At 66.6% G+C, this 56,959-nt stretch carries 48 protein-coding genes and 1 pseudogene (2 of these 49 only partly in view); 23 read left to right on the forward strand and 26 right to left on the reverse strand.

Annotated elements, in window-relative coordinates; all coding sequences use genetic code 11:
• Both U5A58_RS14930 and U5A58_RS14935 read right to left on the reverse strand, forming a co-directional pair.
• Positions 1-52, reverse strand: partial view of a thioesterase family protein gene (locus U5A58_RS14930; RefSeq protein WP_321961980.1) — the beginning only. 386 nt of this gene lie to the left of the window's left edge; the window shows 52 of its 438 coding nt (coding positions 1-52); the start codon lies at positions 50-52; the stop codon falls past the left edge of the window.
• 35 nt (positions 53-87) lie between these two features.
• Positions 88-678 carry a YSC84-related protein gene (locus U5A58_RS14935; protein ID WP_321916377.1) on the reverse strand — a complete coding sequence of 197 codons (591 nt, stop codon included), beginning with the start codon at positions 676-678 and terminating at the stop codon, positions 88-90.
• Positions 679-1,123: 445 nt separating this feature from the next.
• Here U5A58_RS14935 and U5A58_RS14940 point away from each other — a divergent pair, with 445 nt between their 5' ends.
• The 3 genes from U5A58_RS14940 to U5A58_RS14950 all read left to right on the forward strand — a co-directional run bounded on the left by U5A58_RS14940 (position 1,124) and on the right by U5A58_RS14950 (position 5,727).
• On the forward strand, positions 1,124-1,522 hold the full coding sequence (locus U5A58_RS14940) for a hypothetical protein (protein WP_321961981.1): 399 nt from the start codon (positions 1,124-1,126) through the stop codon (positions 1,520-1,522).
• 195 nt (positions 1,523-1,717) lie between these two features.
• A complete protein-coding gene (locus U5A58_RS14945; protein WP_321961982.1) occupies positions 1,718-2,380 on the forward strand; it encodes a response regulator transcription factor in 663 nt (220 codons plus the stop codon).
• Positions 2,380-5,727, forward strand: a complete 3,348-nt coding sequence (locus tag U5A58_RS14950) for a hybrid sensor histidine kinase/response regulator (protein WP_321961983.1) — start codon at positions 2,380-2,382, stop codon at positions 5,725-5,727. Before U5A58_RS14945 ends, U5A58_RS14950 begins: the two co-directional genes overlap by 1 nt.
• Positions 5,728-5,750: 23 nt before the next feature.
• Here U5A58_RS14950 and U5A58_RS14955 read toward each other — a convergent pair whose 3' ends face one another.
• Positions 5,751-6,074 carry a hypothetical protein gene (locus U5A58_RS14955; protein WP_321961984.1) on the reverse strand — a complete coding sequence of 108 codons (324 nt, stop codon included), beginning with the start codon at positions 6,072-6,074 and terminating at the stop codon, positions 5,751-5,753.
• A 210-nt stretch (positions 6,075-6,284) separates the two neighbouring features.
• Between U5A58_RS14955 and U5A58_RS14960 the strand changes: the two genes are divergently transcribed.
• The 4 genes from U5A58_RS14960 (at position 6,285) to U5A58_RS14975 (ending at position 11,192) form a co-directional block, all read left to right on the forward strand.
• Positions 6,285-6,656: a DUF2946 domain-containing protein gene (locus tag U5A58_RS14960; RefSeq protein ID WP_321961985.1), complete on the forward strand. Its 372-nt coding sequence runs from the start codon at positions 6,285-6,287 to the stop codon at positions 6,654-6,656.
• Between the two features lie 194 nt (positions 6,657-6,850).
• Positions 6,851-9,151, forward strand: a complete 2,301-nt coding sequence (locus tag U5A58_RS14965) for a TonB-dependent receptor (RefSeq protein WP_321962146.1) — start codon at positions 6,851-6,853, stop codon at positions 9,149-9,151.
• Positions 9,152-9,218: 67 nt separating this feature from the next.
• Positions 9,219-10,742 carry a PepSY domain-containing protein gene (locus U5A58_RS14970; RefSeq protein WP_321961986.1) on the forward strand — a complete coding sequence of 508 codons (1,524 nt, stop codon included), beginning with the start codon at positions 9,219-9,221 and terminating at the stop codon, positions 10,740-10,742.
• A gap of 102 nt (positions 10,743-10,844) precedes the next feature.
• Complete coding sequence (locus U5A58_RS14975; protein ID WP_321916367.1) at positions 10,845-11,192, forward strand: hypothetical protein; 348 nt, start codon at positions 10,845-10,847, stop codon at positions 11,190-11,192.
• Between the two features lie 61 nt (positions 11,193-11,253).
• On the opposite strand, the gene U5A58_RS14980 is transcribed toward U5A58_RS14975, so the two are convergent.
• Both U5A58_RS14980 and U5A58_RS14985 read right to left on the reverse strand, forming a co-directional pair.
• On the reverse strand, positions 11,254-11,964 hold the full coding sequence (locus tag U5A58_RS14980) for an SDR family NAD(P)-dependent oxidoreductase (protein ID WP_321961987.1): 711 nt from the start codon (positions 11,962-11,964) through the stop codon (positions 11,254-11,256).
• A 116-nt stretch (positions 11,965-12,080) separates the two neighbouring features.
• Positions 12,081-13,007, reverse strand: a complete 927-nt coding sequence (locus U5A58_RS14985; RefSeq protein ID WP_321961988.1) for a sterol desaturase family protein — start codon at positions 13,005-13,007, stop codon at positions 12,081-12,083.
• A 334-nt stretch (positions 13,008-13,341) separates the two neighbouring features.
• Here U5A58_RS14985 and U5A58_RS14990 point away from each other — a divergent pair, with 334 nt between their 5' ends.
• The 5 genes from U5A58_RS14990 (at position 13,342) to U5A58_RS15010 (ending at position 17,867) form a co-directional block, all read left to right on the forward strand.
• Positions 13,342-14,346 carry a hypothetical protein gene (locus U5A58_RS14990; RefSeq protein WP_321961989.1) on the forward strand — a complete coding sequence of 335 codons (1,005 nt, stop codon included), beginning with the start codon at positions 13,342-13,344 and terminating at the stop codon, positions 14,344-14,346.
• 114 nt (positions 14,347-14,460) lie between these two features.
• Complete coding sequence (locus U5A58_RS14995) at positions 14,461-14,784, forward strand: EF-hand domain-containing protein (RefSeq protein ID WP_321916360.1); 324 nt, start codon at positions 14,461-14,463, stop codon at positions 14,782-14,784.
• Between the two features lie 16 nt (positions 14,785-14,800).
• Positions 14,801-15,514, forward strand: coding sequence for a response regulator (locus U5A58_RS15000; RefSeq protein WP_321961990.1), 714 nt, complete (start codon positions 14,801-14,803; stop codon positions 15,512-15,514).
• A complete protein-coding gene (locus tag U5A58_RS15005) occupies positions 15,514-16,911 on the forward strand; it encodes an ATP-binding protein (RefSeq protein ID WP_321961991.1) in 1,398 nt (465 codons plus the stop codon). Before U5A58_RS15000 ends, U5A58_RS15005 begins: the two co-directional genes overlap by 1 nt.
• A gap of 188 nt (positions 16,912-17,099) precedes the next feature.
• Complete coding sequence (locus U5A58_RS15010) at positions 17,100-17,867, forward strand: DUF4410 domain-containing protein (protein ID WP_321961992.1); 768 nt, start codon at positions 17,100-17,102, stop codon at positions 17,865-17,867.
• An 82-nt stretch (positions 17,868-17,949) separates the two neighbouring features.
• Here the strand turns inward: U5A58_RS15010 and dld are convergent, their stop codons facing one another.
• The 5 genes from dld to U5A58_RS15035 all read right to left on the reverse strand — a co-directional run bounded on the left by dld (position 17,950) and on the right by U5A58_RS15035 (position 24,977).
• Positions 17,950-19,692, reverse strand: coding sequence for a D-lactate dehydrogenase (gene dld, locus U5A58_RS15015; RefSeq protein WP_321961993.1), 1,743 nt, complete (start codon positions 19,690-19,692; stop codon positions 17,950-17,952).
• Between the two features lie 125 nt (positions 19,693-19,817).
• Positions 19,818-20,717, reverse strand: coding sequence for a LysR family transcriptional regulator (locus tag U5A58_RS15020; RefSeq protein WP_321961994.1), 900 nt, complete (start codon positions 20,715-20,717; stop codon positions 19,818-19,820).
• A gap of 78 nt (positions 20,718-20,795) precedes the next feature.
• On the reverse strand, positions 20,796-22,340 hold the full coding sequence (gene hpnR, locus U5A58_RS15025) for a hopanoid C-3 methylase HpnR (RefSeq protein ID WP_321961995.1): 1,545 nt from the start codon (positions 22,338-22,340) through the stop codon (positions 20,796-20,798).
• Positions 22,341-22,431: 91 nt separating this feature from the next.
• The gene (locus U5A58_RS15030; protein ID WP_321961996.1) at positions 22,432-23,922 is read right to left on the reverse strand and encodes a GntP family permease; all 1,491 of its coding nucleotides are present in this window, start codon (positions 23,920-23,922) and stop codon (positions 22,432-22,434) included.
• Positions 23,919-24,977, reverse strand: coding sequence for a patatin-like phospholipase family protein (locus U5A58_RS15035; RefSeq protein ID WP_321916347.1), 1,059 nt, complete (start codon positions 24,975-24,977; stop codon positions 23,919-23,921). The genes U5A58_RS15030 and U5A58_RS15035 overlap by 4 nt, the downstream gene beginning before the upstream one ends.
• A 248-nt stretch (positions 24,978-25,225) precedes the next feature.
• On the opposite strand from U5A58_RS15035, the pseudogene U5A58_RS15040 reads away from it, so the two are divergent.
• A pseudogene (locus U5A58_RS15040) lies at positions 25,226-25,807 on the forward strand (uracil-DNA glycosylase family protein); the annotation flags it as partial.
• 42 nt (positions 25,808-25,849) lie between these two features.
• Complete coding sequence (locus tag U5A58_RS15045; RefSeq protein WP_321962147.1) at positions 25,850-26,215, forward strand: DUF488 domain-containing protein; 366 nt, start codon at positions 25,850-25,852, stop codon at positions 26,213-26,215.
• Positions 26,216-26,248: 33 nt separating this feature from the next.
• Here the strand turns inward: U5A58_RS15045 and U5A58_RS15050 are convergent, their stop codons facing one another.
• Positions 26,249-27,571 (reverse strand): TIGR00366 family protein, encoded by a 1,323-nt coding sequence (locus U5A58_RS15050; protein ID WP_321916345.1) that lies wholly within the window; start codon positions 27,569-27,571, stop codon positions 26,249-26,251.
• Positions 27,572-27,842: 271 nt separating this feature from the next.
• On the opposite strand from U5A58_RS15050, the gene U5A58_RS15055 reads away from it, so the two are divergent.
• Positions 27,843-28,694 (forward strand): SH3 domain-containing protein, encoded by an 852-nt coding sequence (locus tag U5A58_RS15055; RefSeq protein ID WP_321961997.1) that lies wholly within the window; start codon positions 27,843-27,845, stop codon positions 28,692-28,694.
• A 70-nt stretch (positions 28,695-28,764) separates the two neighbouring features.
• Here U5A58_RS15055 and U5A58_RS15060 read toward each other — a convergent pair whose 3' ends face one another.
• The 8 genes from U5A58_RS15060 to U5A58_RS15095 form a co-directional block, all read right to left on the reverse strand.
• Positions 28,765-29,754, reverse strand: coding sequence for a hypothetical protein (locus U5A58_RS15060; RefSeq protein WP_321961998.1), 990 nt, complete (start codon positions 29,752-29,754; stop codon positions 28,765-28,767).
• Between the two features lie 244 nt (positions 29,755-29,998).
• Positions 29,999-30,160 carry a hypothetical protein gene (locus tag U5A58_RS15065; protein ID WP_321917868.1) on the reverse strand — a complete coding sequence of 54 codons (162 nt, stop codon included), beginning with the start codon at positions 30,158-30,160 and terminating at the stop codon, positions 29,999-30,001.
• A gap of 159 nt (positions 30,161-30,319) precedes the next feature.
• Positions 30,320-30,532: a hypothetical protein gene (locus tag U5A58_RS15070; RefSeq protein WP_321917866.1), complete on the reverse strand. Its 213-nt coding sequence runs from the start codon at positions 30,530-30,532 to the stop codon at positions 30,320-30,322.
• A gap of 248 nt (positions 30,533-30,780) precedes the next feature.
• Positions 30,781-31,212: an Hsp20/alpha crystallin family protein gene (locus U5A58_RS15075; protein WP_321961999.1), complete on the reverse strand. Its 432-nt coding sequence runs from the start codon at positions 31,210-31,212 to the stop codon at positions 30,781-30,783.
• 251 nt (positions 31,213-31,463) lie between these two features.
• Entirely contained in the window at positions 31,464-32,210 is a 747-nt protein-coding gene (phbB, locus tag U5A58_RS15080; RefSeq protein ID WP_321917863.1) for an acetoacetyl-CoA reductase, read from the reverse strand.
• Positions 32,200-32,748: a hypothetical protein gene (locus U5A58_RS15085; protein ID WP_321962000.1), complete on the reverse strand. Its 549-nt coding sequence runs from the start codon at positions 32,746-32,748 to the stop codon at positions 32,200-32,202. Before U5A58_RS15085 ends, phbB begins: the two co-directional genes overlap by 11 nt.
• Positions 32,749-33,168: 420 nt before the next feature.
• Positions 33,169-33,630, reverse strand: a complete 462-nt coding sequence (locus U5A58_RS15090; RefSeq protein WP_321962001.1) for a universal stress protein — start codon at positions 33,628-33,630, stop codon at positions 33,169-33,171.
• 158 nt (positions 33,631-33,788) lie between these two features.
• A complete protein-coding gene (locus U5A58_RS15095) occupies positions 33,789-34,775 on the reverse strand; it encodes a zinc-dependent alcohol dehydrogenase family protein (RefSeq protein ID WP_321962002.1) in 987 nt (328 codons plus the stop codon).
• Positions 34,776-35,118: 343 nt separating this feature from the next.
• Between U5A58_RS15095 and U5A58_RS15100 the strand changes: the two genes are divergently transcribed.
• A complete protein-coding gene (locus U5A58_RS15100; RefSeq protein ID WP_321962003.1) occupies positions 35,119-37,554 on the forward strand; it encodes a phosphoketolase family protein in 2,436 nt (811 codons plus the stop codon).
• Between the two features lie 27 nt (positions 37,555-37,581).
• Here the strand turns inward: U5A58_RS15100 and U5A58_RS15105 are convergent, their stop codons facing one another.
• Complete coding sequence (locus U5A58_RS15105; protein WP_321962004.1) at positions 37,582-38,559, reverse strand: acetyltransferase; 978 nt, start codon at positions 38,557-38,559, stop codon at positions 37,582-37,584.
• 206 nt (positions 38,560-38,765) lie between these two features.
• Here U5A58_RS15105 and U5A58_RS15110 point away from each other — a divergent pair, with 206 nt between their 5' ends.
• Positions 38,766-40,433 carry an AAA family ATPase gene (locus tag U5A58_RS15110; protein ID WP_321962005.1) on the forward strand — a complete coding sequence of 556 codons (1,668 nt, stop codon included), beginning with the start codon at positions 38,766-38,768 and terminating at the stop codon, positions 40,431-40,433.
• A gap of 49 nt (positions 40,434-40,482) precedes the next feature.
• Here U5A58_RS15110 and U5A58_RS15115 read toward each other — a convergent pair whose 3' ends face one another.
• Positions 40,483-40,887: a transposase gene (locus tag U5A58_RS15115; protein WP_321917852.1), complete on the reverse strand. Its 405-nt coding sequence runs from the start codon at positions 40,885-40,887 to the stop codon at positions 40,483-40,485.
• 185 nt (positions 40,888-41,072) lie between these two features.
• Between U5A58_RS15115 and U5A58_RS15120 the strand changes: the two genes are divergently transcribed.
• Together U5A58_RS15120 and U5A58_RS15125 are read left to right on the forward strand one after the other, a co-directional pair.
• Complete coding sequence (locus U5A58_RS15120; RefSeq protein WP_321962006.1) at positions 41,073-41,900, forward strand: DUF72 domain-containing protein; 828 nt, start codon at positions 41,073-41,075, stop codon at positions 41,898-41,900.
• Between the two features lie 259 nt (positions 41,901-42,159).
• Positions 42,160-43,461 (forward strand): cation:proton antiporter, encoded by a 1,302-nt coding sequence (locus U5A58_RS15125; RefSeq protein WP_321962007.1) that lies wholly within the window; start codon positions 42,160-42,162, stop codon positions 43,459-43,461.
• A gap of 31 nt (positions 43,462-43,492) precedes the next feature.
• Here the strand turns inward: U5A58_RS15125 and U5A58_RS15130 are convergent, their stop codons facing one another.
• Entirely contained in the window at positions 43,493-44,128 is a 636-nt protein-coding gene (locus U5A58_RS15130) for a TetR/AcrR family transcriptional regulator (RefSeq protein WP_321962008.1), read from the reverse strand.
• Between the two features lie 184 nt (positions 44,129-44,312).
• Entirely contained in the window at positions 44,313-45,857 is a 1,545-nt protein-coding gene (locus U5A58_RS15135) for an RNA polymerase factor sigma-54 (RefSeq protein ID WP_321962009.1), read from the reverse strand.
• 337 nt (positions 45,858-46,194) lie between these two features.
• Here U5A58_RS15135 and U5A58_RS15140 point away from each other — a divergent pair, with 337 nt between their 5' ends.
• Complete coding sequence (locus tag U5A58_RS15140) at positions 46,195-46,542, forward strand: BON domain-containing protein (RefSeq protein ID WP_321962148.1); 348 nt, start codon at positions 46,195-46,197, stop codon at positions 46,540-46,542.
• 94 nt (positions 46,543-46,636) lie between these two features.
• On the opposite strand, the gene U5A58_RS15145 is transcribed toward U5A58_RS15140, so the two are convergent.
• Entirely contained in the window at positions 46,637-47,686 is a 1,050-nt protein-coding gene (locus U5A58_RS15145; RefSeq protein WP_321962010.1) for an aldo/keto reductase, read from the reverse strand.
• 219 nt (positions 47,687-47,905) lie between these two features.
• On the opposite strand from U5A58_RS15145, the gene U5A58_RS15150 reads away from it, so the two are divergent.
• On the forward strand, positions 47,906-52,561 hold the full coding sequence (locus tag U5A58_RS15150) for a DEAD/DEAH box helicase (RefSeq protein WP_321962011.1): 4,656 nt from the start codon (positions 47,906-47,908) through the stop codon (positions 52,559-52,561).
• 33 nt (positions 52,562-52,594) lie between these two features.
• Here the strand turns inward: U5A58_RS15150 and U5A58_RS15155 are convergent, their stop codons facing one another.
• The gene (locus U5A58_RS15155; RefSeq protein ID WP_321962012.1) at positions 52,595-54,796 is read right to left on the reverse strand and encodes a heavy metal translocating P-type ATPase; all 2,202 of its coding nucleotides are present in this window, start codon (positions 54,794-54,796) and stop codon (positions 52,595-52,597) included.
• A gap of 81 nt (positions 54,797-54,877) precedes the next feature.
• Here U5A58_RS15155 and U5A58_RS15160 point away from each other — a divergent pair, with 81 nt between their 5' ends.
• On the forward strand, positions 54,878-55,252 hold the full coding sequence (locus U5A58_RS15160) for a hypothetical protein (protein WP_321962013.1): 375 nt from the start codon (positions 54,878-54,880) through the stop codon (positions 55,250-55,252).
• 37 nt (positions 55,253-55,289) lie between these two features.
• On the forward strand, positions 55,290-55,775 hold the full coding sequence (locus tag U5A58_RS15165; RefSeq protein ID WP_321933331.1) for a Cd(II)/Pb(II)-responsive transcriptional regulator: 486 nt from the start codon (positions 55,290-55,292) through the stop codon (positions 55,773-55,775).
• A 4-nt stretch (positions 55,776-55,779) separates the two neighbouring features.
• Here U5A58_RS15165 and U5A58_RS15170 read toward each other — a convergent pair whose 3' ends face one another.
• Positions 55,780-56,959: the 3' portion of a M20 family metallopeptidase gene (locus tag U5A58_RS15170; RefSeq protein ID WP_321962014.1), read on the reverse strand. Its footprint extends 281 nt past the window's final position; 1,180 of the gene's 1,461 nt are visible here — the last part of the coding sequence; its start codon lies off the right edge, out of view — the gene reads right to left on this strand; it ends in the stop codon at positions 55,780-55,782.

Consider the following 56,959-nt stretch of genomic DNA (forward strand, 5'->3'; position numbering starts at 1 on the left):
CGCACTCCGAGAAGTGAATCTTGTGTTTGCGGCGGTACGTGGGCGTCGCCATGCGTGTGTCTCCTGTCATGCCTGCTCGCCGCAGCGTCAAATCACGAGCCGCGACACTTTCACGCCCTCCAGCGACACGCCGGCCATGAGACCCGCATTGGTCAGCACGAACGCCTCCACGGGGCTCGTGGCGGTCGAGGTATCGACGTTGCCGTTCGCGCCTACCGTGACGAGCGCAACCGTGGCGTCCGCGCCGGCCGACCAGCCCTGGCTGCTCGTGAAATCGTTGAGCGCGACCGGGTTCATGAACGCGAAGATGATGGCCTTGGACTGCGCGCCGATCTGCAGACCGAACGAACCCGCAATGGTGCTGTAGTAGCCCGTCGTGCGGCCATCCACGCGCAGCGCGCCGGTACCGTATTGCCCGCCGATCCAGAAGCCTGCCGAAAGAACCTGCGGAAAGACGAGCACGCCGCTCGACTTCGAGATCAGTTCCTGCGACCCGCTCACCGTGTTGTAGAGGCGCGTGAGCGTGGCGTCGACGCCCGCGTCGATCGAATTGCGCTTCGCGGTGTTCTGCGCTGCGCTGCTCTGCGAGCCTGGCGGTGTTGTCGTGCAGCCGGCAAGCGCAAGGCCGCTGGCGGCGAGAGCGGCACTGGAGCTGAGAAGAAATTGACGTCGGCGCATGAGAGGGTTCCTGTGCAAATGGGACTTCGAATGTCCGCGCCGGCCCGATCCTGGAAATTCGTGCCGCGCGCAAAGCGCTACAGGATAGCGCGCATGGCCGTCGCCGGGGCAAACCCGCAATCCGGTGCGTGGACACCCGATCTCCCGGGCGCCCGGCCGGCGGCGGCGGCCATGACCGCTCATCCTTGGGGGTATAGGACCATGCAGCGGGCATCGAGTTCGCACAGAGATGTAAGGAAATGCTCAGCCGCAGGCGTTTCGATGCAACGCAACATCGTCGGGCTTTTCGAATCCGTTCGATATCGGCAGGGCGGCCGCGTCGCTAAATTGTGGACATACCAGGGCGCAAGTTGTGATTCCCCATGCAGCGGCGCCCCGCCTGATCACAAAGAGTTTCGCCATGCTCCCCACTACGCCAGATCGATCGCCACAACCGCGCCCCCCGATGCTCACGCGTGCCTGCGACCGCCTGAGCGGCGCCGGCGTCTATCTGCTGCCGCCGCTCTATGTGGGCTTCGTCGCCATGCTGTTCCTGCTCTGCCGGGCTCCGGTCGGCGCCTTCTGGCTGCTGGCCGCGGCCGGCGCGCTCGCGGGCGCCATGGGCATCTGCGCGCTGGTCTTCTATGCGGCCAGCGCCCTGCACGTCGCCCCGCCCCTGCCGGCGACCACACGCGCCGCCGTTTCCCGCGGCACGGCCCGCCCGATGCCGCAGCGATTCGTGCAGATGACCACGCGCACGTGCAGCCAGCACTGCGCCGGGACCGATGGCGCTCGCACGCGGTTCACGGTGTCGTGCTTTCACGCACATTGCCACTCGGGCAGCGCAAGTAAAGAGACCCACTGAGCGGTGAATTGAGCCGTGAATTGAGCGGCGAACTGCGCGGCCACGCCCGACTTCACGGTCAGGCAAACTCCGACAACCATACGTAATCCCTGACTTATAATGGCCAAAACCATGACAGAGCAACGCGCGCGCTAAATCCGGCTCTGCATGTCTCGCCCTCCGGCTCATCCGATTTCAGGCGACACGCTCACGACCATGACGAAAGCAACGCAAGATGTGCGGATCGTGGTGGCCGACGACCATCCAGTCGTGCTGACGGCGATCAGCGATTATCTCAACACCACGCCGGGCTTCAGGGTAGTCGCGAAAGCCGCTACCGGCGCGCAACTCATCGACGCCTTGCGCGACACCGAGTGCGAGCTGATCATCACCGACTTCTCGATGCAGGGCGACGTCGAAGATGAAGACGGCCTGCGGCTCGTCAGCCGCTTGCGGCGGCTCTATCCCGATACGCCCGTGATCGTGTTCACGATGGTCACCAACGGCGGCATCCTGCACCAGCTTGCGCAGCTCGGTGTGGCCGGACTCATCGGCAAGGATGAGCCGATTCCCGCGCTCGGCGAAGTCTGCCGGCGCGCGCTCGCGGAACCGGGCACGGCGCTTTCCGCGCGGATTGCCGAGCGGCTCGCGAAAGAAGGCTCGACCGTCGGCGAATTTCAGCGCAATCAGCCGCTATCGCCGCGCGAACTCGAAGTGGTGAGGCTCTTCGCGCTCGGCCTGAGCGTCACCGAAATCTCGAAGCGCTTGAACCGCTCGGTCACCACCGTCGCCACGCAAAAGCGCGCGGCCATGCGCAAACTCCATCTCGAATCGAATGCCGATCTGATCCGTTACGCCGGCGAACACGGATTCGCGTAATGCCACGCTCCGCCCGTCGGGACGCGTTCACCCAGGCCTCGCCGTATGAAGCGCTCAGGGCGCTCGAGCGCAACCTGAAGCGGGAGAGACGCGTCTTCGCGATGCTCACAGGCCTGCTGATCTTCGCGGCGCTGTGCATGGCGGCCGTCGCGATCGGCAGCCTGGGGTTCGCCGCGCTGCGCGTGCAGGCGCTAGAGGCGATCGCCTTGAGTGCGAACGCCAACGCGCGGCTCGAACGGCAGGTCACGATACTCGGAAGCGCGGCAGTTCTCCTTGTGAGCGCAGACTCGTCCGCACTCGCCCCACCCACGAACGCCACATCATTGCTGCACTGCTCCCCGGTGTTCAGCAACGGCATGGATGGCGCATCGGATCTGAGTGCGGCCTGCGATCGCTTCGTGGCAGCCGCCACGACAGTTGCACCAGTCGTCCCGGTCATATTGTTGAAGGTCGACGGCAGTGCCGCGTACGGGCACGACATCGCGCCGGAGGGTTTCCAGTTGCCTTCGGGCGACGCCACGCGCCTGCTGGCCGACACGGTGCTCCTGCGCATCGCGGCGCGCGGGCAGGATGTCACCGCCCTGGCCCGCGCGGTAAAAGTCGTCTGGTTCCGGCCGCCGCCGACACTCGGTTTTGCGCCCAATCTCGCACTCGGCGCGCTGCCGGTGCTAAGGGACGGCAAGCCCTACGCGTTCGTCATCACGAGTGTGGATGTCGACACGCTCAACCGCACGCCCGCAGGCGCTCCCCCCTTGATCGACGCCACGCTGTTCAACGTGGACGGCGACGTGCTCACCAGCCCGCCGACGCCCGCTGCGGCACAGTATCTCGACCGGATCGTCGCGCCACTGCCGCGCAGCACCTTCCACGTCCTGCCGCGCTTCGGCTACGTATGGCGCGAACCGCCGCTCGCGCACGCCTTCGGGCACTACACCGTGGCACTCTCGTGGCGCGACTTCTTCACGCTGATCCGCACGCCCGCCCTGATTGTTCTCGCACTCACGGCGGCACTCATCGCGATGCTCTTCGCGCTCTCGCGCTACTGGAATCGGCGCGTACTCACGCGCAACTACGACGAAGCCACCCGCGCGCTCGAAGGCGAGCTGCTCAACCATTTGCTCGTTCACGCCACGCCGGTTGGCCTGTGCATCGTCAGGCGCAGCAACTTCGAGATCGTCGTGGCGAATCAGATCGTGCGCAACGTGCTCGGACTCGACGAGCACGCCACGCGTCTGCCGAGCGCCCTGTGCGCGGAATTCGAGAAGCACACGCCGTGGCCAGAAGCCGCGAGTCACATTGAAAAGACGCCGATGTACGAGCTGCCCTACTCGCTCGAGCGCCCCGATGGGGAGGGCCTGCATCTCGCCATCACCTACGCGCCCGCCACCATGAATCGCGAAGACGTGATGTTCTGCGCAGTCGCCGACATGTCCAAGCACTATGAAGTCGAGCGGCTGCTGCGCGAAGCGAAGCGCCTGAGCGACGAAGCCGCGCGCGCGAAAGTCAGCTTCTTTGCGGCGATGAGCCACGAGATCCGCACGCCGCTCGGCTCGCTCGTCGGCAATATCGAGTTGATGGCGCGCGGTCCGCTCGCGCCGGAACAAGGCGCGCGCGTGCAGGCCATGCAGATTTCCGCGGCCGAACTGCTGCAGATCGTGAGCGACGTGCTCGACTTTTCGAAGATCGATGTCGGCCAGATGAAGCTGGTCGAAGAAGCCGGGTCGATTGCCGGACTGCTCGTGCGTATCGCGCTCGCCCACGCCCCGCTCGCCGTGCGTCAGCGTTTGCCGTTCTACCTCGTGATGGACCGCGCCATTCCGGCTCAGCTTCACTTCGACGCCATGCGGCTCGCGCAGATCGTCAACAACCTGCTCAGCAACGCGTTCAAGTTCACGCGCTCCGGCAAGATCGTGCTGCGGGCGCACTGGCGCGAAAGCGCCCTGGAGATCAGCGTGAGCGACTCCGGCGGCGGCATTGCCGAAGACCTCAAACCGCTCCTGTTCCAGCCCTTCACGCAGGGCGACGCCCACAAGCTCACGCAGGCGCGTGGCACCGGGCTCGGGCTTTCCATCTGCGCGCGCCTGACCGAGTTGATGCACGGGCGCATCGCGCTCGACAGCGCGCTCGGCGTGGGCACGCGCGTCACGGTCACGCTGCCGTTGCACCCCGAGGGCGAGGCCACGGCAGGCGAAGCATGGACGCTGCCCGACGCGCATCCCGCCATCTTGTGCCGTGCGCCCGAAAACCACGAATGGCTCGCCAACCTGTTCGATGCGCGTGTGACCACGCCAACCTTCCTGAGCCTCGACGAACCGCAGCGCGAGGGCACGTTCGACTATGTGCTCGTGACCGACGAGTTCTCGCGTGACGATGTTGCGCGGCTCCAGCCAGCCGGCATGAAAATCGTGTGGCTGCGCCAGGACGGCCCACTCGTGCCCCTCGAACTCGCCGACGGCGCCGTCGAAGTGAGCCTGTACAGTCTGAGCGGCATCCGCGCGGCGACACAGTTGCTGGGGCGCGGCGCGGCGGCGGCGGCAGCCGTTGAGACGCCGCGCCATCTCCCCATCAGCGGGGAACGCTTCGTAACCCTGAATGTTCTGATCGCCGAAGACAACCTGCTCAACCGCGGCCTGCTGCGCGACCAGCTGCGCACGCTCGGCGCAAGCGTGGTTGAAGCGAAAGATGGCGAGGAAGCTCTCGTGCGGCTGGGCGAGCATCAAGTGGATCTCGTGCTGACCGACCTGAACATGCCGGGCATGAACGGCAGCGCGCTGCTCAAGGCGGCGCGCGCGAAGTTCCCTCTGCTGCCGATCTACGCGCTGAGCGCCGACGCGCTGCCCGAGCAGATCGCCCAAGGGCGCGCGCTGGGCTTCACCGATTACCTCACCAAGCCGCTCGCGCTCGCGGAACTCGCGCGCGTGCTGGCCTGCGTGTCTGAACAAATTCGCGCCGGGCATCAAACCAGCGAGACCGCAGCAGGAACTGGACGACCCAGCCATGCATCTGAAGAGGATACCGAAGTACCTGAAGACGAAGAGCCGCCTCGCTTCCCGACACTCGCTCGGGCGTTCGCCGACCTCTTCATCGAGCAGGCCGACCGCGACATCGCCGAGTACGCCCACATCGCGCAGCAGCGCGATTTCAATCGCCTGCGCGAGTGGGCGCACCGCGTGTCGGGCGGCCTTGCGGTGCTGGGCCCCTCGATGCTCAACGAAGCCTGCCTCGAATTGCGCGCAACGCTGCGCGAGGCGGGCGAATGGACCGGCGACGTGAGCGATCTCGCCTCGGCAGTCGTCGAGGAACTCGAAGCCATGCGCGCGCTCGCGTCGCACCGCGACGCCGTGTGACCGCCAAAGGATTCGCGTCGCGCTCAGCGCGTGCGTTGCAGGAATACGGGGGCGTCAGCGGGCGCATCCATCGGGCAAGCTTCGTTCTGCAGACGTACGCACCACTGACGCAATGCGGTGTCCTCGAGCGGGCAGCACACCGGGTTGCGCGGCGTGACGTGCCGGTGCGCACCAAGACGCAGCGCGAAGCTCTCCGGAAGCACAAGGCCGCAAGACGTTTCGCTCGTGCCACGCGCAAGCGGCGCGAACCCCGAAGCCGCATGCGGCTCGTCCTCCATGGATTGATGCTGGGGCAGGCGCGGTGCCCAGCGCATGCCGGGCGCACGTCGGAAAGAAAATGCAGACATGGACGTTTCCGCCCTTCGCGGGCGACTCCTGGGTCATATCGGACAGCTTCGATATTCATCCGAGTCTTGCGCCCGATCCATAGAATCCCTTCTAAATGCGCCCACGGCCGCGACATCGCGCCGCGCTTATGACCGCCCTCAGATCTGCGGGCTCCCTGCGCAAACGTGAAATGCCGTGTTAGACTCCGCCGCGCAATCATTCTCATTCTCATGAATTCACGCAAGCACTCACTGCTGACCGCATGGCTTGGCCTCGTCGCCATGTGGCTCATCGTGCTTGCACCGCTCGTGAGCCAGCTCGTCGCCGCGCAGCACGCGCACGATCCGGACGCCACGCTCTGCTCGGCCATGCAACCGGCCGGGACCGGGAGCACGCCGCATCTTTCGCACGACGATGCATTCGGCGCATGCGGCTACTGCCACCTGCTCGAGCATCATGTGGCGATGCCTTCGGTCGCCGCGCCCGGGCCGCTGGGCGCACTCGTTCTCGCGCGCGAAACGATCGCGCCGCCCGTCACGCACGACCTCCCCTTAGGCGCCTTCCCGTCGGGCAGGCCGCGCGCCCCACCCGTTCTTTCCTGAATTACGCCGTCATCGTCCCGCCGATCGTGATCTGATTGCGTGCGCAACGAGCACGCATGACGCGCGCGGCAGCTCGTTTCCCGTTTTCAGGAAAGCATCTCATGTCCACGCTCGCCACGCGTGGCGCTGGCGTTCGCTTGTGCGAACGCGCGACGCCGCGCGCGCTTCGGCACGCCGGGCGCCTCGCGCTCGCCATGCTGCCGCGCGTCTTGCCGCTGCCTCTCATTGCGCCCATCGCCGTTCAGGCAGCCCATGCCGCCGAGGCGCAAACCAACGCCGCCTCGGCCGCCACGCTGCCCGCGGTCACAGTCAACGCGACCGCTAGTACCGCAGCGACGCCCGCCGTCGACCCGAACCTGCCCGCGACGGTGGAAACCGTCACGCCCGCGCAATTCGGCAACTGGAACGTCGTCAACACCGAGGACGTGCTCAAGTACCTGCCCAATCTCGCGGTGCGCAAGCGCTACGTGGGGGACTTGAATTCGATCATCGCCGTGCGCGGCACGAGCAATGCACAGAGCGCGCGCGGCCTCGTCTATGCCGACGACCTGCTGCTCTCCAATCTGCTCGGCAACAGTTACAGTTTTCCGCCACGCTGGTCGATGGTGTTCCCCGACCAGATCCAGCAAGTGGATGTGATCTACGGACCGTATTCCGCGCTCTATCCCGGCAACTCGCTCGGCGCCACCGTGCTCATCACCACGCGCATGCCGAAAACGTTCGAAGCGAACGCGGACGTGAAGGCGTTCACCCAGCATTTCAGCCTTTACGGCGTGAACCAGAACTTCAACGGCAGCGAGACAAGCGCCTCGATCGGCGACCGTATCGGCAAGTTCTCGTATTTGCTTGCCGTGAACCATCTGGAGAACACGAGCCAGCCGCTGCAGTTCGCCACGCTCGCGCAGTCGACGAAACCCGCTCAGCCGGGCGACGTGCCCGTGCATGGCGCGTACTTCTACAACAACCAGACGAACACGCCCACGGTCGTGCTCGGCGTGAACGGCGAAGGCATGCAGCATACGGTGCAGGACCAGTTCAAGCTGCGCATGCAGTACGATTTCACGCCCACCGTGCAAGGCGGCGTGACGCTCGGCTACTGGCACCAGACCTACAACAACGCCACTTCGACCTTCCTTTATGACGCGAACGGCAACCCCGTGTATAGCGGCAAGGTGTCGATCAACGGCTACGAATACACGATACCCGCCGCCGCGTTCGCACCGAGCCGGGGCTGGAGCGAAAACTGGCTGTATGGCGCGACGCTGCGCACCCACCAGGCCACCGGCTGGAACGCGCAAGCCATTGCTTCGTACTACGACGTGAGCAACAGCGTGGCGCGCACGGCAAACGCGGGGGGGCCAGGCAACGGCCCCGGTGTCATGACGCTCGGCGACGGCACCGGCTGGAAGACGCTCGACCTCAAGACGACGTGGACGCCCGCCACGCCCGATGCCGGCCTCGCCGCGCACTGGCTCACGTTCGGCTATCACTACGACGACTACGCGCTCGACAACCGCACATACAACACGCTCGCGTGGCGCGACGGCGGCGCGAGCAGCTTCGCCAATGCCTTCGCGGGCAAGACCGAAACCCAGGCGGTCTACGCACAGGACGCCTGGCGCTTTCTCCCGCGCTGGAGGTTCGTGTACGGCGTGCGCTATGAGAGCTGGCGCGCGTACGACGGCTATCAGGCGCTCGGCAGCGTGAATGTGCCTTACGCGAACGTGGGCGACCATCACTTCTCGCCGAAAGCTTCGCTCTCGTTCGACGTGACCGACGACCTCACGCTGCGTGCTTCGATTGCGCGCGCCTACCGCTTCCCGACCGTGAGTGAGTTGTTCCAGGGGCAGGTAAATGGCTCCTCCATCGTCAACAACAACCCGAACCTGCGCCCCGAGGACGATCTCTCGAAGGAACTGAGCGCCGAATGGGCGCACTGGAACGGCCTCTTTCGTTTGACGCTCTTTCAGGACGACGTAAAAAACACGATCTTCAGCCAGACCGATACGACGGTCATTCCGAACGTCACGAACTTCCAGAACATCGGCAAGGTGCGCTCGCGCGGCGTGGAAACGAGCTACCAGGGTGAAGACGTCATGCTGCACGGGCTCGATCTTGCGGCGAGCGTGGCGTACACGCAGTCGAAGATCCTGGAGAACGCGCAGAACCCGGCGAGCGTGGGCAAGTACTTCTATCGGATTCCGCTGTGGCGCGCGAATCTCGTCGCGACGTACCGCTTCGACGCGCGCTCGGCACTCACGTTCGCCGCGCGCTACTCGGGGCGCCAGTACAACACGCTCACCAACACGGACACGAACCCGAACGTGTTCGGCGGCACGAGCACGTACACGGTCGCCGACGTGAAGTACACCTTCCGGCCGACGAAAAAGAGCGAGATCGGCGTGGGCGTCGACAACCTGTTCGACGCGCGCTACTTCGTCTATCACCCGTATCCCGGCCGCACGTACTACCTCGAAGCGAAGCTCGGCATTTGATCGCCTCCGCGTTTTCGTTTGAATCATCCATGCATTCGAGCCGCGCTGGCTCGACAAGGAGTCCCCGATGTCCACGATATCCGACCCGGTGAGCGCGCCGCCTGTCCGCGCAGCCCAGCCCGGCTACCGCACGCTGTGGCGCTGGCATTTTTACGCAGGCCTCTTCGTCATGCCCCTGCTGCTCGTGCTCGCCATCACGGGCACGATCTACTGCTTCCAGCCGCAGATCGAACCGCTGCTCTACCCGCATCGGCTCGTGGTCGCACCGGCGGCAACACCGCGCCTGCCCGTGGATGCGCTGCTGGCCCGCGCGCGCGCCGCGATGCCAGCGGATGCGCGTGCGTTGCGTGCGCACGTCGAATCGAACCCTGCGCGCAGCGCCGAGTTCGTTTTCGCGCTGCCTGGCGGGACCAAAGAGAGCGTGTACGTGAATCCGTACGATGGCGCGGTGCTCGGTACGCTCGATGTCGATCGCCGCTTCATGCAGGTCGTCCGCATGCTGCATCGCAAGCTCCTGCTCGGCAAGCCGGGCGAATTGCTCATGGAACTGGCCGCCTGCTGGACGCTCGTGATGATCGCCACCGGCATTGCGCTCTGGTGGCCGCGCGCGGGCGATTCGTGGCGCACTGCGCTGCTGCCTCGCTTTAGCGCGAGCGGAAGGCCATTCTGGAAGAGCGTGCACGCGAGCGTCGGCATCTGGCTCGCCGTGGGCGCGCTCGCGTTCGTGTTGAGCGGCTTGCCGTGGACGGGCTCGTGGGGCAAGCAGTTCAAGGCGCTCGCCACGCGCGCGAGTCTCGGCGCGCCGCGCGGCGCATGGGGCGGCGGCCTCGCGCTGAAGTCTGCGCTGCCGGGTGTGCCGGCCGCCGTCGCGTCCGCCGCTAGCGCAACCGCGGCGCATCCTCGCGCAAGCCGCGCCGATCGTCAGGAACAGGGAGAGCACGCGGGACACGACATGGCATCGATGCCTGGCATGGTGATGGACGACATGCCGCTGCCGCTCGTGCCCTGGGCGGTCGGCGCGGTTCCCGTGCCGCACTCGCCAGAAGCGCCCGGCGCGTCCGGCGCACCGCAACACTGGACGCTCGCTCAAGTGGTCGCCCAGATGCGCGATCTCGGCGTGCGCGACGGCTACGACATCGTGCTGCCCGCCGCGCCCGATGACGTCTACACGGTTTCGTACTTCCCGGCCGATCCGAAAGCGGAGCGCACTGTGTATATCGACCAGTACAGCGGCGCCGTGCTGAAGGACATCCGCTATGAGGATTACGGCGCAGTCTCGCAAGCCATTTCGTACGGGACGTCGCTGCACATGGGCCGCTACTTTGGCCTCGCGAACCAGCTGATCTGCGCGGCGATCTCACTGGGCCTCGGCGCGCTTGCGGCAACCGGCTTCGCGATGTGGTGGATGCGCCGTCCCGCGCGCAAGATGGGGGTATCTGGCACGCTGGCTGCGCCACCGCGCGAGCACGCCGCGCCGCCGTTGCGTGCCTGGAAAACCGCTCTCGTGCTGCTCGGCATCGTGTTTCCGCTGATGGGCGCGACGCTCGTGGCGGTCTGGCTGTTCGACCGCGCCGCCTTCCGGCGTCCGTAGAGGCAACGGCACCGTGAACGGCCCCGCGGTAATCTGCGGACACAATTGCGTCTGAACCTGGCTGCCCCAAACGGTTTCAAACGTATATATGCGGAGATCATCGTGTTGCGCCTAATTTCGGCACTTGGCGCGGCCGCGGTGCTTGCGGGCTGCGCGGTCGCGCCTTATCCGGCTTACCCCGGCTATTACGGCTATGGCTACCCCTACTATTCAGGCTATCCGTACGCGTACGGTTACGACTACTACCCCGGTTATTTCGGCGGCGGCTATGGCGGCATCACCATCTGGGGCGGTGGCGGCGGATGCTGTTATCACCACGGCTGGCACGGCGGCCATGGTGGGGGCTGGCACGGCGGCGGTGGACACGGCGGCGGCTGGCATGGAGGCGGTGGCGGCACGTGGCAAGGCGGCGGCGGTGGCATGGGAGCGGGCGGCGGCCACGGCCACTAACCGCTCATACCGCGACCGGCCTCTTCAACCGGCCCCTGCGCCCCACGCGCGGCCGTAGCGCCTACACGCGCCCGTTCACGGGAATCAGCGCTCCCGTCACTGCCTGCGCGTCGGCGCCCAGCAAAAACGCAATCACCGTCGCGATCTCGCGCGGCTGCACCCAGCGCGTGAAATCGGCGTCCGGCATGTCGGCGCGGTTTTGCGGCGTGTCGATGATGCTAGGCAAAATCGCATTGACCGTCACGCCCTTGTCCTTCAGCTCTTCCGCAAGCGCTTCCGTCAGGCGCGCCACACCCGCCTTCGACGCCGAATACGCGCCCATCCCGAGCCCTGCCTTGAGCCCCGCGCCCGCGCCGATGTTGACCACCCGCCCAGCGCCGCTCTTCATGAGATCAGGCAGCGCGGCCTTCGAGGCATTGAGCGCCGTCTTTACGTTCAGATCGAACATCAGATCCCACGTGCGCGGGTCGCCGTCGCCGATGGTTTCCCATCGGAACGCGCCCGCCACATTGACGAGCGCGTCGAGGCCGCCGAGTTTGTCATGCAGCGTGCCGAACGCCGCCTGTGCCGCCTGCGCGTCGACGAGATCGACGCCGCCCATGCACAGCGCGCCCGCGAGCGCGGCGGGCAGCGCTGCCGCGTCGGGCGCTGCGCCGCGGCCGATCAGCGCCACGCGCGCGCCGCGTTCGGCCAGCGATTGCGCCGTCGCCAGACCCAGGCTGCCAAAACCGCCCGTTACCGCGACCACCTTGCCGTTCAAACCGTTTTCCATGTGCTTGTTCCTTTCGTTGCTTCACTAACCTGAATTCGATGCCGTCCGCGCGATCCGTGCGGGCGCCGCTCGCGCCACGTTACGCGAGGCGCGGCCTTCCATCAACCCGCGCGCATTCATCCGTGGCGCGCATCCGTGCGCACCGGGGCGAGCGCACGCTGCTTGCGCAGGTTCTCCGTGGTGTCGCCGCCGCCGTCCGCGCGCCAGCCCGGCGGCAGGAACACGTAGCGCACGGCGGTCCAGAGGGTCTTCGCCGTCACGACATCGCGTGCGAGCGTCGCCCAGTGTTCGAGTTCGACGACGAACGGATTGCGCGAGCGCACGGGCGTCACGAGGCCGTAGCGGCACGGCTCTTCGGCGCGCTCTTGCACATATGTGCCGAACAGCCGGTCGAAAACGATCAGGACTCCGCCATAGTTCGCATCGAGGTAGTCGACGTTCGAAGCATGATGCACGCGATGGTTCGACGGCGTGTTGAACACGTACTCGAGCCAGCCGAGCTTCGGAATCCACGTGTTGTGCAGCCAGAACTGATAGAGCAGGTTCAACGAGAGGATGGCGAGCACGACTTCGGGCCGCACGCCGAGCCATACGAGCGGCGTGAAGAACATGGCCGGCCCGGTGAGCTTGCCGGTCCACCCGAGCCGGTACGCCGAAGAAAGCGTCAGCTGGTTCGGCGAATGGTGCACGGCGTGCGTCGCCCAGAAGAAGCGGATGCGGTGCGACGCGCGGTGATACCAGTAATAGCAGAACTCCTGACCGATGAAAACGAGCAGCGCAAGCGCAACGGTGTCGATATTCAGCGTGAAGAGGCGGTGCTCCCAGGCGAAGTCGAAGATGGGCGTGGCGAGCGAGAGCGGCAAGAGCGCGAAGAGCTTGCGGCCCGCTAGATCGGCGAGCGAGAGCCAAACTTCAGACCAATCGAAGGGGGCCTCTCCTTTGGTTTCGCGGCGCTTCCTGAAGGTGAGCACGCATGCCTCGATCAGCGAGACAGCGACGACGAACAGCGTGACATAGAACGCGAGTTTTCCTGTGGTGAGCATGATGGATCGTGTGCAAAAGGCGCGTCTTGCGCGGTGAAGAAAGACGCGTTTTGCACGGGAAACAGCACCTGCAGCGCGTCGGATGAAGGGCACTGTAGTGGCGCTCGCGGGGAAAGACCACGCGCAAAGTATGTCGGGATATGTCACGCGCGCGGCGCGCGAAACCCGCCGGCACGCCCGCCGCCCCGCGTGCGCGGGATGACGCCGGCGAGAGCCTCGCGACGTGTAACACCGCGACATGGTTTATGACGCGACTTCAAAAGAGCGCAGCCCTATAGTTCGTTCCGCTGACACGCCACAGCGTGCCCTACGAAACGAACCGCAAGGACCTCTGATGAAAACGCTCCCTCTCGTCGTCGCCGCAATCATCGGCTTCGCCAGCGCCCCCGCTTTCGCCGGATGGTCCGGCCACGGCACGGCGTACACGCCCCACGGTACGTACAACGGCGCGCACTACGGGTCCTGCGGCGGCGGCACCTGCTCGCATGCGGGCGGCGTGGCCGGTCCCTGGGGCGGCGTCGCCACCAACAGCGGCTCCGTGACCCGCACCGCGCCCGGCCAGTTCAGCAACAGCGGCACGGCCTACGGTCCGAACGGCCGCTCGGTCCAGCATTCGGGCGATACGAGCTGCGCGAGCGGCACCTGCTCGCACAACGGCTCGCTCGACGGCTCGGACGGCCGCAGCGCGAGCACCTCGGGCAGCGTCACACGCACGGCGCCGGGCCAGTACTCATCGACGGGCACGGTTACGACCGGCAACGGCAACACCTACGGGCACACGGCGTCCACCTCCTGCGCGGGCAGCACGTGCAATCGCTCGGGCACTGTAACGGGCACGCAGGGCGGCAGCGTCTACCACTCGGGCAGCGCCACGGGCGTCGGCACCGGCGTCGTCACGACGGGCGGCGGCACGACCGTCGTCCACGGCGGCACGGTGACCACGAGCGGCACGACGGTGGTGCATGGCACGGTCGCTACAACCGGCACGACGGTCGCCGTCGTGGGCGCCCCGGCTCCCGCCCCCGCGCCGGTGGTCGTGACGCCGCCGCCGCCCAGCACCACGGTGTACGTCGCTCCGCCGCCGCCCGCGCCCAAGACGGTGGTTGTCGCACCCGCGCCGGCACCTGCGCCGCAGACGGTTTATGTCGCACCGCCCGCACCGAAGACCGTCTATGTCGCGCCGCCCGCTCCGAAGGTCGTGTACGTGGCTCCGCCGGCACCCAAGGTCGTGTACGTGGGCCAGCCGCTGCCGCGCGCCGTGTACATCGCGCCGCGCCCCGCCGTGTGGATTCCCGGCCACTGGGTCGGTCGCGTGTGGATTCCCGGCCACTGGGCCTGAATCGCCACGGGCGGCTGCGCGCTCGCTTGACCGGCAGCCGCTACTCGTTTCACCGGTTTCATTCGCTTTATCAACCGGCCGGCAAGCTACGTCGGCCACCTCACGGAGAACACCATGAAGAAGATGATCGCTGCCCTCGTTTTGTGTATCGTTTCAGCAGCGGTTTGCGTGCCGGCATCGGCTCAGGCCTTGCCAGGCGGTACAGGCGCGCCGACCAGTGCGGCAAACAGCGCGCGAGTCGAACGCATGATGGCGCAGTTGCAAGGGCGCTTCGCCGCCGCGAACACGACGCACGACGGCAAGCTCACGCGCGAACAGGCGCAGGCGGGCATGCCGATGGTCGCGCAGCACTTCGACGAAATCGACGCGCAAAAGGCCGGCTTCGTCACCCTCGCGCAGATCGAGGACTTCATGCGAGCGCGCGCAGCAGCCCGATGAACGCCGGAGGCGTCAGATGGAGCAGGCAAACAGGATCATCGTGCTCGACGACGAAGCCGAACTGCGCAACATGCTGCAGCGCTTTCTCACGAGCCAGGGTTTCGAGGTACGCGCCGTTGCCGACGGCAAGCGCCTCGACCGCCTGCTCCAGCGCGAGCCCTATGACCTGCTCGTGCTCGATCTCATGATGGAGCCAGAAGACGGCCTCACGGTCTGCCGCCGCCTGCGCGCCGAAGGCCAGACGTTACCGATCCTCATGCTCACGGCAAAGGGCGACGCCGCCGACAAGGTGATCGGCCTCGAAACGGGCGCCGACGACTACCTCGCGAAGCCCTTCCTTCCCGACGAACTGGTCGCGCGCATTCGCGCCCTGCTGCGCCGCCAGAAGATGGCCGCAGGCGAGCCCACGGTCACCTCGCAGCTGCTGCGCTTCGGCGACTTTCAGTTCGACGTTGGCAAACAAACGCTCTACCGCAGCGGCGCGCCGGTCGAAGTCCACTCCGCGCAGATGCTGCTGCTTCACGCGCTCGGCTCGTCGCCGAACCGCGCCGTGAGCCGCGAGATTCTGCTCGCGCGCGCACGCGGGCGCGACCACAACGCGCTCGACCGCAGCGTGGACGTGCAGATCCTGCGCCTGCGCCAGATCGTCGAGGACGATCCCGCCAAGCCGCGCTTCATCAAGACCGTCTGGGGCATCGGCTACATGCTGGTGGCCGGCGTCGAATCGTAATGCGCCTGCGGCTGCCGCGCTCCCTGCTCTCGCGCAACATCGCGCTGCTGGTGGCGCTCGTCGCGCTGTCGCAAGTCTGCTCGCTCGCCGTGCTTCTGCACTTCGTGCAGCGCCCGCGCATCGAGCGCGCCTCGATCATCTTCGCCGATTACGTGAAGCTGCTCGACACCACGCTCGCCGCCATGCCGCCCGTTGAGGGGCGCGCGGCAGCCGCGCGGCTCGAGACGCGCAACACCGCGCCGCCGCAGGCGCCCGCCGAAACGCACCCGAGTCTCGTCGACTTTTTCCGCACCTGGCAGCGCGATGTGTTCGTCGAAGCGCTGCAACGCCATCTGCCGCCCGACCTGCTGGTGCGCTGGGAGGCGAGCGACGACGACACCGAACCCGCGGCGGATGGCAAAGGCGCGCAGGAACGGCTGTGGATCCGCCTTCACGCGGCGGGCGAGCCGGTATGGGTCGCGCTTCCCATGACGGCAGACGCGCGCGCGAGCGGCATTACCACGGCGCTGGTCCTCTCCGCCGCGCTCGCGCTGCTCGCGGTACTCACGGGCTATCTGTTGCAGCGCCACATCAACCGGCCGCTGCGCAAGCTCGCGCGCGCGGCGAGGCGCGTGAGCGCGGGCGAAACGCCGCCGCCGCTGCCAACCAACGGCCCCACCGAAATCGCCCAAGTGAGCCGCGCCTTCAATCAAATGACCGAAGCGCTGAAGCAGGCCGAAGCCACGCGCGCGCTGATGCTGGCCGGCGTGTCGCACGACATCCGCACGCCGCTCACGAAACTGCGCCTCGCGATTGCGATGGCACTGCCGCGTGGCAGCAACGACGCGCTCGTGGCCTCGTCCGAGAGCTATCTGGACCAGATCGACACGATCCTCCAGCAGTTCATGGACTACGCGGGCAGCGGCGAGCGCGAAACGCCGCAGCCGGGCGACCTCAATGCGCTCGCCGGGCAGCTCGTTGCCGACTTCGCCGGGCTCGGCCATGAGTTCGATTTCGACGAAGGCGAACTGCCGGTGTTCGCGTTTCGGCCCATCGCCGTTATGCGTCTGCTGATGAATCTCATGCAGAACGCCGTGAACTATGGGCGCACAGGTCTGACGATTCGCACCTGGCGCGACGGCGACGCCGCCTGTGTAATCGTTGCCGATCGCGGCAACGGCATCCGCGCCGAAGAACTGGAGCGCCTCAAATCCCCCTTCAGCCGCGGCGCGAACGCCCGTACGCATTCGGGCGGCTCGGGCCTGGGCCTTGCCATCGTCGAGCGGATCGCACGGCTGCACGGCGGTTCGCTCACCTTCCGCGACCGCGAAGGCGGCGGCCTCGAAGCCGTCGTGCGCCTGCCGCTGAACCGTCCCTCAGCGGGTCAGAACGGCGCGCCGCACGCCACGCGCGCATGACATGACTCGACATAATTTGCGCGTGGATTTCGCGCGCCCTTCCCCCCATACTTGCGCCTGAGCCTGAGCAACGGAACGAAGCAAACCGGAGCCCAGACGCCGAAGCACCAAGGTCGATAGTTCGCCATCCTGAATGATTTGCGAGTATCGGCAGACACGAGACACGCTTTCACGCAAAGGACATCGACATGCAATCGCTCATCAACTTCCTCGTCAACAAGGCCAAGCGCATCGTGGGCGCCACGTTCCTCGCGGGTTCGCTCTTCGCTAGCGGCTGCGCATCGGCCGCGCCTGTCGTGCAAACGAACGGGCCGCTCCCGCAACTGCACGCCGACGTCGTCTACGTCTACACGTTCGACGCCGCCGCCGACCAGGTGCAACTGGACAACACCGGCATGCTGCACAAGCTCAAGACGATGGCGAGCGGCGAGTCGTCGACGCAGCAGCAACAGCAGGCCGCGCTGCAAACGCGCGAGCATCTCGCCGATCAACTCGTGAGCGAACTCCAGAAAATGGGCCTGCCCGCCGTACGCATGGATGGCCCCGCACCCGCCGGCCGCAACGCGCTGATCGTGCAAGGCCGCATCGACACGATGGACGCGGGCAGCAGCCGCCGCCGCATGCTGATCGGTCTCGGCGCCGGCAAGAGCGAAGTGGGCGCGACGATTGCGGTACTCTTCCAGCCGGCCAACGGTGGCGAGCCGCAGCCGCTCCTGAGCTTCCAGACGACGGCGAATAGCGGTTATATGCCCGGCATGGCCGAAACGGCGGGCGTGGGCGCGGCGGCGGGCCACGTCGCGACGGCGGCGGTGGTGGGCGGCGGCCTGCACGGCGCATCGGAGGCGAAGCGCGACACGCTCTCGTCGGATGCCGGCAAGCTGGCCCGCTCGATCGCGAAAGCAGTCACACAGATCAGCACGCAGAACGGCTGGATGGCAACGACGACGAAGAGCTGATACGGGGGAAGCGCGCAGAGCAACGTAGCGCGAGGGCTCACGCCCTTTAAGGCGGCGGTTCGATACCGCCGCCGTTTTTTGTTTACTGCGCGAGCGGCTCGCCCTGTGCCTGCGGCTCACGATAATGCGCGAACTTCGACGTGTGTCCGATTCCCGGATTGAAGCAGTTGCACGGATCGAGCGTTTCGTAGAACGACTTCAGCGCAGGCTTCGCCTCGTAGAGATGGCCCACATTGTGTTCGGCGGGATATTCTGCGCCACGCGCGTCGAGCAGCTTCCACATCTCGTGTTCGAGCGCGAGGCAATCATTGCCCTTGCGAACGATGTAGTCCTGATGAAACACATGGCAAAAGAAATGCCCGTAATACAGCTTGATCGCAATGGGCGTTTCCACCGCCTCGGGCAAATGCTCGAACCAGTCGCGATCGTTGCGCCGAAGCGCGATATCGAGCGCGACGATGTCCTCCACTTCGTCGGCATGCACCGCGCGATAGCGCACCGCCGCGCCCGCCGCCGCGAAGCGATGGAGAAACGCCTTGCTGCCCTCTTCATCGGTACACTCGAAATAATCGCCGCTCGCCGTGCCGAAAAACGTGCTCAGGTAAGCACGCGTTTCGTCCACCATATCGGCCGATACCTTGAGCATCAAATGATGCTCGTAGCGCTGTCGGTAGTCCTTGAGCCGAGCGGGCAGATGGCCTGGAAAGCACTGGCTCACCGCCTGCGCCACGCGGTCGGTGAAATGCGCAGGCAAGAACGGCAGCCGTTCGAAAAACGCGTCGCAGCGGCTCTTGAACGCAAACAGCGCGGGCAGGCGCCGCGTGCCGAGATGCTGGATCAGGAGGAACATGTCCTTGCCGTAGCGTTCGGCAATATCGAAAGCGTCTCGATGCAGGTATTCGCCCGCGACAGGCAGCTTCGAGAACTTGCCGAGTATGTCGCGGCGCAGGTCGGTCAGTTCCGCCGCTTCGTTCGTGCCGATGTAGAACACTTTCGCGCCCCGCTCGATGGGAAACGTGTCGAGCCGCACCGCGAACACCATCACCTTGCCAGCCGACCCCGCCGCTTCGTGCAGTCGCAGCGGGTCGGCGTTATAGCGCGCGGGCGTGTGAGCGTCGATGTCGCGCACGTGATCCGCGTAATCGTGGTCGGAAGCCGCGCCCGCGTCGTGCAGGATATCGGCTTCGGGCAGCTCGCCGCGATCGAGGCGGCCGAGCACGTCTTCCGGCGTCTCGCCAAGCCGGATGCCGAGATGATTCACGAGCGCGAGACGCCCTGCCGCATCCACTCGCGCGAACACGGTCATTTCCGTATAGGCCGGGCCGCGCCGCACGAGCGAGCCGCCCGAGTTGTTGCACACGCCACCGACGACCGAAGCGCCGAGGCATGAGGAGCCAATGACCGAATGCGGCTCGCGCCCGAGCGGCTTGAGCGTCTGCTCCAGCTGATCGAGCGTCGAGCCCGGCAGACAGACCACCTGCTTGCCGCCGTCGATCACATAGACCTTGCGCATGCGCGTCATGCTCACGATCACGACCTCGCGGTCGTAGTCGTCGCCGTCGGGCGTGGAGCCGCCCGTGAGGCCCGTATTCGAAGCCTGCGAGATGACGATCGCATTCGCGGCCACGCAAGCCTCCAGCACCCGCCACTGTTCGATGAGCGTGCCGGGCCGCACGACCGCCGCCACGCTCCCCTCGCCGAAGCGAAAGCCCTTGCGGTAACGCCGCGTGGCTTCGTCGCCGGTCAGTACGTGCTGGCGGCCGACGACGGCGCGCAACGACGCGACAAGCGGCTCGCGCCCCGCGCTCCGGTTCGTGGTGGACATGCGAGCGGCTCCTGCAGAGAACGATGATCGCGCAAGGATAAAACCCGCGAACCACGGCGTCCAATATCGCAACCACGCTCGATCAAGACGAAAAAGATATCGATCGTCTTCGGTGCCAGGCAGGATCAACCCTGCGGCACGTGCCGCGACGCTTCGCGCACGATGCGCACGAAGTTCTGCACCGTGGGCGCCTTTTCGCGCGGACGGTGCACGAGTGCGATAGTCGTGTGCAGGGTGCCGCCCTTGAGATCGTGATACGTCACGCCCTTGGCCTGGATCTGGCGCATCGAAGCAGGAATGAGCGTGACGCCGAAGCCCGCGGCCGCCATGTTGACCGTCGAGGAAATCTGCGGCGACTCCATGCTGATCACCGGATTGAAGCCCGCCGCGTGGCACGCGCTGATGATCGAGTCGTAGAGATCGGGGCCGATCGGGCGTGGAAACAGGATGAGCGGATCGCCCGCCAGGTCGCCGAGGTCGAGGCTGCGGCGGCGCGCGAGACGATGGCGCGGCGGCAGCACGGCGAGCACGTCCTCTTCCACGAGCGCCTGGGTGGCGAGGCCGCGGCAATCGAGCGGCAGGCGCACGAACGCGGCATCGACCTTCGCCTCGCTCACGCGTTCCAGCAGCACCGAGCTATTGCTCTCCTCGCACCCGATCGCGACACCCGGATACGCGCTGCGAAAGCGTTGCAGCACGGTCGCGACGAGCGGATGAAACACCGTGGAACCCGCGAAGCCGAGCACGAGCCTCCCGGACTCGCCACGCCCCGCGTTTTGCGCCTCCGCGAGCGCCAGATCGGCGTCGTCGACAATGCGTTGCGCGCGCTCGCGAAAGAGCCGCCCGGCCTCGGTCAGTTCCACGCGCCGGGAGTGGCGGATAAAGAGCCGCGTGCCGATTTCCTTTTCGAGCTTGAGGATCTGCTGGCTGAGCGGCGGCTGCGCAATGCCGAGAGAGGCGGCAGCCTCACTGAAATGCAGATGCTCCGCGACGGCGAGAAAGTAGCGTAGTTGCCGGAATTCCATATCTTTTTCGTCTTGATGCAACCGGTGGATTGTGAACCGGCTACCGGTATGCATCAAGACGGCGCGTACACCCAGGTCTCACCCAAGCCCCATGCGCGTCTCGTCGACAAACTTCTCCGTGGCATCGTCGATCTTGCGGCCCCGACGGCCGGCGGGCCCATGAATGTAGACGGTCTTCATGTCGGCCTGCGGCGCGCCAGTCATGCCGGGTGGCGGCGTCATCTCGTAGCGGACTTCGCGCGCATGATCGGCCATTTGCAGGCGCGGATCGAACACCGAGTTGAAGCGCCACAGCATGCGCACGAAATTGGTCTGGCCGCGCAACAGCAGATGCATGGCCTGCCCGGCCGCGCCGCGCAGCGCGGTCCAGCCCATGTGCTTGCGATTGAGCACCTGCTGCGTTTTCACGAGTTCCGCGTAGAACTCGGGCAGCGGCAGCTTCGTCGGTACCACGGCGTGCTGGATGTCATAGAGCCGGTAATCGAGGCTCGTGAGGCGCCGCGCTTCGCGCTGCCAGTTCTCCGTGCCCGGATACGGCGTATTCACGCTGATATTGACGATCTCGGGAATTTCCAGACACCACTGGCGGATCGTCTCGAAGCGTTCGCGGTCCCAGTCGGGATCGGCAATCAGGTTGATCGCCACGGTAATCCCCAGCGAACGCGCAAACTCGAGCGCCTCGAAATTCCGGTCGAGGCTGATCCGTTTGCGAAACGCCTTGAGCCCCTCCTCGTCGATCGCCTCCAGGCCGAGGAACATGTACTTCAGCCCAATGGACTCCCACAGGCGGAACACATCCTTGTTGCGCAGAAGCACGTCGCCGCGCGTTTCCAGGTAGTAGCGCTTCTTGATGCCGCGCCGCTTGATCGCCTCGCCGATCGCCATGCCGTGTTCGGCATGCACGAACGCCACGTCGTCGACGATGAACACGCCCGGTTCGCGCAGCGCGGCCAGTTCGTCCACGACGACGTCGGGGCTGCGCGTGCGATAGCTGCGCCCATAGAACGTCCACGCGCTGCAGAACGTGCAGTCCCATGGGCAGCCACGTGCGAATTCGATGGAGGCGCAAGGATCGAGCGTGCCGATAAAGTACTTGCGGCGATGGCGCAGCAAGTCGCGCGCGGGTCGCACAGGATCGAGATTCTCGACGAAACGTGGCGGCGGCCCCGACCCGTGGCTCGTCAAGACGCCGGGCACGGCGAGCAGATCAGTGCCGCGCGACACGGCTTCGAGCAGTTCGTTGACCGAAGCTTCGCCCTCGCCGCGCAGCACGCAGTCGATTGCGCCTTCGGCATGGCGCAGCAGATCGGGCGCGGTAAACGACACGCTGTGCCCGCCCACGAACACGAAGCACGAGGGCAGCGCGGCTTTCACGGCCTTCGACAGGTCGATGATCTCGGGAATGTTGGCCAGATAGTTGCCCGAGAAGCACAGCGCCTCGGGCTGCCAGTTACGCACCATGCGCATGAGGTCGCGGTGCGTCTGAACCTGCAGGTCGAGAAGCCGCACATCGTGGCCCGCGTCGCGCGCCGTGCCGGCCACGGATTCGAGGCCCAGCGGCTCGAGCCGCAGGAACACGCGCGTGTACATCAGTCCGCTCGGGTGGACCGCAAGCAATTTCATGAAGCCTCCTTGCGAAGGACCGCTGCTTCGCGAGAGTCTACGCGCGTTGGCGGATCGCTGCCGCGCGGCGTGTCGCCCGCAGGAACAACGCTCAGAAACTGCCGAACAGCGAGCCGAGCACGATCACCACGGCGAGCGCAATGATCGCGCCGACGATGCTCACCACCACGAGGTCGCGGTAGCTTTCGCGATGCGTCGAACCGCACACGGCCAGCAGTGTGACCACGGCGCCGTTGTGCGGCAGGCTGTCGAGCGTGCCCGACGACATCACGGCAACGCGATGCAGCAAAGCGGGATCGATACCGTGCTGCGCGGCGAGCTGCATGTAGGTGCCACCGAGCGCGTCGAGCGCGATGGTCAAGCCGCCCGAGGCCGAGCCCGTGAGCCCGGCGAGCAGGTTCGTGGCCACGGCGAGCGAAACGAGCGGGCCGCCGCCGATGCCGAGCACCCAGTCGCGCACCGCCTCGAACGCTGGCAAGGCGGCAATCACGGCGCCGTAGCCCACGAGACTGCCCACGCTCAGCACCGGCAGCACCGAGGCGTTGGCGCCCGCATCGACGCTTTCGCGCAGCGCGGCGAGCCGCCCGCGATTCAACGCCACCAGCACGATAATGCCGAGCGTGAGCGCAACGCACACGCCCCATACGCCCGCCACCGCCGAAAGCGTGGTCGAGCCCCAGCGCGGTTCGGCGAGATAAGACGCGTCGATGCGCGGGAACACCACGACGTTCATCACGAAGTTCATCGCCACGACGACCACGAGCGGCGCGAGCGCGGCAAAGGCCGACGGCGGCCCGGCATGGCCCGGTGCCGCTGCGCCATTGCCGATCTCGGCGGGGTCGAAGGCTTGCGCGAGGCTCGCGCGCTCACGCACGAGCGAGGACTTGCCGCGTTCTTCGTCATCGGCGCCGCCGTTGTCGGGCTCGACGAAGCCCTCGCCGTTGCGCCGCGCCGCGGCCGCCGCGCGCCCGAGCCACCAGAGGCCGAAGCCCGCCATCACGACGCTCGCGATCACGCCAAGCCCCGGCGCCGCGAACGGCGTCGTACCGAAAAACGGCATGGGAATGGCGTTTTGAAGCGCGGGCGTACCGGGCAGCGCCGACATCGTGAAGGTTGCCGTGCCGAGCATGATCGCGGCGGGCATCAGGCGGCGCGGGATATCGGCGGAGCGAAAGAGCGCCTGCGCCATCGGCGCGAGCACAAAGAACGCAACGAAGAGGCTCACGCCGCCATAGGTCACGAGCGCGCCGCCCAGCACCACGGCCACGAGCGCGTGACGCGTGCCGAGTTTGTCGATCATGAGGCGCGCCACGGCGTCCACCGAGCCGCTGTCCTCCATCAGCTTGCCGAACAGCGAGCCGAGCAGGAAGAGCGGAAAGAACTGGGCAAGAAAGCGGCCCGTGCTCGCCATGAATGTTTGCGTCCAATGCGCGAGCACCGGCTCGCCCGAAATGAGCGCGGCCAGCATGGCGCACAGCGGCGCGAGCAGCAGCACGCTCCAGCCTCGATATGCGAGCCAGATCAGCAGCGAGAGGCTCGCGAGCATGCCCGCGAGGCCGATAACCAGCGTGCCCGCGCTCATTGCAGCACCCCTTCGAGCAGCGCCTCGAAATCGAACGTCGACGCCTCACCGAGCTGCGCGCCGTGCTGCGCGAGGAATTCGTCGGCGGTGCGGCGGCCTTCGTCGCGCAGCATCGTGATGAACGACCATTCGGCGTTCAGTTTCGACGACGAGCCCAGCGTGACGAGCTTCGCGCTATGCACGCGATGCAGGCGCATATGCGCCCAACGGCGGCCCTCCTCGCTGCCCGCGTCGGCAACCTTGTGCAGCAGCGCCATCATGCGCAGCTCCTTGATTAGCGGCGAATTGAACGCGATCTCGTTCACGCGGTTGATGATGTCGCGCGCCGAGCGCGGCGTGCCCGCGCGCTCCACGGGGTTCACCTGCACGAGGATCGTGTCGATCGAATCGGTTTCGCGAATCAGCGGCGTCATGGTGGGATTGCCCGCGTAACCGCCGTCCCAGTAAGCTTCGCCGTCGATCTCGACAGCCTGGAAGAGCGTGGGCAGGCAAGCCGAGGCGAGCAGCGCGTCGGGCGTGACATCGGCATTGCGGAACACGCGCGCCTGGCCGTTGGACACGCGCGTGGCCGTGACGAAGAGCTTGATGCGCGACTGGCGCAATGCCTCGAAGTCGATGGTGTCGGCAAGGATCGTGCGCAAAGGGTTCACGCTCCCCGGATTCAGATCGTACGGGGAGACGACGCGCGCCATCATGTCGAGCGCGACGAACATGGGCGAATGATCGAGCGTCCAGCGGCCGAGCAGGATGTCGACGGGGCCGCGCCGGAACGGGCTGAAGCGCGCGGCGTCGGACACGCGGCGCCAGAAGCGCTCGAGCGCCTCGCGCGCGCCGGCCGCGCCGCCGCGCGCATGGCCGCTCGCGAGCACTGCGGCGTTCATCGCGCCCGCCGAGGTGCCCGAAATGCCTTCGATCTGCAGCCACGGCTCCTCGAGCAGGCGGTCGAGCACGCCCCATGTGTAGGCGCCATGGGAGCCGCCGCCTTGCAGTGCGAGATCGACGAGCAAGGGCTCGGCGCGGGTCGTGCGGGTTGACGTCTCGGCTTCGGCGGGCATTGCGGCTCCGTTCCAGATCGACCACGGGCGAGATTACAGGAAAAGTTCAAATGGCCGCGCGAGAATGACGCAGCGCGCAATGAGGTTTCAGAAGCGGGTTTCAGGCACGCGTTTCAGGCGCGCTTGCGCGGGCTCGAATCGTGCTGGGCGCGCCGGCGCGTCGCGGGGGCGTTTGGTAGACTGGATCTTCTGTCACGCTTTCCAGCCTTGCCGTGCCGAATGCCCATCCGCTTCATGGGCCGCTTTCGCTGTCGGGTCCGCTTCCCGCCCTGCTCGCCGAAATCCGCGCCTGCCATGCCTGCGCCGACGCGCTGCCGCTCGGCCCGCGCCCCGTGCTGCAGGCGAGCGAAACGGCAAGCCTGCTGATCGTTGGCCAGGCGCCCGGCGCGAAGGTCCATGCCTCGGGCGTGCCGTGGGACGACGCGAGCGGCAAACGCCTGCGCGCGTGGCTTGGCATCGACAGCGAAACGTTCTACGACGCCTCCCAGGTCGCGCTCGTGCCGATGGGCTTTTGCTACCCCGGCCGCGGCAGCGGCGGAGACAACCCGCCGCGCCCGGAATGCGCCCCGCTATGGCACGCGCGCCTCGTCAAGCAGCTGCGCGGCGTGCGGCTCACGCTGCTTGTCGGCCAGTATGCCCAGCGCTATTTTCTGGGCAGCGAGCGCCGCGGCTCGCTCACCGAAACCGTGGCGGCCTGGCGCGACTACGCACCCAATTTCGTGCCGCTCCCGCACCCGTCGCCACGTAATCAGGCCTGGTTCAAGCGCCACCCGTGGTTCGAACACGATGTCCTGCCGGCGCTGCAAGCACGCGTGCAGGCGTTGCTGGCGCCTGGGCGCCGCCACCCTCCATCCGCAACCGGAGAACCGACAATGACGAAACCGGCAATCGATATCCAGCGCGTCTACGAGCCGCTGCCCGAGGGCGGGCACCACTGCTTTCTGGTGGACCGGCTGTGGCCGCGCGGTATGAGTAAGGAAAAACTCGCGAATGTGGAATGGGCGAAGGAGGCGGCGCCGAGCACCGAACTGCGCCAATGGTTCCACAAGGACCCGGAACAATGGGACGAATTCAAGAAGCGCTATCTGGCCGAGCTGAACGCCAATCCTGAAGCCTGGCATCCGCTCGCCGAAGCGGCCGGGAAGGGGCACATCACCCTGCTCTACGGCTCTCACGACACGCAGCGCAATCATGCAATCGTGCTGCGCGACTATCTGGCGAAGCACGCGATCAAATAAGCGGGCGGCGCCCAGGCGCCGCCCTTGTCACGCTCAAAAGAGATACATCCCCGCGACGAACACCACACCCGAGAACAGCAGCGTGGTCACGCAGTAACCCATGATGTCTCGCACGCCAAGGCCTGCGATCGCGAGCGCGGGCAGCGCCCAGAACGGCTGCGCCATGTTGGTCCACGCCTCGCCATAGGCAATCGCCATCGCCGACTTGCCGAGGTCCGCGCCGAGCGCCTGCGCCGCCGGCATCACGAACGGCCCCTGCACGACCCAGTGACCGCCGCCCGAAGGCACCGCGAAGTTGATCACCGCCGAGCTGAGAAACACGAGCAGCGGGAACGTATGCACGTTCGCAATATCGACGAACCACTTCGTGATGACGCCCGCGAGACCCGAGTGGTCCATCAGCGCCTGAATGCCCGCGTAGAACGGAAACTGGATCATGATGCCCGAGGCGCCCCTCGCCGCGCCGGCTACGGCACGCGCGTAGGCCATCGGCGTTTTATGCAGCACCAGACCCGCCGCGAGAAACACGAGATTGACCGTGTCGATGTCGAGCGCGAAGCCTTTCGTGTGAAAGCGGATACCGAGGAACACGAAACACAGTGCCGCCACCAGCAGCGAGAGCGCGCGGCTTTCCTCGATGCGCTCGGCGAAGGTCGCGTCCGGGCCGAGCTTGCGCTCGACGCTCGGCGGATCTTCGAGCAGCGCGGGGTCGACCGAGACGACGTCTTCGGGCTTCGGCATCATGAGACGCACGAGAATCGGCAGCAGCACGATCAGTCCGAGCGTGATGAACGCGTTATAGCCCGTGAAGATGGTTTGCGAGACCGGGATCAGGCCCACGGCCTTTTCCATGGGATTGCCCTTTGTGGCCGCCACGAGCGGCACCGAGCCGGAAAGGCCGCCGTGCCACGTGAGAAAGCCCATGTACGCGGCGGCAACGAGCAGCCGGTAGTCCGCGCCGCGCACCCGCCGCGCCACTTCGCGCGAGAACATCGCGCCGAGCACGAGGCCGAAGCCCCAGTTGATCGCGCAAGCAATCGCGCCCACGAACGCCACCAGCATCACGCCCTGGCCCGGCGTGCGCGCGCAACTTGCCAGCGCAACCAGCATGCGCTTGACCGGGCCGGAACTGGCGAGCGCGTGGCCGGTCACGAGAATCAGGACCATCTGCATCGCGAACGCGAGCAGGTTCCAGAAGCCCGAACCCCACATCATGACGAGCGCTTCGGGCGGCTGCGGCGTGAGCGCGAACGCCAGCACGAAGGTCACGACGGTGAGGAGAATGGCGAAGATGAGCGGGTCCGGCAAGATCCGATGCACCACGCCGGTAAAGAAATGGGAAATACGCTGAATCACGTTGGTCTGCTCCTCGTCTGCTGATGCGGAATCGGCCGCCTGTTTTCTTGGATGCGAACCGAGGCCGCGATTTTTGCACAGCGCGGCACAATGCGTGCGCGTCGCCGGCAAATCGCTCTACGCGCGCGCTACGTCCTGCCTGGCCCGTGATTGTGCGTCCGCACGAAATAAGCCGTTACATGCTCAAACGCGCCCTAAAAGTCTTATCTGCTACCGTTAACGTCGCTATCTCAATAAACGTCCGGGTGGCTCCACCCAGCGGGAGGCAGGAATGCGCAAGCAGTTTCTTGGTGTCGTGCTCGCCGCGCTAGCCGGCATATTCGTGGCCTCACCGCCCGCGCACGCCCAGTCGCAGGCATTCACGAATCAGACCGTCAATATCTACGCAGGACCCGCAGCCGACTTTCCTATCGTCGCCCAGATTCCGGGTGGCGTGGCCGTGACGGTGTGGGGCTGCGTCGCCGGCTTCAGCTGGTGCGATATCGGCTTTCCGGGCCTGCGCGGCTGGGTCTACGGCACCTTCATCAGCTATCCGTGGCAAGGGCAGCGCGTGCCGGTGATGAGCTATGGCCCGCGAATCGGGCTTCCCATCGTGACGTTCTCGCTCGGCGCGTACTGGGGCTCCCACTACCGCGACCGTCCGTGGTACTCGAATCAATCGCGCTGGGCGCGCCATCCGGGCCCGCGGCCCGTAGCGCCGCCGCCCGTGCGCCCGCGTCCGCCGAGTAGCCGTCCGCCTGGCGGCGCCCGGCCGCCCAACCAGGGCGGCGGGAATCGTCCGCCCCACAACAACGCAGGACCGGGAAACCGGCCGCCCGGCGCGGGCTCCGGCAATAACAACGCGCGGCCACCGGGGCAAGGGAACGCCCGGCCTCCTGGCCAGGGCGGCGGACGGCCGCCGGGACAAGGCGGCGGGCGACCACCCGGTGGGGGAAATAATCGACCGCCGGGTGGTGGCGCAAGCGGAGGCGGTGGTGGACCGGGCGGCAGCGGCAGCGGCGGCGGTGGCGGCCCTGGCGGTGGCGGCCCTGGCGGCGGCGGCGGTGGCGGTGGCGGTGGTGGCGGTGGCGGTGGTGGCGGAGGCGGAGGCGGTGGTGGCGGTCGTCCCCCTCCGGGCGGTTGACCCCGAGACGAGCGCGCGGGCAAGTCCGTGCCGAAGCACGGCACGCTCGCGCCGGCGACTTCACCACCGTTTAGAACCGATAGCCGATACCACCGAGGATCACATCCGTATCGCGGCTATAGCGCGTGACCACGCGATTCCACGTAACGCGTGCGGCCCAATGCTGCGTCAAGCGGTATGAAGCCGAGACAGAAACGAGCCCCGACAGAATGCCGTCGCCGGTATCGCGTTCGTCGGGATGCTCGCCGTGATGAATCGCAGCGTAGAGGCCCGCACCGAACCCCAGCGTGAGGCGCTCGTCGAAGAACGCGCGTGTGAGCCAGAGCTGCGCCGTCGCGCCATCGCGCCGCGCCGAGATGCCGTTGCCCTCGTGCAGATAGCCCACGGTAGCGTCGAGAAAGGAGTTGATGCCGCGCCGGTACTCGATCGCCTCCGCCGCCGATGTCTGCGATTCGAGGCTGTTGAGGATCGTCTCGCCCGCCATCAGCGTGATTTCGTTGTTCGTCACTTTCTGCGTGCGCGGCAGTGCGAAATCGCGCGGGCCCGGCGTGTCGGGCGCGTCGAGCTGGTAACCGATGCCCAGCATGAGCGAGGTTGTCGATGGGCCGCGCGACACCTGGATGCGATTGAGCTGCAGGTTCGCCGTCCAGCGATTCGCGGCGTACCACGTGGCACGCGCGCTATAGAGCACGCCCCAACCGTGCGTGTCGGACCAGCCTTGCCCCTGGGACGCGGCTTCGGTGTCGAAATAGCGATACGGCCCGACGCCTACCGCGAACACAAAGCGGCGCTGCGCAAGCGGCAGGCGCGCCCACGCCTGGATGGTCTGGCCGTCGCGGTGATGATTCGGAATATGGCCTTCGTTCAACCACGCGATGCTGCCGGCAAAATACTGGCCAAAACCTTCCGTGTAATCCATCTGCCACGAATAGGTATGATCGTCGCCGCTTTTGAGCGGCCCGGTGTAGAGCGTGAATTCCTGCGCGCAAACCGACCCGGAAGCAATAGCGAGCGCGCTGGCGGCAACACCGGATGCGGCTAGCGACGTGATGTTTTTCATTGCGTGCGTTGTTGCCTTGCGGTTCGGGTGTGAGACTCGCCGCAAGCAGAATGTATGCAACGAAACGCGGAGCATACCGCGGCGTAATATTTCTTGTGTGACCCCGGTCTTTCAATTCATTACGAAATGCCGCAGTACAAATTCCCGGTTTTTATTTCGTAATCCTCATTACATGATGAAAAAAGAAACGCCGCACGAAAGTGCGGCGTTCTGCCCGGCAGTCAGCTTCGCAGTAGGCCCACTATCAGCGCACGTGATGGCAGACGCGCTCAGCGTGATGGTGAACGTGTTCGACGTGGCACACCTCGTGGTGATACGGTGCGGCGACAGCCGCGAGCGGCGCGAACAGCGCGGCGCAGGAAATCAGGGCGAACAGGCGGACAGCAGGCTTGAAAACGGCGTTCATGACTCGGCTCTTGCGTGTGAAAACAGCGTGGGTTGGAACCAAAAGCCAGCACTGTATCGCAGAGTGGTCAGTGGCGTATTACACGAATGTAACGGGCGTAGCGCTCGATGAAACGCTCTTGACACGTCTTGCTGCACAACACCAAGTCGCGGAGGCCGGTCAAATACTGCGCTCGTCGCCCTCTTCATGCGTGAGACGCCGCAACAGTTCACGACCGCGTGTCGTGAGGCGCAGCGTGGGGTCGCCGCCCGCTTCGTCCATCTCGACGAGACGGTAGCGCTGCAGCGCGAGGAAATCGGAATCGAGCGTCTGAATCGGCGCGTCCGCATCACGGATCAGCAGCAAGGTCGCTAGTTCGTGGTGACTGAGCATCGGGTCTCTCCAGTGGTTGGCCGGAGTCGGCGTTTGCGCGCCAGTTCCCGCCACAAGCCCGAAAAGCGTCCGACCGAAGGGCCGTGGGCTTAAGTCTCCCCAGCATAGCGAGTCAATCGTACAGTTTCGCTACAGTCGTGTTTCGCTGTGTTACGTGTCGATGAATCGGCAACGTCCTGCCCCATAAAAACGGCGCGCATCTGCACGATATGCAGTCTGCGCGCCGCCCGCTCAAAGCTTCCTCAACCTTAGTTGATTTCCAGGCGCTTGCTCGCGGCCGCGGCCCGCTTCGGCAGCGCCAGCGTCAGCACACCATCTTTGTATTGCGCGCTCGCCTTTTCGTCGTCGATTTCCGCTGCGAGCGTAAATGCGCGGCTCACGCTGCCCGAATACCGCTCGCGACGCACAACGCGCTCGCCTTCCTTCAGCTCGCTGCCCCGCTCGACCTTCGCTGCAATCGACACGAGATTGCCATCGATTTTCACGTCGATGTCCTTGCGCTCGACGCCGGGCATTTCGGCCTTTACCGTGAAGCCAGCTTCGTCTTCCGCCACGTCGATCCGGATGCTGGCCGCCTGCCCTTCCACGCCACTCGTGGCACGCAACGGCCGGAACAGCCCGTGAAACAGATCGGGCACACTTTCCATCGAAAACGGATCGTAACGCGAGATATTGCTCATTGATGCCTCCATGGGATGAACGTTTTCCTTGTCGATGCAATGATCCACATTTCATCGGACTCCTGAATTCCCTGTCAGTTACCGCAGGCGCATGATGCCTCTGCGGTCGACCACAGGGAACCGCCGCAACGCATCGCACCGCTTGCGCGGTGCGGTCGCTGCCGCTTACCGTTCCAACATGAAGGCACCTCGCGCGTTTGCAAGACCCTTTTTCCGCCGGGCGAGAAAATTTTGCATCGCCGCGCGGCGCGTCATTGCATGTGCATGCCGCCGTTGATCGCAATATCGGCGCCGGTGATGAACGCCGCGTCGTCCGAGCAGAGGAACGCCACCAGTGCGGCGACCTCATTCGGCTGGCCGAGGCGGCCAACCGGAATTTGCGGCAGGATGCGCGCGTCCAGCACGTCCTTCGGCACGGCTTCCACCATTTGCGTGGCGAGGTAGCCCGGCGACACGGTGTTCACCGTCACGCCTCTCTTCGCCACTTCGAGTGCGAGCGCCTTCGTGAAACCATGCATGCCCGCTTTCGCCGCCGAATAGTTGGTCTGCCCGAAAGCGCCGCGCGAGCCGTTGACCGAGCCGATATTGATGATGCGCCCGAAGCCGCGCTCGATCATGCCGGGCAAGAACGGCTTCGTCACATTGAAGAGCGCGTCGAGATCGGTGCGCAGCACCGAGTCCCAGTCGGCTTTCGACATCTTGACGAAGCTGCGGTCGCACGTGATGCCCGCATTGTTGATGAGCACGTCCACCTGGCCGAGATCGTCGAGCGCTTGCTGCGCCGCGCGCTCGCAGGCATCGCAATCGGCAACGTTCATTTCATGGCAGCCGAAATCGCGGCCCGCCGCGCGTTCAGCGGCAAGCCACGCATCGGCTCGCGTGCTCGCCGCCGAGCATGAGACCGCGACGGTCATGCCCGCGTCGTGCAAGCGCCGGCTGATCGCTTCGCCGAGTCCGCCCATGCCACCGGTGACGAAGGCAACGCGCTTAGTGGCCATGCTGGCCTCCGCCCGCGCTCGCGCGCTGCGCGTGCCCTGAACCCGCAGCCTTCGCCGGATGCGCGGCGCCATTGGCAGCGCTGCTCATCGCACGCTCGAAAGCATTCATCCACTCGCGCATCGGCAACGCGCCGGGCACCTTGGACGCGCCCGCTTGCGCACCCGCGCAAGCCTCCTGCCACTGCTGCGTGAATTCGCGCGCGCTTTCGGACCATGTGCTCGTGCTCTGCATCGCCGCCGCCATGCCCTCTTGCCAGAGCGTGGTGCTCGCGCCGAGATAGTCGCGCCAGACCGATTGCGTGGCGACCGCAAAATCGGTCCAGTCGCGCGCGGTGCGCAGCGATTCGAGCAAGCCTTCGACCGCCTCGCGGTCGCGCGCGATGCGGCGCTGCTCTAGCTTCACCAGCTGCTCGCGCCATTGCTGCTGCCCGAGGAGCAGGCGCAGCGCGGCCGATGTATTGGTGCGATACGTTTCGAATGAGGCGCCCAGGGCGTTGCCGAGCGAGGCGTCGAATGGGGGATGAGAAGCGGTAGCCATGATCAATCTCCTCCGTATGTAGCTTTCGCCCGGCGCGTGCCGGTGCGGCTGGGGCGTTTGCTGCCAGGGTGACAGCGTCGAGCGCGATTGAACGCGCTCTGCGGCGAGCGAAATGTAAGCGCTTCACGCGCGACGATGAGCGTCGAGATGCTTCGGAGTGCCGTGCTTTCGCAATACAGTTGGCTCAAGCCAACATCATAGGCAGGAACGCGGGCTCCCGCGTAACGAATGGGCGTTTTGCCGCTTGATAAATGTCACAAATCGAGACATCTGATGCGCGGTGATTCAAAACCGGGTTTGTTGTTGCGGATATTTCGAGACGGATCAGCGAATCGTTGGGGTGACCGAACAACCCGCGCAAAGGCTGCCCGGCCGATCTCGCCTTCGCGGCGCACCGGCCGGCGGAACCGGGTGCCCCGCTCAGGCCACTGGCGCCTCTTCGTCGCGTACCAGCATGACCGGCCGGTCTGCCATACGCAGGAACGATTCGGCCACGCTGCCAAGCAACAAGCGCTTCATGCCCGACAAGCCACGTGTGCCCATCACCACGAGGTCCGCGTCTTCCTCGGCGGCAATGCGCGAGATGACGGCGGCAATCTCCTCGCCGCTAGCGTCCGCTGCGCGCGTGCTGCCCGGCACCTGGGCCTGCGCGAACACCAGTTTCGCTTCTTCGAGCGCCGCCGTTGCGGCGTCGTTCTCCGCCGAGTGGGGCGCCTGCTCCTCGGCGAAGCCCGAACTCACGTCCACGAGCCGCGCAGGATGCCGCACGACACACAGCGCCTGGACGGCGCCGCCGGTCGCCTTCGCAATCTTCACGGCCTCGTCGAGCGCGCGCCGGCCGCTGCGGCTGCCATCGACCGCTACCAGAATCTGCTTGTACATCGTTGACCTCCCGGGTCTTGCCCAAATTGCGCGCCGGGTTCCCGGCACGCGCTATCTAAATATGTTGTAGCGCATTTGGGTACGGATGCGCGCCGCAGGCGGTGCGACCCGTTGTCTCCATTCCGTCAGAATCTCCGTCCTCCTGAGCGCAGGCACACTCACCGCATCGTCAACACGGCCGCGCCCGTGAGCCGCCCCTCGCGCAAGTCGGCCAGCGCCTCGTTCGCACGCGCGAGCGGGTACGGCGTGGTCTCGATTTCGAGCTTGTGACGCGCGGCGATGGCCATGAAGGTCGTCCCGTCCTCGCGCGTGAGATTCGCCACCGAAACAATGCGCCGCTCCTCCCACAGCCATGCGTAAGGAAACGAGGGAATGTCGCTCATGTGGATGCCGCCGCACACGACCGTGCCGCCCTTCGTCAGCGCTCGCAGCGCGGCGGGCACGAGCGCGCCGACCGGCGCGAACAGCAGCGCCGCGTCGAGTTCCTCGGGCGCGCGCTCTTCGCTGCCGCCGGCCCACGCTGCGCCCAGGCGCCGCGCGAACTGCTGCGCCGCAGTATCGCCGGGACGCGTGAACGCGTAGACCGTGCGCCCCTGATGACGCGCGACCTGCGCGACGATATGCGCCGCCGCGCCGAAGCCGTAAATGCCGATGCGCCGCGCCTCGCCCGCCATCGCGAGCGAGCGATAGCCGATGAGTCCCGCGCAGAGCAGCGGCGCGGCTTCGACGTCGCTGTACTGGCGCGGCAGATGGAAGCAGTAGCGAGCGTCGGCGACGGTGCGCGTGGCGTAGCCGCCGTCGATCGTGTAGCCCGTGAAGCCGGGTGCGTCGCAAAGATTCTCGCGCCCGTCGGCGCAGAAGCGGCAGTGGCCGCAGGTGTGGCCGAGCCACGGCACGCCCACGCGGTCGCCCAGCGCGAAACCCGTCACGCCGGCCCCGAGCGCCGCGACCGTGCCGACGATTTCATGACCGGGAATGACGGGCTTTTTCGGGTGCTCGAGATCGCCGTCGACGACATGCAGATCGGTGCGGCACACGCCGCACGCGCGCACGTCGATCAGCAGTTCGCCGGCGCGCGGCGCCGGGTCGGGTAAATCGGCTTCACGCAGCCACGGATTCTCGCCGTCGAACACCATCGCCCGCATCGCCATCCTCCTCGCCGGAACGCGGCTGACGCGCCGCATCGATCACCATAAAACCATGTTATGCAATCGGGCCGCGGGCTGTCGTGCATCGCGCGCTGCATCGCAACTTCACGACGCGATGCGACGCACAGCCGCGGGACATTCAGGCGTGGCGCAGCGCGCGATCGTGGCAACATAAGACGAATCCCGCAGGACCACGAGGCACCGCCGCCCGGCCATGCGCCCGGCATACGCCACCGCGCACCTTCGGCCAGCGTCAGCCGCCAATCGCCACGCGCGCCGTCGCGCCGCACACGCAGTCCGCCTCGGTCCGTCTTCCGCCGCCGCGCAACCGGAGCCCCGCATGAACGCTACCGACACCCCTGCCCACCCGCCGCTTTCCGACGACCTGCTGCGCCGCATGGACGCCTGGTGGCGCGCCGCCAACTATCTTTCGGTCGGCCAGATCTATCTGCTCGCCAATCCGCTCCTGCGCGAGCCGCTGCAGCTCGCGCACGTGAAGCCGCGCCTGCTCGGCCACTGGGGCACGACGCCGGGCCTGAATTTCCTCTACACGCATCTGAACCGCATCATCAACGCGCGCGATCTCGACGTGCTGTTTCTCGCGGGGCCTGGTCATGGCGGCCCGGCCGTCGTCGCGAACACCTGGCTGGAAGGCACCTACAGCGAGACCTGGCCGAACGTGCCGCACGACGAGGAAGGCATGGCGGCGCTCTTCAAGCAGTTCAGCTTTCCGGGCGGCATTCCGAGCCACGTCGCGCCGCAAACGCCGGGCTCGATCCACGAAGGCGGCGAACTGGGCTACGCGCTCTCGCACGCCTACGGCGCGGTGTTCGACAACCCGGATCTGATCGTCGCCTGCGTGGTGGGCGACGGCGAAGCCGAAACGGGCCCGCTCGCCACGTCCTGGCACTCGAACAAGTTCGTCAATCCGGCCACCGACGGCGCCGTGCTGCCCATTCTCCATTTGAACGGCTTCAAGATCGCGGGGCCGACGGTGCTCGCGCGCATCGGCGACGACGAACTCGCCTCGCTCATGAAGGGCTACGGCCACGCGCCGATCTTCGTGGAGGCCGAGGAGCCCGCCGTTGCGCATCGTCTGATGGCCACCGCGTTCGATACGGCGTTCGACGAGATCGCACGCATCCAGAAGGCCGCGCGCGAACTCGCCGACGAACACGGCAACCTGCCGCCCGGCTACGAACGTCCGCGCTGGCCGATGATCGTCATGCGCACGCCCAAGGGCTGGACCGGCCCGAAGACAGTGGATGGCCAGAAGACCGAAGGCTCGTGGCGCTCGCATCAGGTGCCGCTTGCAAACATCTCGAAGCCGGGACATCTCGCGCTACTCGAAAGCTGGATGCGCAGCTACAAGCCCGAAGAACTCTTCGACGCGCAAGGCCGCCTCGTGCCCGAAATCGCCGCGCTCGCGCCGCAAGGCGAAAAACGCATGAGCGCGAACCCGCGTTCGAACGGCGGCGGCCGTGTGCGCGAACTGCGCGTGCCGCCATTCGAGCACCACGCCGTGGACGTGCCCGCACCCGGCCAGGTGGATGCCGAAGCCACGCGCGTCATGGGCGCGTTCCTGCGCGAAGTCATGCGCGTGAACGACCCCACGCGCAACTTCCGCATCTTCGGGCCCGACGAAACCGCGTCGAACCGCTGGGGCGACGTATTCGACGTGACGTCGCGCACCTGGCTCGCGGAGGTCACGCCCGACGACATCCAGCTGGCCACCAACGGCCGCGTGATGGAAATGCTCTCCGAGCATACCTGCCAAGGCTGGCTGGAAGGCTATCTGCTCACCGGGCGACACGGCTTCATGTCGTGTTACGAGGCATTCATCCACATCATCGATTCGATGTTCAACCAGCACGCGAAGTGGTTGAAGGTGATCCGCGAAATTCCGTGGCGGCGGCCGCTGCCCTCGCTCAACTATCTGCTCACCTCGCACGTGTGGCGCCAGGACCATAACGGCTTCAGCCATCAGGACCCGGGCTTCATCGACTATGCGGTGAACAAGAAGTCGGACACGGTGCGCGTGTATCTGCCGCCAGACGCCAACACGCTGCTTGCCGTGACCGACCACGTGCTGCGCACCTGGAACCGCATCAACATCATCGTGGCGGGCAAGCAGCCGCAGGCGCAATGGCTCGACATGGACGCCGCCATTCGCCACTGCGCGGACGGCATCGGCATCTGGCAATGGGCGAGCAACGACGACGGCGGCGAGCCCGACGTGGTCATGGCCTGCGCCGGCGACGTGCCCACCATGGAAACGCTGGCCGCCGTGGACCTGCTGCGCACCTGCCTGCCCGACCTGAAGGTCCGCGTGGTGAACGTGGTGGACCTGATGACGCTCGAACCCGCCGACCGCCATCCACACGGCCTGCCCGACGCCGATTTCAACGCGCTCTTCACCACCGACAAGCCGGTGATCTTCGCGCACCACAGCTATCCCACGTTGATCCACAAGCTCACGTACCGGCGCGCGAATCACGCGAACATTCACGTGCACGGCTTTATCGAGGAAGGCACGACGACTACGCCGTTCGACATGACCGTGCTCAACCGGCTTGACCGCTACCACCTGTGCGAAGCCGTGATCGACCATGTGGACGGGCTCGCGCAGCGCGCGGCGCACCTGCGCCAGACGCTGCACGACAAGCTGGCCGCACACCGCCGCTACGTGGACGAGTACGGCGACGACATGCCTGAAATTCGCGACTGGCGTTGGCCCGCGGCGCGCAACACGCAGGGCGGCGGTGAAAAAGCTTAGTGGCGGTGCATTGACGCGTTGGGTTGCTCAGACCGAAGCCGGCTTCGTGCGCCCGAACACGCGCGCGAACGCGGTAACGAACGCGTCGAGCCGGTTCGATTCGAGGCAGTCGATGCCCGCCGCGCCCACCCGGCCGTTTCCGCCGGGGAACGCGCGGCAGAGTTCGTCCGCGCCGCGCGGTTCGGTGAGCGGCGCGCGCACGCTCACCGCATAGTTGCCGTCGGCGTTCACGCTCAGCACCGCGTGCGCGCGCGAGGGTTCTTCGTTCGCAAGCACGTTGGCGAACACGCCGCGCACCCGGCGCGCCCACGGCTCGTCGGGCAGCACGCAGACGCTGCCGTACTGCAACGCGATGAGCGGCGCGATGGCCTGGGCCAGTTCGAGATCGTCCTGGCGGCAACGGGCGAGTTGACCGACGATCGGCTCCGAGGCAATGAAATCGAACGGGTTGTCATAAGGTTTCATCGCCGCATACAGATCGAGCGGCGCGATCACGAGATCTTCGACGCAGTCGCCATAAGCGTTGTAGTTGATCGACTCGCCAAGCTCGCGCAGCTGTTCGGTCTGCGCGGCGTCGAGCCCGGCCTGTTGCGCAAGCGCTTGCGCCGTGCCGGGCAGGTTGTCGCCCCAGGCCGCCGCGATCGCCCAGGGCCGGTAGCGGCCGGCGAGGTGCCGGTCGACGAGCACGCTCGTACAGACATGCGCCGTGGTGTCGATATGCGCGACCAGATTCCTGGACATAGGCAGGTCGCCTACGTGGTGATGGTCGAAATATTCGACCGCGACGTCCTTCGCGAGCAGCGCGGTGAGCGCCTTGCGGTTCACGTCGAACGAAATGTCGAGCACGGTGAGCGAGTCGCCGGGCTGCGCGGGCACGCGCTCGACGAGTGCGATGTCTCGCTTCGCGCCGGTGATGAGCGTCGCTTCGCGCGGCCTTGCGAGCCGAAGTTGATGCAGCGCGCAGATGCCGTCTGCGTCGCCGTTGAATACGTCGAAATGCGCCATGTCTCCGAAATCCCGTTAGGTTGAACTCGACAGTATCGCGCAGCCTCGCCGGATTGCACAAAAGGTGCAATATGCCGATGCCCGTGCAGGCCGTTTCGATCAAGCCCGTAAGATGCCGTGCAGCGGGCGTCCCGCGTTTGCTCGCGTGTATGCTGGTTGCGACGATTTGCGCCCCGTAGACCTTCATTCCCACAATCGCCACGCCGATGTCCGACACGCCGATCTCACGCCATGCCGCCAACCGTCTGCGCGCGGCACGGCGCCACAGCCGCCTCGTGAACGCCGCGCTCTCGCGCGCCTCGACCTACGCGCACCCGGCCGGGCGGATCGTCCGCATCGAAACGCATATTTCCGTGGTGTATCTCGCTGGGCGGTACGCGTACAAGATCATGAAGCCCGTCGATTTCGGGTTCGTCAATTTTGTGCGGCTTGATGCCCGACTCCGCTGCTGCGAAGCTGAGATTCGTCTGAATGCGCCGTTCGCGGGACCGATTTATTGCGACACCGTTGCGCTATTTTTTGACGGTCGGCGTTGCAAGCTCAAGCGCGGCATGCGCGGCAACGTAAAAGTGGTCGAGTACGCGGTTCGTATGCGCCGCTTCGCCCAGCGCCTGCTGTTTTCGAACCTGCTCTCGAACGGCGACCTGAGCACCACCGATATCGATGCAGCCGCAACCAGGCTCGCCACGGTCCATCGCCATGCACGCCGGGCCGGCCACGGGCCGCTGGCGAGCGCGGCGCGCTTCGGCTCGGCGGCGCTGCTGCGTGAACAGGTGCTCGCGGCGCTCGCGCCCCTCGAAGCGGATCCGCGCACGGCGCACGCTGTGGAGCACGCTGGCTTGCGCGCGATCTGCGAAAGCGAAATCACGCGTCTGGCGCGGCACGTCGATGCACGGCGCGCGAACGGATTCGTGCGCGCCTGCCACGGCGATCTGCATCTCGACAATATCGTGCGGCACGGGCGGCACGCGTTGATGTTCGATTGCATCGAATTCAGCGACACGCTGCGCTGGATCGACGTGACCTGCGACCTCGCGTTCATGCTGATGGATCTGCGCGCGCACGGCCAGGCGGTGTACGCGCACCGCCTGCTCAATCGCTACCTGGAAGCCACGGGCGATTTCGCGGGGCTCGCTGCGCTGCGGCTTTATGTCGTCTATCGCGCGCTGGTGCGCGCACTCGTGGCGAAGCTCAAGGCAGGATCGCCTGCGCCACACCATGCGCCAGCGCTCGGCGGCGACGTCGCGCGCTACCTCACGTTCGCGGCAAGCGAAGCGCGCATCATGCGCGAACCCGCGCCCTGGCTGATGCTGTGCCACGGCTTTTCGGGGTCGGGTAAGTCAGTGGCGAGCCGTGCGCTCGCCGAATTGACCGGGGCGATCCGTGTGTCGAGCGATCTCGAACGCAAGCGCCTCGAACCCTTTGCGCCGCCCTCGCTCGACGCGCTGCCGGCAAGCGCGTACACACAAGCTGCACTCGACGCGCACTACGAACGCCTGGTCGCTCATGTGCGAGACGTGCTGAACGCGGGCTACACCGCGATCGTCGATGCGACGTTTCTCAAGGCTGCACATCGCGCGCGCTTCGCGGCGCTCGCGCGTGAGTTGAACCGGCCAATGCTGATCCTGAACTTTCACGCGCCGCAAGTGCGGCTCGCCGAGCGCGTCAACGCCCGCGCGCGCGGGCCGCGCGACGCGTCCGACGCGGGCGCCGAAGTGCTTGCCAAACAGTTCGCGCAAGCGGACCCACTCGATGCGCGCGAGCGGCAGCGCACCGTTGATCTCAACACCGACGTGGAAATCGAGGCCTTCTCGCACGAGCCGTGGTGGGCACCGCTGTTCGCGCGTTTGCATGCGGAGGATGGGGAGATTTGATTCTGCGGCGGACTCATTATCCGCCGCCACAGCCCTGCGCCCTGCTTGCTTATCGCTCGACGAAAGGCCGCACGAGCGGCCAGCGCAGCGTGGACGCCACCGGATAGCGCGGCTTGCGGCCAACCGGTGCGCGCCACGGCTGCATGCGCGCGGCCATTGCCGTGCACAGGGCAAGGCCTTCCTGGCCGTGCAGGCGCTCCATGGCGTGATGCACGAGTCCGGCGTCGAACCACAGCTTGAAGCGGCGATGGCAGGTGCGGAAATCGGGATACTGCTCGGGCAACTTCGACCAGACCGAGCCGGTGGCCAGAACCCAGAGGATGCCGGCAAAAACGAGACGAGGATTATGTGCTGGGCGCCCGCGACGACGACCGTCAACGCGGATTTCGTGAAACATAGGCTCGATGCTGCGCCACTGCGCATCGGTGAGTTCCGGAGATATGCGGGAAGACATCTGATGGTCCCTGTGAGGTTATCTGACACAACACGACTAAAGTAGCCTCACAGCCCACAAGAAAATATCGGACTATGCCTAAAAATCGAGATGAATTCGCAAGTCGCGACCCGGCACGCTAACCGGCGGCCGTGGCCAGTGCCGCGCTACACTGCTCGCTTCGAAGCTTCGACGGCGGATTTCCGATGGCGCCCTCATCCAGTTCAAAAGCCCGGCACGGCCGGATACGCGTGGGTGTGGGCGGCTGGATCTATGCGCCCTGGCGGGGCGCGTTCTACCCCAGCGGCCTGGCACAACGCCGCGAGCTGGAATATGCGAGCCGCCATCTCTCTACGCTGGAAATCAACAGCACCTACTACGGCGCGCAGCGCCCGGAAAGCTTCACGCGCTGGTACGACGAAACGCCCGAAGACTTCGTGTTCTCGCTGAAAGCTCCGCGCTTTGCGATGAATCGCCGCGTGCTGGCCGAGGCCGGGGCCACGATCGAGCGCTTCCTGAGCGGCGGTGTCTTGAACCTGCGCGACAAGCTTGGACCGATCAACTGGCAGCTCACGCCAGGCAAACGATTCGATCCAGAGGACTACGCACGATTCCTGGAACTGCTGCCGGGCGAGGCCGAAGGCCGTCCGTTGCGCCATGCGCTTGAAGTGCGCGACGAAAGCTTTTGCACGCCGGAATTCGTCGCGCTCGCGCGCAAGCACAAGGCGGCGATCGTCGTCTCCGGCGACTCCAGCTACCCGCTGATCGGCGACACCAGTGCGCCGTTCGTTTATGCCCGCATCATGGGGACCGCACAGGATCACCCGCAGGGCTACGCCCCCGCTGATCTCGACCTGTGGGCCGGCCGCGCGCTCGCCTGGTCGCGCGGCGAATCGCCGGGCGACCTCGCCACCTACGCAAAGCCGCTCGCCGCGAAGACCGGTCGGGACGTGTATCTCTACGTCATCAGCGGCTTCAAGGAACGCAACCCGGCGGCGGCCATGGGGCTAATCGAGCGCCTCGCCGCGAACTAGCTGCGCACGGCGCATCGAGCCCAGCTTCGGCCATCGCACCCCAAAAAAACACCGTCACCGTTTGCGAGCGCCTTTTGGGGGCCGGCGGGGTCCGGCATTGCCTCTGATCCGGTTCGTAAAAACCCGTAATGGTGTCGTAATGACTCTGTCAGCGGCAAATTGATATACGTCAACCTGCAATGCTGCATCGCAGCGAGATACTGCATCGATGCGGTACGGGCCCTCCCGCCGCCCCGCCGCACCTCGGAGTTTCCCGCCTTTGCAAACCGCAATCGAATTCACCATCCGCACCGGCGTCCTGCTGCTCAGCATCGCGCTCTGCCATGCCGCCGCACAGCGCTTTCGCCTCTCCGATTCGTTCGGCCTGACCAGCGCCGGCGTGCTGCTCGGCACCGGATACCTCGCCCTGCTTCATTTCGCCCCGGGCTTCACGGCTTCGAGCGTCATCCCATTCCTCACGCCGTCGCTTCCTCCCGAGGCCTATCTCTGGATATTCCTGCCGCCCATCCTCTTCGAAGCGGCGTTGCAGGTCGATACGCGCGGTCTTCTCGCCGATCTCGCGCCTATCCTCTTGCTCGCGATTGGCGCGGTGGCGGCCGCCGCGGCAGGCGTTGGCGTCGCCACGTGGATCAGCAGCGGCGAGAGCCTGATCGTGTGCCTGCTGCTCGGCGCAATCGTCAGCACGACGGATCCTTCCACCGTCATCGGGCTCTTTCGCAACAGCGGCGCGCCCGAGCGCCTGATTCGGCTGATCGAGGGTGAAAGCCTGCTCAACGACGCCGCCGCCATCGCCATCTCCACACTCCTCACCAGCGCGCTGGCGCTCGCGCCGTCCGCCGCGCACACGCACGGGCATCCGCTCGCATCCTTCGTCGTTTCCCTCGTCGGCGGCTGCGCGTTCGGCGCGCTCGCGGGCGCGCTTTTCGTCACCGTTTCGAGCGCGTTGCGCAGTCTGCCCTTTTCCGAGTACGCGCTCTCGCTCGCGCTGCCCACGCTGCTCTATCCCGCCGCGGAGCGCTGGCTTCACGTTTCCGGCGTGGCCGCTGTCGTGTGCGCGGGTCTCGCGGCCAACCGGCTCATGCAAACACGCCGCCCTGCCGCGAGCCAAACCCTGTTTCGCCAGCTATGGGCGTACCAGGCCGGCATCGCCTCCGCCGCTGTCTTTCTGCTCGCGTCGGCGCGCGTGCCCGGTCTGTTGGACAAGCTGAATATGCGCGACACCCTCCCGCTCGCGCTCGCGCTGGTAGCCGCCATTCTGAGCCGATTCGGCATCCTTACGATCTTCGTACCGCTGCTGAGCCGCCTTGGCATCTGTGAGCCGCTGCCGCGCGCGCACCAATGGCTGATCGCATGGGGCGGCGTGCGCGGCCCCGTCACGCTCACGCTCGCCGTTTGCGTCGCGCGCAACGATGCGCTTTCGCCCGGTACCCGCGCATTCGCTGCCGCCATGGCCGCCGCCTTCGTGCTGCTGAATCTGCTGTGCAACGGCCTCACGTTAGGGCGTGTCGCGCGATGGCTGGGCATCGCACCACGCACTTCGAGCGAACGCGCCGCACCCTGAGCGCCAACGCAGGCAAACGGGGCCGCTTACGCTACTCGCCGCGCTCGGTGCGCCACAAATAGCCGATCGCTGCACGCGTGACGCGCGCCTCCAGCGCCTGAGCATCGGTTTCGCCGCGCTCGCCCGCTGCGTCGACCATGCCGCGCACGATGGCGATCACGTCGAGTGCGGTGGTCTGCCGGTCGTCGATTCGTGGCGCGTCGGCGAGTTCGAACGCGCCGACGAGCACCGCGTGAATGCGCTCGCTCACGCGTGCGTCGCGCTCGCCAAGCGGCAGTCGCCGCTCCTCGAAATCGAGCAGACGCGCCAGTTCCGGGCGTCGCATCTGATGCGCGACCGCCGCGCGAATCAGCCTGAGCAACGCCGCCTCGCAGCTCGACGCCGCAGCGGCGGCCTCGACCTCGGCAAGGAGCGGCGCGCTCTCACGGTCGATCAAGGCGGCGGTGAGCGCGTCGCGGTTCGGAAAATATTGATAGAGCGAGCCGACACTCACACCCGCGCGCGCCGCGATGGCGTTCGTGGTGTAGCCGGCCAGGCCGGCGCTTTCGAGAATGCGCGCGGCGGCTTCGAGTATCGCGTCGACAGTGGCGGCGGAACGTCGCTGCACGGGCCGCTTGCGCGCCTCTAGTGCCGCGGCGCGGCTTTTGCCGCGTGGCGTTTGAGTCATGGCGGGAAAGGGAAAGGACGTCGAATATGAGCAATGGCTCGTATTCTACCGATGACCCGGCATACCCGCCCGAGATGCGTTGAAGCGGCGCGCGTGACGATACGTGTTGCTATACGTATCGTCACGCCGGTCACGCGCCGCTGACCTCCCCCCGTCATTTCGCACGCAGATGAAACCGCGCGCCTCAAATCTGCCGGCGCATCTCAGCCGCCGGCAGCTTCATCATCTGCCGATACTTCGTGACCGTGCGGCGCGCCACCTGCACACCCTGCTTTTCGAGTTCCTGCGTGAGGATCACGTCGGAAAGCGGGTCGCGCGGATCTTCGGCGTCGATCATTTCCTTGATGAGCGCGCGCACCGCGGCGGCCGAGCACGTGCCGCCCGTGCGCGTTTCGAGTTCGCGCGGGAAGAAGCGCTTGAACTCGAAGATGCCGCGCGGCGTGGCCATGTACTTGTTGCCCGTGGCGCGCGAGACGGTCGATTCGTGCAGGCCCAGTTCGTCGGCGACGTCGCGCAGCAGCATGGGCCGCAGCGCAATCTCGCCATACTGGAAAAATGCCTTCTGGCGCGCGACGATGCACTCGCCCACACGCAGGATCGTCTCGCAGCGCTTATGCGCGTTGCGGATCAGCCAGCGCGCTTCCTGCAGCTGTTGCGCGAGCGGCGAGCGGCTCGTCTGGTCCGAGCGCGCGAACATCTCCGCGTACAGCTTGTGGATGCGCGCGCGCGGCTCGATGGCCGGGTTCACGCTCACCACCCACTTGCCGCGCACTTGGCGCACGATCACGTCGGGAACGACATAGCCGCCGTCTGCGCGGCCATAGTGGTTGCCCGGCTTCGGATCGAGGCGGCGCACGAGTGCGCTCGCGGCCTGCAGCGAAGCGGCGTCGCAGCCGAGCTGGCGCTGCAGCTCGCCGTGTTCGCGGCGCGCGAGGCGCTCGAGATGCTGCGTGACGATCTGCAGCGCCAGTTCGCGATGCGGCGTGTCGGAAGGCATCGCATCGAGCTGCAGCGCAAGGCATTCGGAGAGCGAACGCGCGCCGATGCCGGGGCGATCGAGCGTCTGCACCACGCGCAGCGCCACCCGCAAGCGGTCTTCGTCGAGCGTGTCAACGCCGCCCTCTTCATCGGCAAGATCGGCGAGATCCTGGCGTAGATAGCCGTCGTCGTCGAGCGCCTCGATCACGACCTGCACAGCGATACGGTCGAGGTCCTCGAGCGGCGCGAGGCGCAAGGCCTCATGCAGCTGCTCGCGCAGCGTAACCGGCACACGCACCCAGTCGGAGGCTTCGGAATCGCTGTCCTCGCCGCCGCGATAGCTCGACGTGCGCAAAGCGCCCGGCACAGGCATCTCGGCGGTGTAGCCCGAGCCTTCGTCGCTGTAGCTGCTCTCGGCGTATGACGTCTCGCCGTATGGGGAGGCGTCCTGACCCATGCCGGCGTCGAGGCCGCCTTCGAAGCTCGATTCACCCGCGCCTTCTGTCGCCATGGCGGGGGCTTCGGCCGCGGGCGCCGCCGCGGAGCCAATGCCCGCTGCGCCATTGGCCGCTTCGGCGGCCTCGCCGGTGTCCGAGGCGGGCGGAACGTATTCGAGGAACGGATTGGTGTCGAGCGCTTCGCGCAGCTCCTGCTGGAACTCGAGCGACGACAGTTGCAGCAGCCTCACCGCCTGCTGAAGACGCGGCGTGAGCGCCAGATGCTGGCGCGCGTGTAACGCGATGGAAGGCATGGCAATCCCGTTTTGTTGAATTGAGTGATAGCCCTCTGATGCAACAGCCATGCCAGTTTTTACAACACCCTGTTTTGAAACGGGATCGACGCTTGCAACAGCGGCTAAGCGAGCCTCGTTTCCGACCCCACAGTGGAGATTTTTACAAAGGTGCGGAAAAAATGTGGCGCATGCCAGTTGGGAAAATCGTGGCCGCATGGACGAACCGCGAGCCCGCATTGAAGACGGCTCCGGTCGCTTCCGGGGGCTTTCCAATAACAAGCAGCGCGAGCACGAACGCGGCGAGGCACGCACCTTGCGGAGGCAGGCCATGACCACAACCAGAAAGGGAGTAGCCATGAAGCGCATCCTGATCCTCAAGACCGCGGCTGGCGCCGCCTGCATGACGTTCGCACTGCTGGCCGGTGCGCAGACCACGACGAACAGCACCGCGCCTTCGGGCAGTTCGGAATCCGTGGGCCAACACGTTGACGACGCAACCATCACGACCAAGGTCAAGGCCGAACTGCTCGGCGCGAAGAACGTGAAGTCCGAGCACATCCACGTGAAGACGCGTAAGGGCGTGGTCTCGCTCACCGGCACGGTGCCGAGCGCCGAAGACCGCGACAACGCCAAACAGGTCGTGGAAGGCGTCTCGGGTGTGACCTCAGTGAAGAACCATCTGAAGGTCTCGGTGGCGAGCTAAGAGGTCTAACACACCCCGCCAGACCGCAACAACGAGCCAATTCCAGACCGGATCGCGCCGGCGGCCGCCACCGCCGGCGCTCCTCATGCCTGACTCACTCCTCCTCGCGCGATTGCCTGAGCTGCGCGCGCCGTTGCTCGCCCTGGCGCGCGAGCATCCAGCCCGGATACTCGGCGGGCAATCCGCTCGCCTCACCCAGCACGCCTAGCTCTTCGACGCTGAGCTTCACTTTCGTCGCGGCGATGTTGTCGTCGAGTTGATCGACACGTTTCGCGCCGATGATCACCGATGTCACCGCCTTCTGATGTAGCAGCCACGCGAGCGCGATCTGCGCGACTGACACGCCTTTGGCTTGCGCGATCGGCCGCATCGCGTCCACGCAGTCCCATGCGCGCTCGCGGTTCACGGGCGGAAAATCGAAGGTCGTGCGCCGGCTGCCCGCCTCGCCTGGCTGGTCACGCCCGTACTTGCCGCTCAAGAGTCCGCCCGCGAGCGGACTCCAGACCATCAGCCCGAGGCCCTCGCTTTCCAGCATCGGCACGAGTTCGCGCTCGAGATCCCGTCCCGCGATCGTGTAGTAGGCCTGCAGCGACTCGAAGCGCGCGAGCCCTTCGCGCTGCGCAATGCCGAGCGCCTTCACGATTTGCCAGGCCGCCCAGTTCGACACGCCGGCGTAGCGCACGTACCCCTGCTGCACGAGCGTATCGAGCGCGCGCACCGTCTCCTCGATGGGCGTCACAGGATCGAACGCGTGAATCTGGTAGAGGTCGATGTGATCGAGCTGCAGGCGCTTCAGGCTCGCCTTCACGCCATCCATGATGTGATAGCGCGTGGCGCCGCGCTCGTTCGGCGACGAGCCCATTTCGCCGAACACTTTGGTCGCGATCACGACCTGCTCGCGCGGGACCTTGAGGTTCTTGAGCGCCTGACCGGTGATCTGTTCGGAAACGCCCTGCGAGTAGACGTCGGCGGTATCGATGAAATTGATGCCCGCGTCCAGCGCGCGGCCAACGAGACGTTCGGCATCGGACTGCTGGAGATCGCCGATCTGGTTCCAGATGCCGGCGCCGCCGCCGAAGGTCATCGTGCCGAGGCAGAGTTCTGAAACGAACAGGCCCGTGCGGCCCAGTGGGTTGTAACGCATGGTGTGACTCCGTCGTGGTTCGAGGGAAAAGCCAACGCGGCGAGGATACTGCGTTCGCGCGACGCTTGCCGAACGCCGGCCCGGCCCCGACCGCCTCTCTCCCGCCTCTCCCGCTTCTCTCCCGCTTCTCTCCCGCATCTCTCCCGCCAGGCAGGCGCACACGAAAGCTGCGAGACTGACGGACGTGCAATGCTGACTTCTCCGCCGTCTGACATCCGCATGACAACGTCTTCGCCCGTATCCGATTCGCACGCGCCTGGAGCCGCCGCCAGTCACGACGGCGCAGAAAGCGACGTGCTCGCGCGCTTTCATCCGGCCGTGGCCAACTGGTTCCGGCGCAGCTTCGACGCGCCCACCGCCGCGCAACGCGCCGCCTGGCCGCTCATCGCGAGCCGGCGCGCGACGCTGGTGGCCGCCCCAACGGGCTCGGGCAAGACGCTCACCGCCTTTCTCGCCGCGCTCGACGAACTCGTGCGCGAAGGTCTCGCGAACGGCGGCGCGCTGCCCGATAGGACGCTCGTCGTCTATGTTTCGCCGCTCAAGGCGCTTTCCAATGACATCCGGCTCAATCTCGAGAGGCCGCTTGAAGGTATCGCAACGGAACTCGCGCGCCTCGGCTTGCCGCCGGTCGACATCCGCACCGCCGTGCGCACCGGCGACACGCCGCAGCCCGAGCGCGCGGCGCTCAGAAAGCGCGCGCCGCATATTCTCGTGACGACGCCTGAGTCGCTTTACGTGCTGCTCGGCTCCGAATCAGGCCGCCGCATGCTGGCTAGCACGCGCAGCGTGATCGTCGACGAAATTCACGCGCTCGCGGGCAACAAGCGCGGCGGCCATCTCGCGCTGAGTCTCGAGCGGCTCGACGCGTTGTGCGGCTCGCGCCTGCTGCGCATCGGTCTTTCCGCCACGCAAAAGCCGATCGAAACCGTTGCGCGCTTTCTGGTGGGCATGGGCGAGGCGGCGCAAGACCCGGGCGCAAGCCCGCCCGCCTGCGAGATCGTCGACGTGGGCCATACGCGCAAGCGCGACCTCGCGATCGAAGTGCCGCCCGTGCCGCTCGAAGCCGTGATGGCGAACGACGTGTGGGAGCGCGTGTACGACCGCATGGCCGAACTCGTCGCCTTGCACCGCACCACGCTCGTGTTCGTCAACACGCGCCGCATGGCCGAGCGCGTAGCGCGCCATCTCACCGATCGTCTGGGTGCCGAAGTCGTCGCCGCGCACCACGGCAGCCTCGCGCGCGAGCATCGTTTTCTCGCCGAGCAGCGGTTAAAGAGCGGCGACTTGCGCGTGCTCGTGGCGACGGCGTCGCTGGAACTGGGCATCGATATCGGCGACGTCGATCTCGTGTGCCAGATCGGCTCGCCGCGCTCGATCGCGGCCTTCCTGCAACGCGTGGGGCGCTCGGGACACCAGGTCGGCGGCGTGCCGAAAGGACGGCTTTTCCCCACTTCGCGCGACGACCTGATCGAATGCGCGGCGCTGCTCGACAGCGTGCGGCGCGGCGAACTCGATCGCCTCGTGCCGCCGCACGCGCCGCTCGACGTGCTCGCGCAGCAAATCGTCGCGGAAGTGGCCGGCGAACCCTGGGAAGAAGACGCGCTCTATGCGCTCGTGCGCCGCGCCGCGCCGTGGGCCGCGCTCGAGCGCGCACAGTTCGACGCCGTGCTGCGCATGCTCGCCGAGGGCTACACGAGCCGTCACGGGCCGCGCGCCGCTTATCTTCATCGCGACGTGGTGAGCCACACGCTGCGCGCACGGCGCGGCGCTCGGCTCGTCGCGCTCACGTCGGGCGGCACGATCCCCGACAACGCCGACTACTCGGTGCTGCTGGAACCGCAGGGCGTGCAGATCGGCACCGTCAATGAGGACTTCGCCGTCGAAAGTCTGGCGGGCGACGTGTTCCAGCTCGGCAACGCCTCGTACCGCATTCTGCGCATCGAAGCGGGCCGCGTACGCGTGGAAGATGCCCAAGGGCAGCCGCCCAACATCCCGTTCTGGCTGGGCGAGGCGCCGGGCCGCAGCGACGAGCTTTCGTTCGCGATTTCGCGGCTGCGCAAGCAAGTGGAAGCGGCGCTGATCGATGCGAATGTGAATGCGGGTGCGGGTGCGGGTGCGGGTGCGGGTGCGGGTGTGAATGGGACTGCAATCGCCAGCGAGCATGCGGCGGGCGATGCCGCGTCGTCCGCCATAGTCGATCGCGCCACGGCTGCGCTCGCCGCATCGCTCGAGATCGACGACGCCGCGGCGCGCCAGATCGTCGAATATCTCGCGCGCGCCCGGGCGGCGCTCACGGTGCTGCCCACGCAGGACACACTCGTCATGGAGCGCTTCTTCGACGAGGCGGGCGGCACCCAGCTCGTGATCCACACGCCGTTCGGCAGCCGCCTCAATCGCGCGTGGGGCCTCGCACTGCGCAAGCGTTTTTGCCGCCAGTTCAACTTTGAACTGCAGGCCGCCGCGACCGAAGACGCCATCATCCTTTCGCTCACCGGCGCGCACAGCTTCGCGCTGGACGAGGTGTGGCGCTACCTCCATTCGAATTCCGCGGAGCATCTGCTCGTGCAGGCGCTGCTCGACGCGCCGCTGTTCGGCGTGCGCTGGCGCTGGAACGCGACCACGTCGCTCGCGCTGCCGCGCCAGACCAGCGGCCGCAAGACGCCGCCGCAGATCCAGCGCATGCGCAGCGAAGACCTGCTCGCCGCCGTGTTCCCCGACCAGGTGGCGTGCGTCGAGAACATCGCGGGCGAGCGCGAAGTGCCGCGCCATCCGCTCGTGGACCAGACGCTCGACGACTGCCTGCACGATGCTATGGATACCGAAGCATGGCTTGCCCTCCTGCGCCGCATCGAGGCAAGCGAGGTGAAGCTCGTGGTGCGCGAATTGCCCGCGCCCTCGCCGCTCGCGGCCGAGATCCTCACCGCGCGCCCCTATGCGTTCCTCGACGACGCCCCGATCGAGGAACGCCGCACCCAAGCGGTGCTCTCGCGCCGCTGGAGCGACCCCGAATCCACCGACGATCTTGGCGCGCTGGACCCCGAAGCCATTGCGAGCGTGCGCGAAGAAGCCTGGCCGCAAGTGCGCGACGCCGACGAAATGCACGACGCCCTCACAAGCCTCGGCGCGCTGACTGAGAGCGAAGCGCAGCAGGCGCCGCAGTGGCTCGCATGGCTCGCCGACCTGGCGGCGGCGGGCCGCGCCACGCGGCTGCCGGTCGCGGAGCACGACGCGCTGTGGGTGGGCATCGAGCGGCTCGCGTGCGTGCAAGCCATTTATCCCCAGGCGCATTGCGAGCCGCCGCTCACGCCGCCGCCTGAATACGCGGATGCGTGGACCGAGGACGCTGCGCTCGTCGAGATCGTGCGTGCGCGCCTGTCGGGCTTCGGGCCGCTTACGGTCGCGCAGGTCGCGCGGCCGCTCGCGCTGGAGGCGAGCGTAGCGGCGCTCGCGCTCACGCGCCTCGAAGCCGAAGGCACCGTCATGCGCGGACGCTTCACGCAGCAAGCCATGAGCGGCGGCCACGAGGAATGGTGCGAGCGCCATCTGCTTGCGCGCATCCATCGCTACACGGTGCGCAAACTCCGGCGCGAAATCGAGCCGGTCGAGCGCCACGACTTCATGCGCTTCCTGTTCGAATGGCAACGCGTGGCGCCCGGTACGCGCGGCTCGGGCCGAGACGCGCTGGCCGCCGTGCTCGATCAGCTCGAAGGCTGGGAAGCCTCGGCGCTCGCGTGGGAAGACGAAATCCTGCCGGCGCGCATCGACGATTACACGCCCATGCTGCTCGACGAGCTATGCCGCTCGGGACGTCTCGCCTGGGCCAGGCTGCCCGCGCGCGCGGCGTCCGCATCGACCGTGCGCAGCACGCCGGTCGTGCTGCTCGCACGCCGCGAACTCACGCGCTGGATGGCGCTCGTCGAAGCGCCCGACACTGCGGGACTGTCGGCGCGCGCGCAGCGTGTGTACGAGGCGCTGCTGCGCCACGGCGCGATGTTCTTCGACGAACTCGCCGCCGACGCGCATCTGCTCGGCGTCGAACTGGAAAACGCGCTTGGCGAACTGGTGGCGGCTGGTCTTGTGAATGCGGACAGCTTTGCGGGACTGCGCGCGCTCGTGAAACCAGCGGCGCAGCGCAGCGCGCATCACGGCAGACGTCGGCCGCGCGGCTTCGGGCCGCTCGCGGGCGGCATGGCCGATGCGGGGCGCTGGGCGACGTTGCGGCGCGTTCGGTTGGGCAATGCGGCCGATGCATCGACTGAGCCCCTGGTGGAGACGAACGATACGCAGGCGCTCGCCATGGCGGAACCGACTGCGTTGGATGCGCGCGTCGTAGCCGGTACGCGATCGCAGGCGCTTGCGCGCGCAAGGCAAACGGGCGCCAGCCCGTCACGCCGCCCGCCGGCCGCACCTGAACTGCTGGAGCACGTCGCCAATGTGCTGCTGCGCCGCTATGGCGTGGTCAGCTGGCATCTGCTCGGACGCGAGGCAGCGTGGCTGCCGCCCTGGCGCGACCTGCTGCGCGTGTTGCATCGCATGGAGGCGCGCGGCGAGGTGCGTGGCGGGCGCTTCGTCACCGGGATTTCGGGCGAACAGTTCGCGCTGCCTGAAGCCGTGGCGCTGCTGCGCGACGTGCGGCGGCGCGGACCGACGCAAGGAGAAGGCGGCGCGCTCGTCTGCGTGAGCGCCGCCGATCCGCTCAATCTCCTCGGCACGGTGCTGCCCGGCGAGAAGGTGCCGGCGCTCGCCGGCAACCGCATCGTGTTCCGCAACGGCGTGCCGGCCGCGACCCTGATTGCCGGCCGTTTTGGCTTTCTCGGCGAGTTCGACGAGAGCACGCGCACCGAACTTCGCTCGCGCCTCGCCAGGCCTTGGTGAGGCGCGCCGGGCGGGCGCGGGCGGGATCGGCAGTTAGTTGCGTTGCACCGTCGATGCGGCAGGCTTCGCCACGTTGCGCGTGGCGTCGAAATGCCGGCGCACGCGCAGTCCGTTCGCGACGACGAGCAGGCTCGCGCCCACGTCGGCGAACACGGCCATCCAGAGCGTGGCTTCGCCTGCCATCGCGAGCACGAGAAACACCGCCTTGATGCCGAGCGCGAGTGTGATGTTCTGCGTGAGCACGGCCGCGGTCTTGCGCGAAAGGCCGATGAACGCCGCGATCTTGCGCGGATCGTCGTCCATGATCGCGACGTCGGCGGTTTCGAGCGCAGTCGCGGTGCCAGCCGCGCCCATTGCAAAGCCGATGTCGGCGCGCGCGAGCGCGGGCGCATCGTTCACGCCGTCGCCGACCATCGCCGCCATGCCGTACTGTTGCGAGAGCGCGGCGATCGCGTCCTGCTTGTCCTGCGGCAGCAGATTGCCGCGCGCGTCGTCAATGCCGAGCTGATCGGCAATCGCGCGCGCGGTCGACGCGTTGTCGCCGGTGAGCATGACGGGCGTCACGCCAAGCTGGCGCAAGGCCTGTACGGCCGGGGCGCTTTCTGCACGCAGCGCGTCGGCCACGGCGAACACGGCAACCGCCTCCTGCGGCGCGCACAACACGATCGCCGTCTTGCCGGCCTGCTCGAGCGTTGCCAGTTGCGCTTCGAGTTCGGGCGAGCACAAACCAAGCTCTTCCACCAGACGGTGATTGCCGAGGCTCCAGAGCGTGCCGTCGATGCGGCCCTGCACGCCGCGACCGTTTAGCACCGCGAACTGATCGACCGCCAGCAGGCGCGCATCCGGCTGACGTGCCCGCCAGCCTTCGACCACCGCACGGGCGACCGGGTGCGTGCTCGCGTCGTCCAGGCTCGCGGCAATGCGCAGCGCTTCTTCGGCAGAAAGCTGGGCTTCGCCGGACGCCTCAGCGGGAACCGGCACGCGGACCGGCGCCGCGAGCGCATCGGTCAGGACAGGCTCGCCGCGCGTGAGGGTGCCGGTCTTGTCGAGCGCGACGGCTTTGAGCAGCCGGCCGCGTTCGAGCCACACGCCGCCCTTCACGAGCATGCCGTGGCGCGCGGCGGCGGCGAGGCCGCTCACGACCGTCACCGGCGTCGAGACGACGAGCGCGCACGGGCAGGCAATCACGAGCAGCACGAGCGCCTTGTAGAGCCACGCGCTCCACGCGCCGCCGAACACGAGCGGCCCGGCAAGTGCGATGACCACGGCGAGCACGACTACGGCCGGCGTGTAATAGCGCGCGAACTGGTCGACGAAACGCTGCGTGGGCGCGCGTTGCGCCTGCGCCTCCTGCACTGCCGCAGCGATGCGCGCGAGCGTGCTGTCCTGCGCAGCCGCGGTGACGACCGCCTCGACCATGCCATCGACGACGATACTGCCCGCGTAGAGCGCCGCGCCGGTCTCCTTGTCGACCGGCAGGCTCTCGCCCGTGATCGGCGCCTGATCGAGCGCGGCGCGGCCGGCGGCCACGCGCGCGTCGAGCGGCACGCGCTGGCCGGTGCGCACGCGAATGCGGCTGCCGACAGCCACGTCGCCCACCGCGTACTCGCGCCATTCGCCTTGCCCGGCTGCGCCGTCGCCGGCTTGCCAGACCTCGGCGGTTTCGGGTGCGAGCGCGGTGAGCGCGCGGATGGCCTGACGGGCGCGTTCGAGCGAAAGCGCCTCGATTTCCTCCGCGAGGGCGAACAGGAAAACGACCATCGCCGCTTCGGGCCATTTGCCGATCGCAATGGCGCCGATCAAGGCAAGCGACATCAGGAAGTAGATGTTGATCGTGAAGTTGCGCAGCGCGATCCAGCCCTTGCGCAGCGTGGGCAAACCCGCGCAGAGGATGGAGATGACCGCGCAGGCGAGTACGAGCAGGCTGGTCTCCTTGCCGGTGCTCCAGGCGAGCACCTCAGCGCCTGCGGCTGCCACGCCGCTTACCGCCAGCAACAACTTCTGACGCAGCGCAAGGCCAAGCGACGCAGGCGGGGCAGCTTGCGCGGAGGCGGTCTCGCCGAGTTCGCGCGGCGCCATGTCGAGGGCGCGCAGCGCGGCGACGACAGGCTGCGTATCGTCGAGTTGGTGATGCACGGTCAGTTCGCGCGCGAGCAGGTCGAAGTCGAGGCGCACGACACCCGGCATCGGCTCGAGCCGGTTGCGGATCAGGCGCTCCTCGGTCGGGCAATCCATGTTTTCGATACGCCAGCGCGCGCGGCGCGTGCCTTCGGGCGCCGGGGCTGTCTGGCGGGGGCTTTGTCGCGGCGCGCTGTCATGGCAGCAGGCCTGGTCGTGCAGATGCGCCTCGCTGTGGTCGTGCTTGTGCTCTTCGCCGTGGTCGTGCTTGTGCTCTTCGCCATGGTCATGGTCATGGTCATGGTCATGGTCATGGCCGTGGCCGTGGCCGTGGCCGTGGCCGTGGCCGTGGCCGTGGCCGTGATCATGATCTTGCCCTTGATCCAGACCGTGGTCGTGTTTGTGCTCGTGGCCGCCGCACACGGCCGCCACGCCGCCATTCCCGTGAGCGCCGCCCGCAGCCCGTTCCTCATCACGCGCGCGCAGGCGCTGCGCAATGCCGGGCTGCGACAAGTAGCTCTGGTTCATAGCCGGTTTCTCCCAAAAGTGACACAATCATTGAACAGCCTGTAGCCACTACAGGGTCAAGTCATTTGGGAGAGCCGCGACCATGCGAATTGGTGAACTGGCGCGCTGTGCGCACTGCGACGTCGAAACAGTGCGCTTTTACGAGCGCGAAGGCCTGCTAGATGAGCCCGCGCGTGAAACCAACGGATACCGCAGCTACACGGCCGTGCACGCCGCGCAACTCAACTTCATCCGCCATTGCCGGTCACTGGGCATCGGGCTCTCGGACATCCGCATGTTGCGTCGCTTTCAGGCCGACCCGAGCCAGCCGTGCGACGAAGTCAACGAGTTGATTGACAGCCAGATCGAGCGCATTCATCAGCAAATCGAATCGATGCGTGTACTCGAGCAGCAATTGCGCACGCTGCGCGAGAGCTGCCATGCGCACCAGAGCAGCAGCGCCGAGTGCGGGATCATGAAGAGTCTCGAGCAGCCCATGGACGACGAGAGCTGCTCATGCCATGGCGACGGGCACGCTACGGAAGGCGCCCCGCCTGCCGACGGCGCGCCCTCTCTTCACCGCCATTAAAGACTCAAGGTGCCGCGGCGATCACTTCGGCCACCGTGGCCGTGAGCTTCTTCGCGTAAGGCACATGCAGGAACTCGTTCGGCCCGTGCGCGTTGGACTTCGGACCGAGTACGCCGCACACCATGAACTGCGACTTGGGAAACCCTGCTTGCAGCACGTTCATGAGCGGAATCGTGCCGCCCTGGCCGAGATACGCACAGTCCGCGCCGAAATGGGTGCGAGAGGCGCCGTTGAGCGCTTCGGTAAGCCACGGGGCGAGTTCCGGCGCGCTCCAGCCGTTGGCCGCGCCCGCGTCCGGCTTGAAGGTGACTTTTGCGTTATACGGCGGATCGAGTTCGAGTAACGCCTTCAGTTCGGCCACGGCCTTGGACGCCTCGATGAGCGGAGGCAAACGCAGCGAGAGCTTGAACGCCGTGCGCGGCCGCAGCACGTTGCCGGCGTCGGCGAGTGCGGGCAGACCTGCCGCGCCCGTGACCGAAAGCGAGGGCCGCCACGTGGAATCGAGCAGCGCCTGCTGCGGGTCCGTGGTGGTAGGCAGCACGCGCCGGCCGTCCTGGCCGCACGCCCAAGGCATGGTCTTCCAGACACTTTCGCCCAGGATCTTCGCCGTAACCTCGGCTTCGCTCAAGCGCTGCGAAGGGATCGCGCAATGGAAGCCCTTGGGCAGCAACGTGCCGCTCGCGGCATCTTCGAGACGCTCGAAGAGTTGCCGCATCACGCGGAAGCTGGAAGGCGCAATGCCGCCGTAAGAGCCCGAGTGAATGCCCTCCTCGAGCACTTCGACTTCGAGGTCGCCCGACACGAGCCCGCGCAGCGACGTGGTGAGCCATAGCTGATCGTAGTTGCCCGCGCCCGAATCGAGACAAACGACGAGGCCGACATCGCCGAGCCGATCGCGCAGCGCATCGACATAGGGCAACAGGTCGTAGCTGCCCGACTCCTCGCAGGTCTCGATAAGACCCACGCAGCGCGGACGCTCCACGCCTTGCGCGTCGAGCGCGGCGAGCGCCGTGACGCTCGCGTAGATCGCGTAGCCGTCGTCAGCACCGCCGCGGCCATAGAGGCGGCCGTCTTCGAGCTTCGGCGTCCAGGGGCCGAGGTCGTTGCGCCAGCCGGCAAATTCCGGCTGTTTGTCGAGGTGACCGTAGAGCACGACCGTCTCGCTGCTGCCCGAGCGCGTGGCG

It is taken from the genome of Paraburkholderia sp. J7 (assembly GCF_905220155.1).
Classification (GTDB): domain Bacteria; phylum Pseudomonadota; class Gammaproteobacteria; order Burkholderiales; family Burkholderiaceae; genus Paraburkholderia.

What these genes read in the sequence shown, in the direction of transcription:
- U5A58_RS14935 (WP_321916377.1), bottom strand. Translation starts at nt 678, where the DNA reads ATGCGCCGACGTCAATTTCTTCTCAGCTCCAGTGCCGCTCTCGCCGCC.
- U5A58_RS14940 (WP_321961981.1), top strand. Translation starts at nt 1,124, where the DNA reads ATGCTCACGCGTGCCTGCGACCGCCTGAGCGGCGCCGGCGTCTATCTG.
- U5A58_RS14945 (WP_321961982.1), top strand. Translation starts at nt 1,718, where the DNA reads ATGACGAAAGCAACGCAAGATGTGCGGATCGTGGTGGCCGACGACCAT.
- U5A58_RS14950 (WP_321961983.1), top strand. Translation starts at nt 2,380, where the DNA reads ATGCCACGCTCCGCCCGTCGGGACGCGTTCACCCAGGCCTCGCCGTAT.
- U5A58_RS14955 (WP_321961984.1), bottom strand. Translation starts at nt 6,074, where the DNA reads ATGTCTGCATTTTCTTTCCGACGTGCGCCCGGCATGCGCTGGGCACCG.
- U5A58_RS14960 (WP_321961985.1), top strand. Translation starts at nt 6,285, where the DNA reads ATGAATTCACGCAAGCACTCACTGCTGACCGCATGGCTTGGCCTCGTC.
- U5A58_RS14965 (WP_321962146.1), top strand. Translation starts at nt 6,851, where the DNA reads ATGCTGCCGCGCGTCTTGCCGCTGCCTCTCATTGCGCCCATCGCCGTT.
- U5A58_RS14970 (WP_321961986.1), top strand. Translation starts at nt 9,219, where the DNA reads ATGTCCACGATATCCGACCCGGTGAGCGCGCCGCCTGTCCGCGCAGCC.
- U5A58_RS14980 (WP_321961987.1), bottom strand. Translation starts at nt 11,964, where the DNA reads ATGGAAAACGGTTTGAACGGCAAGGTGGTCGCGGTAACGGGCGGTTTT.
- U5A58_RS14985 (WP_321961988.1), bottom strand. Translation starts at nt 13,007, where the DNA reads ATGCTCACCACAGGAAAACTCGCGTTCTATGTCACGCTGTTCGTCGTC.
- U5A58_RS14990 (WP_321961989.1), top strand. Translation starts at nt 13,342, where the DNA reads ATGAAAACGCTCCCTCTCGTCGTCGCCGCAATCATCGGCTTCGCCAGC.
- U5A58_RS14995 (WP_321916360.1), top strand. Translation starts at nt 14,461, where the DNA reads ATGAAGAAGATGATCGCTGCCCTCGTTTTGTGTATCGTTTCAGCAGCG.
- U5A58_RS15000 (WP_321961990.1), top strand. Translation starts at nt 14,801, where the DNA reads ATGGAGCAGGCAAACAGGATCATCGTGCTCGACGACGAAGCCGAACTG.
- U5A58_RS15005 (WP_321961991.1), top strand. Translation starts at nt 15,514, where the DNA reads ATGCGCCTGCGGCTGCCGCGCTCCCTGCTCTCGCGCAACATCGCGCTG.
- U5A58_RS15010 (WP_321961992.1), top strand. Translation starts at nt 17,100, where the DNA reads ATGCAATCGCTCATCAACTTCCTCGTCAACAAGGCCAAGCGCATCGTG.
- dld (WP_321961993.1), bottom strand. Translation starts at nt 19,692, where the DNA reads ATGTCCACCACGAACCGGAGCGCGGGGCGCGAGCCGCTTGTCGCGTCG.
- U5A58_RS15020 (WP_321961994.1), bottom strand. Translation starts at nt 20,717, where the DNA reads ATGGAATTCCGGCAACTACGCTACTTTCTCGCCGTCGCGGAGCATCTG.
- hpnR (WP_321961995.1), bottom strand. Translation starts at nt 22,340, where the DNA reads ATGAAATTGCTTGCGGTCCACCCGAGCGGACTGATGTACACGCGCGTG.
- U5A58_RS15030 (WP_321961996.1), bottom strand. Translation starts at nt 23,922, where the DNA reads ATGAGCGCGGGCACGCTGGTTATCGGCCTCGCGGGCATGCTCGCGAGC.
- U5A58_RS15035 (WP_321916347.1), bottom strand. Translation starts at nt 24,977, where the DNA reads ATGCCCGCCGAAGCCGAGACGTCAACCCGCACGACCCGCGCCGAGCCC.
- U5A58_RS15045 (WP_321962147.1), top strand. Translation starts at nt 25,850, where the DNA reads ATGACGAAACCGGCAATCGATATCCAGCGCGTCTACGAGCCGCTGCCC.
- U5A58_RS15055 (WP_321961997.1), top strand. Translation starts at nt 27,843, where the DNA reads ATGCGCAAGCAGTTTCTTGGTGTCGTGCTCGCCGCGCTAGCCGGCATA.
- U5A58_RS15060 (WP_321961998.1), bottom strand. Translation starts at nt 29,754, where the DNA reads ATGAAAAACATCACGTCGCTAGCCGCATCCGGTGTTGCCGCCAGCGCG.
- U5A58_RS15065 (WP_321917868.1), bottom strand. Translation starts at nt 30,160, where the DNA reads ATGAACGCCGTTTTCAAGCCTGCTGTCCGCCTGTTCGCCCTGATTTCC.
- U5A58_RS15070 (WP_321917866.1), bottom strand. Translation starts at nt 30,532, where the DNA reads ATGCTCAGTCACCACGAACTAGCGACCTTGCTGCTGATCCGTGATGCG.
- U5A58_RS15075 (WP_321961999.1), bottom strand. Translation starts at nt 31,212, where the DNA reads ATGAGCAATATCTCGCGTTACGATCCGTTTTCGATGGAAAGTGTGCCC.
- phbB (WP_321917863.1), bottom strand. Translation starts at nt 32,210, where the DNA reads ATGGCCACTAAGCGCGTTGCCTTCGTCACCGGTGGCATGGGCGGACTC.
- U5A58_RS15085 (WP_321962000.1), bottom strand. Translation starts at nt 32,748, where the DNA reads ATGGCTACCGCTTCTCATCCCCCATTCGACGCCTCGCTCGGCAACGCC.
- U5A58_RS15090 (WP_321962001.1), bottom strand. Translation starts at nt 33,630, where the DNA reads ATGTACAAGCAGATTCTGGTAGCGGTCGATGGCAGCCGCAGCGGCCGG.
- U5A58_RS15095 (WP_321962002.1), bottom strand. Translation starts at nt 34,775, where the DNA reads ATGCGGGCGATGGTGTTCGACGGCGAGAATCCGTGGCTGCGTGAAGCC.
- U5A58_RS15100 (WP_321962003.1), top strand. Translation starts at nt 35,119, where the DNA reads ATGAACGCTACCGACACCCCTGCCCACCCGCCGCTTTCCGACGACCTG.
- U5A58_RS15105 (WP_321962004.1), bottom strand. Translation starts at nt 38,559, where the DNA reads ATGGCGCATTTCGACGTATTCAACGGCGACGCAGACGGCATCTGCGCG.
- U5A58_RS15110 (WP_321962005.1), top strand. Translation starts at nt 38,766, where the DNA reads ATGTCCGACACGCCGATCTCACGCCATGCCGCCAACCGTCTGCGCGCG.
- U5A58_RS15115 (WP_321917852.1), bottom strand. Translation starts at nt 40,887, where the DNA reads ATGTCTTCCCGCATATCTCCGGAACTCACCGATGCGCAGTGGCGCAGC.
- U5A58_RS15120 (WP_321962006.1), top strand. Translation starts at nt 41,073, where the DNA reads ATGGCGCCCTCATCCAGTTCAAAAGCCCGGCACGGCCGGATACGCGTG.
- U5A58_RS15130 (WP_321962008.1), bottom strand. Translation starts at nt 44,128, where the DNA reads ATGACTCAAACGCCACGCGGCAAAAGCCGCGCCGCGGCACTAGAGGCG.
- U5A58_RS15135 (WP_321962009.1), bottom strand. Translation starts at nt 45,857, where the DNA reads ATGCCTTCCATCGCGTTACACGCGCGCCAGCATCTGGCGCTCACGCCG.
- U5A58_RS15140 (WP_321962148.1), top strand. Translation starts at nt 46,195, where the DNA reads ATGAAGCGCATCCTGATCCTCAAGACCGCGGCTGGCGCCGCCTGCATG.
- U5A58_RS15145 (WP_321962010.1), bottom strand. Translation starts at nt 47,686, where the DNA reads ATGCGTTACAACCCACTGGGCCGCACGGGCCTGTTCGTTTCAGAACTC.
- U5A58_RS15150 (WP_321962011.1), top strand. Translation starts at nt 47,906, where the DNA reads ATGACAACGTCTTCGCCCGTATCCGATTCGCACGCGCCTGGAGCCGCC.
- U5A58_RS15155 (WP_321962012.1), bottom strand. Translation starts at nt 54,796, where the DNA reads ATGGATTGCCCGACCGAGGAGCGCCTGATCCGCAACCGGCTCGAGCCG.
- U5A58_RS15160 (WP_321962013.1), top strand. Translation starts at nt 54,878, where the DNA reads ATGGCAGCAGGCCTGGTCGTGCAGATGCGCCTCGCTGTGGTCGTGCTT.
- U5A58_RS15165 (WP_321933331.1), top strand. Translation starts at nt 55,290, where the DNA reads ATGCGAATTGGTGAACTGGCGCGCTGTGCGCACTGCGACGTCGAAACA.